Raw genomic sequence first — 55,870 nt, forward strand, 5'->3', positions numbered from 1 at the left:
AGTGTGGGTCGATTGGCTCCCGGTGCAAAATCGCATCGGCGGTAAGCTGGCCGGCGATCGGCCCCAGCGTGTAGCCGTTGGCAGTGACCGCGTTATACAAGCCGGGCAACCCAGGCGCCTCACCAAGCAGCGGCGCTCGGTCGATGGCAGTGTTGACACCGGTCCAGGCGCGCACAATGGATAGGCCGTTCAGCGCCGGCACCGCGCGGGCCGAGACCCATAGATTGCCCTCGATGTTCTCGCGCAGGTTAGCGGTCCGGCCGGTCGCCGGATCGAAACGGCCGAACCAGCCGCCACCGATCAGCAGGCCGCCGCTGGCCTGCTGTTTCAGCGACAGATGGCGGTTGGCGACAGCGATCAGATGGCGAGTGAGCACCGGCGCCGGTTCGCTGACGATAACCTGCTGCACGGTACCGGTGACCGGCAGGTCGAGGCCGACCATCCGACCGATACGCGCCGCCCAAGGTCCGGTGGCGTTGACCACCCGGCCGGCGCTGACGCGGCCCTTGCTGGTGGTCACGGTCCAGCCGCTGGCGGACCTCTCGATCGCGTTCACCTCGGCGCCGCGCAGCAGGCGGGCGCCGGCGACCTGGGCCAGATCGAGCAGCGCCATCATGCCGCGCAGCGGGTCGCCATAGCCCTCGGCGGGAACAAAGTCGGCGCCCACCATGCGGTCGGACACGGCGGGTGCGAGGTCGCGCAGTTCGTTACTTCCAAGTACATGGCTTTCGATGCCCCAGCGCCGCTCCATGGCGGATTTGCGGCGTAGCCAGTCCAGGCCGGCGGCATCCTCGGCCAGCATCAGCCCGCCTTCGGTGCGCAACCCGAGGTCCTCGCCGGCGGCAGCGGCGATCTGCTTCCACAGCGCGATCGAGCGCGGACCAAGCGGCAGGGTGTGGGCGGCCGGGCCGCCATCGGCGGGGGTGGCGTCGTCGAAGTCGTAGGACAGCAACTGCACGTGCAGGCTGCCGGCGTTGGCGGTACTGGCCGCCATCGCCGCCTCGTCGCGGTCGATCAGCAGAACATCGGCGCCGCCCTGGGCGAGGTAATAGGCGGTGGACAGGCCGACCGCGCCGGCGCCGATGACGGCGATATCGGCATTGCGGGTTTCAACCGACAGCGGCGCCAGCGCATGCACGCGGACCGGCGGCGCGGGATGGCGCAGCAGCGGGGCGGTGAATTCGCCGGCCTCGCGCATCAGCGGCGCGGCCGGCACCGGGCGCAGCGGAGCGCGCGGGGCGGCGTAACCGTCAGGATCAGGCAATTTCGGGCAGAGCCGCGCAATCGATGCCGTACAGAAACGGCCTTGGCAACGACCCATGCCGGCTCGGGTCGCCTTCTTCAGCGCCGGCAAGGAAGTCAGGCCGGCGGCGACTTCGGCACGCAGGCGCCCGGCGGAGATTTCCTCGCAGCGGCAGATGATGGCTTGGTCGACGATCGGCACCGACGGCGCGGCGAACACCCGCCACAGCGCGTCCTGGAACCGTTCGCCGCGGGCCAGGGCTCGCCTTGCCGAGCGGTCGGACGGAGTTTGGAATTTCAGTTCACGGGCGGCGGCGAGGCCGGCCAAACGGCCCGCGGCGGCGGCGACCCGAGCCCCCCCGAGATCGGCGCCGTCGCCGACGGCGAAGACCCCGGGAATGGCGGTGCGGCCTTCGCCGTCGGTTTCGGTGGCGAGATAGCCGGGGCCGCGTTCGACGCGCCGGTGTGGCACGCCCAGCGCGCGGGCGAGACCGACCTCGGGCTGGAAGCCCATGTTCAGGGCGACGACATCGACCGCGTAGCTACGGCCGGCGGCAACCGCCTGGGCCACTCGATCGTCCCCCGACAGACGGTCGAGCGTGGTGCCCCAGACGACGTCCACGCCGGCCTGGCGCAGGGTGCGCAGCATGGCGGCGCCGTTGCGCAGCAGATCGGGCGCGGCGCGAGCCATGCGCGCGAGGTCTCGCCAGGCGCCGATGGCCGGCCGTGCGGCGGCTTCCAGCACCGCGACGGGCTTTACGCCACCGGCCAGCAATTCGCAGGCGAGTTGCAGGTTCAGCGGTCCGTTGCCGGCAATCAGCACACGGCTGCCGGGGCAAACTCGCTGGGTGCGGACCAGGGTTTGCAGGCCGCCGGTGGTCATCACCCCGGGCAGGGTCCAGCCGGGGATCGGAACCGGCGCCTCGTGGGCTCCGGTGGCGAGGATCAATCGGCGCGGACGGTAGGTGACCGACTGGCCGCGGACCAGGGCGGCGATCTCGGTGGCGGCAAAGGCGCCCCAGACCATGGCGCCGGCCTCCAGGCGAGCGCCGGCGCGTTCGGCACGGGCGCGCAGGTCGGCACCGAACCTGAACTGGTCGTCGGGGGTTGGGTCGGTGTGGCTTGGCGAAAGCGGTTTGGCGAATTGGCCGCCGGCCGCGTGGCGCTCGTCGAGCAGAATGACGCCGGCACCGGCCTCGGCGGCGGCGATGGCGGAGCACAGGCCAGCGACGCCGCCGCCGATGACCAGGACGTCGCAGTCTTCTTGGCGCGCCGGCAGTGCGGGGTCGGCGGTCAGCGTGGCCGGGTCATCGCCGGTGACCTGCATGGCCTCGGCCGCTGGTGTCATGCAGGCGCGCTGGCCGATACGCCCGTCGATGGTGACGACGCAGTCGAAACAGGCGCCCATGCCGCAGAACAGGCCCCTCGGCGCGCCGGAACGTGTATGGCGAAATGTGGTTACACCGGCGGCGGACAGCGCGGCGGCGACCGTCTCGCCCTGCAGCGCCTGGATCGGCCGACCGTTGAAACCGAACGAAATCAGCCGGCCGGAGGGCCGGATGGAGGGGTGGGTCAGCCGCATCGGCGCAACATGACAAATCAGCCGTGCGTGGGGCAAGGACAATGCGGCGTGACAAAAACCGGGCGATGACACAGGACACCATGACACCGCGGCGTGTGCCTTGCCGCCGCAAGCTTGACAGGGCCGAGGGTGGTGCCACGCTCCCATCCAATGGAGGGGAAAGCATGCGCTTTGGGCTGATCATCCGCGGGCAATATCCGCAAGGCGACGATATGCGGGTTCGCCTGCGAGAGGATCTGGAAGCGGCGAAACGGGCCGAGCAATTGGGCTACGACGTGGTCGCCAAGGGCTCGCACTACAGTTCGTACCCATTTCAATACATCCAGCAAATCCCCTATCTGTGCCAGGTTGCGATGGTGGCGCCGAAGCTGCGGCTGTGCACCGGCGTGGTGCTGTTGCCGCTGCACAGCCCGCTGCACGTAGCGGAAGAACTCGGGTCATTGGACGTGATGTGCGACGGCAAGCTGATCTTCGGCGCCGGCATCGGCTATCGCGAGGTGGAATTTGCCGCGTTTGGGTCGACACAGAAACAGTCCGGCCCACGCTTCGAGGAATGCCTGACCGCGGTCAAGCGGCTATGGTCGGAAGAGTTTGTATCGATGCAGGCCAGCTACTTCAAACTGGACAATGCCAACTGCACAACCTTGCCGGTGCAAAAACCGATGCCGCCGGTGTGGATCGGGGCCAATGCCAATGTCGGCATCCGGCGCGCAGCCAGAATGGCTGATGCCTGGTTCATCAACCCGCACAACAAGATCGACACCATTGCGGAACAGATGGAGGTGTACAAGCGGGCGCTGGACGCGTGCGGCAAGCCCTTCCCAGACGAGTTGCCGATGGCCCGCGAGGTCTTCGTCGCGCCCAGCCGAGCCGAGGCAATCCGGCTGGCGAGGCCGTCGCTGGAGGCAAAATACAAGGCCTACAAGGATTGGGGCCAAGACAAGGTGATGCCGTCAGGGGATGCATTCAGCGGCGACTTCGAGGAACTGATGAACGACCGTTTCCTGTTCGGGTCGCCCGCCGAGGTGACCGACCAGATCCTGCTGCTACAGCGTCGGTTCGGTGTCAATACGATGATTCTGGGCATCCACTGGGTCGGCATGCCGGCCAGTTTGGCAATGGAACAGATGCAGTTGCTGGCGGAGGAAGTTTTCCCCGCGGTCCGATCTGCCTGAGCGGAGATTTTGCATGATGAAGATCGGCGCGGTGATGTTCTTCACCTCGGATTCGATGCAGCCCGCGGCGTTGGGCCGGGCGCTGGAAGACCGCGGTTTCGAATCGTTGTGGGTGCCCGAGCACACCCATGTGCCAACCACTCGGATGACCGAATATCCAGGCGGAGGACCGCTGCCCCGGCCGTACTACGAAATTTACGATCCGTTCCTGGCGTTGAACGCCGCCGCCACGGTCACCACCACTTTGAAGATCGGCACTGGCATCGCGTTGCTGGTGCAGCGCGATCCGATCGTCACCGCAAAACTGGTGTCCTCGATCGATCAGTTGTCGCAAGGGCGGTTCCTGTTTGGCGTCGGCAATGGCTGGAACCGCGACGAGATCGAGAATCACGGCACAGCCTTCGCCACCCGTCACAAACTGGCTCGGGAACGTATCGAAGCCATGCAGACGATCTGGACCCATGACGTGCCGTCCTATGAGGGCGAGTTCGTCAAGTTCGGGCCGATGAGCCAATGGCCGAAGCCGTTGCAGAAGCCTTATCCTCCGGTGATCGTGGGTGGGGCCTTTCCCTACGCCGCGAAGCGGGCAATCCGTTACGGGAACGGCTGGATTCCACGGGCCGACCGGTTGGAGCACGACGGCGTCGGCGTGGTGATCAAGAAATTCCGCGACATCGCGGCCGACGCCGGGCGGGATGCGTCATCGTTGCCGATCAGCATCTTCCGCGTGCCGGACGATCTGGCGAAGCTGCGGTTCTGCCAGGAAATCGAGGTTGATCGGGTGGTGTTCAGCCTGCCGGCGGAGAACCAGGATCGGATCTTGCCGATCCTGGATCGGTGGGTGGAGGTGAAGCGGGAACTGGGGGTGTAGGCTCCGATGCGGGACAGGCCTCGGCCTGTCCGGTCGGACAGCCGCCTACTTGCCGGGATACATCGGACCCCTCCCCTAGCGACGCTCCATGCGCTGATAGCTGGCGGTCTGCAACCATCCGAAGAAGCTGATCAACACCACGATGCTGATAGTGTTGAGTTCGACCAGCCGAGCCGAGGACGACGCGCTGTAGCGATGCACCGGGGTGGGCGGAAAAAACATCAGTAGGTACCAGGCGATCAGCGGCAGTGTGGTCAGCGCCAGCATCAGCCAACGCTCCGACCGGCGGAACAGCAGCGCGGCCAGCGCTGCGCAAGGGGCGAAGAACAGCGCGCTGCCGGATGACGGGCCCAGGACCCAGATGGTGAACACCGTATTGCCGACACCGGCCACCGGCGTCGCGACGCGGGCCGCCAATCCGCTGCGACGCGACAGCCAGGGAATCAGCAGGAAGACCGGCGCCAGCGTGATGGTGAGCAGTGCCGACGGCCATGCCTCCCGGCCCGCCGACCACCACACGTATAGCGGCCAGAACGGCAGGTGACTGCCGATGGTCAGCGCGACCCAGTTGCCGGTCTCGACCAGCGGGTCCGTGCTGGCGGCGAGCCGACAGACGCCGCGCCAGAGCCGGGCGCCGGCCGACGGGACGGACTCAGTGACGATCTCGGTCATCGCGGTTCATGCAGTGGCGCTCTCGATGGTTGGCCCCATTGGATCCATGGGGTCTGGCCGGTGGATGCCGCGGCCCGGCACGTCCCAGGCACGTAGAGATGTGGCACGCAGAGTTGTTACGTTGCTCGGGATCGAAGGTTGCGGCACACCACAGCCCGGACTTAGGGCATCCCGGTTGATTGTCGTAAGTTGTAGCGGAAAGGAGCAGCGCAACGGATGAAGCCGAAGATCGGCTACCTGCTGCCGACGCGGGAACAGATCATGCAGGGCCGGCCGCAGACCGCCCCGCTGCTGGAGCTTGCCACGCTGGCGGCCTCGCTGGGGTTTGACTCGGTCTGGGTCGGCGACTCGCTGACCGCGCGGCCGCGGCATGATCCGTTGACGCTGCTGGCCGCGGTGGCAGGCCGGGTGCCCAACGTCACCATCGGCACCGCGGTGCTGCTGCCGGCGCTGCGCAACCCGGTCATTCTGGCCCATCAGGTGGCGACGCTGGACCAGTTGTGCGAAGGACGGCTGATACTGGGAGTTGGCTTCGCCGCCGACGTGGCCAACATCCGAGCCGAGTTCGCCGCCGCCGGAGTGCCGTTCGAACAACGGATCGGGCGGATGCTGGAAGCGCTGCGCCTTTGCAAGGCGCTGTGGTCAGGCCAGCCGGTCGATTGGGACGGGCGCTGGCGGATGACCCAGGCAATGGTGGCACCGACCCCGTTTCGCGCCGGCGGACCGCCGCTCTGGATCGGCGGCAACCTGGCGCCCAGCCTGCAGCGCGCCGGCAGGTATTTCGACGGCTGGTTGCCGATTGCCCCCAATGCAGCCGACTTCGCTGCCGGGCTGGCGCAGGTGCGCGACACCGCCCGTCAACACGGACGTGATTCCGCCGCGGTCAGCGGGGCGATGTATCTGACGGTGGCACTGGATGACGACGCGGCAAATGCCGAAAATCGGCTGAACCGCTTCCTGGAAGACTACTACGGCCAACCGGCGGCCATGTTGCGCCGACGTCAGGCCTGTTACGCTGGGCCGGCTGAACACCTGACGGAGTGGCTGGACAGCTACGCCAATGCCGGCGCCGACCATCTGGTGCTGCGTTTCGCCGGCGCACCCGAAACTCATCTGTCGATGGTGGCGAAACTGAGGCATGCGTAGGGGACAGGTTGCCCGCCGGCCGCGTCCGCTGTAAGGGCAGCCGATGCCTGATGCAAAACGCTCCGCTTCCACCAAGCCCGCCCACGCCCGGACCAATTTCGACGATCGCATAAGCGCCGCCGCCGCCGCCAAGCAGGCCTTGCTAGAGCGGTTTCGCGCGCGCCCCGGTGCCGGTGACCCGGCCTGGATCGAGCAGCAGGCGGCTTTGAAAGCCGTGGCCGACGCCCGCGACGCCCGCAACGCCGAACGCAAGGCAGCCAAAGAGGCCGAAGCGGCCCGGCTCGCGGCCGAGGCGGCGGCTCGCCGCACCGAGGAACAGATCGCCGCCGCCGAGGTCAAGGCCAAGGCAGCGGCGCTGGAGGCCGAACGCAAGGCGGCGCGCGACGCCCGCTACGCCGCCCGCAAGGCGCGCCGGTAACTTCTCGGCCGCCTTCAGGCGGCTTCGGCTTGGCGTGCTTGCGGCACGCCGGTTCGCTGTGTCTCGCTTAACCGAAGCGCCCCGATGCGGGCGTCCCGGAGGTATCCATGGTCAAACGTCGCAAAGAGGAAGACATCGCCGGCATTCTGGAGTTCGATGGCCGCGGCAGCACCGATCCGGAATTCCTGGAGTGGCTGGCCGATCACAAGGCCCGCAACGGCGGCAAGATCCGGGTCAGCCAGGGCGGCAAGGGCGTGCGCGTGATGTTCAGCAAGGAAGCCGACATGGCGCTGTGGCAGCGGCGCTCGGACGCGGCAGCGAAGGGCAAGAAGTTCGTCGCCTGAGCCCCGCGCGACTCGCAGCGATGATGACGGCAGGAGCGTGGCGTCGCCCTGGATTGCGGTGACCTGCCAAGCTGGCTGGATTGCGGTTTGATGTGGCGGCCGAAAGGCTACGACCGGGCTATTGGCTTGTCGCAAGATGGACGCGTTTCAAATCGCTAAGCCGTTCGGTCATGGCCTCGGTCGAGGCCATGCTACCGCAACACCACCTCGGTGTTGCGGCGGATCAAGTCGAAGTCGATCTGGCCGCCGATGCCAGCGGCGGTGGGGGCGTGCATCAAGCCGTCCGCGTCGATCTGAAGGTCCTCGATCATGCCATATTTGTGGGCGCCGTCGGGCAGCAGAACCTCCCACATCGTGGTGTTGCGCAGAGCCATGCAGAGATGCAAATTGGCTAGGTTGTTCAACGAGTTGCCGGAGTGGTGGACCTCGTACTTCATGCCGAACGCCTCGGCCAGATGGGCGGTTTTCAGCATCGTCGTCAGGCCGCCCTTGTTAGGGATGTCGCCGCGCAGGTAGTCGGTGGCCCGTTCGGTCAGCCAGATCGGATAGGTGTCCAGGCCGCCGGCGGGGAACTCGGTCGCCATGATCGGAATGTCGAGCTTCTGGCGTAATTTGACGTAGCCGTAGATGTCCTCATCGGACAGCGGGTCCTCAAACCAGTAGTAGCCAAGATCCTGGATCGCCCGGCCGACGCGCAGCGCATCGGGATAGTCGTACGACCAGGTGGAATCCAGCATCAGCCGGTAATCGTCGCCGACTGCGCGGCGCACCGCCTGGCAGACCCTGATGTCATGGTCGGGATCGCGCGGCGGGTGGATCTTGTAGGCCTGCCAACCAGCCGCCTTGAACGCCTGAGCCTGATCGACATAGGCAGCGGCGTCAGCCAGCACCTGGGAACTGGCATAGGCCGGGATCGAGGTCCGGAAGGTGCCCATCAGCGCATGCACCGGCAACCCGGCGATCTTGCCCGCCAGATCCCACAGCGCGGTATCGACCGCGCCGATGGTGCGGTAGCTGACGCTGCGATTGACCAGGCGCATCCCGGCATGGATGCGCTCGCGCTGCAACGGGTCCTGCCCGATCAGCATCGGCTTCAGCGAGCGGATCAGTTGCGGACCGTCCATCGCGGCGGGATTGCTGGCCGAACCGAGGAAGGCGTGGCCCTCGACTCCGGCATCGGTATGGATGCGCAGCAGGCCGAGATTGCTGCCCGAAGCAGCCGCGGAACCCTGGTGATAGATGGTCGGTGGAATGTTGTTCCAGGCAAAGATCGTCACCGAGACGTCGTCGATTTTCATGGCGTTCCCCGAAGCTTCGATGCCGCCAGCCTGCCACCGAATCCCGACGGCGAAAATCCCGCCGGCAGCTAGTGTCCTGCCGCAGAAGCTCGCCGCACGTTGCGGCGGACGGATGGGATCACCAGGCCACTGAAAACAAATAGCTAATGTCGCGAGACTGATGTTCGCCCGATATGGCGAACTCGGGACTCGGGACAGGGTGGCGCCGCGCCTTCGGATAGCCCCAACTGTCGGACGATGGCGTCGAACCGACGATGCGCTTCGGCCACCTCCGCCCGCAGCGTTTCCAAATCCAGCGCCGTGGTCGTTGTCGCCAGGTTGGGCCGCTGCATGCCGCCGCCGCGTTCGAACATCGCCAGTCTTGCCTCCACCAGCAGGGCATCGACACCGAACGGCCTATCCAGGAATGGCCAACACAGCCGCGCCAGCTTGCGACTGAGGCGCGGCGTTCCGGACAACGTCAGCACTGCGCCGGGCGCCACGGCAGCGAGCTGAGCGCCAGGTCCGTCGACCCGAGGCCGAATGCGCCCGCCAAGCTGGCGGTGACCGGGGCCATGCCGAAGCCTCCACCGATCATCACGCTTGCTTCCAGAACACCGGCGGCGTCGGATAAAGGGTTACTCGAAGCCGCATGGCAATTCCCCCCAACGACAAGTGTATGGCCCATATCCCATGCGTGCATTGAAAGTTAGATTACAACTTTGAGTATTGTTATGTCACACGCCACTATCTTTGGTAAGGGGAAACGATACCCGATCGCGGAATAGTCATTTCGGACCTGCTAACCAGCAATGACGCGCGCTGCCGGCGTTCGTGAGAATCGGCGACAGAATATCCGCCGCCCGAGGGCGCTTCGGTGGCGGCCGTTGATGACCAGGCCTTGATGACCGGCAACGGCTTGGACCACAGTGGCGGCAATCGAGCCTCCGGGGAACCCAGGGAACCGCTGCGCATGGACGATGAAGCGGCCGACCGCGGCCAACACCGTGCGGTTATCGGTGACGCCCCAAGACGGCGCGAAGACGGTCGTTTCGTCACTGGACGCGGCGCTTACCTGGACGATTTGCGGTTCGATGGTTTGACCTACGCAGTGCTGCTGCGCTCGCCGCACGCTCATGCGCGCATCGGCCGCATCGGCACCGCGGATGCGCTGGCACTGCCGGGCGTTCTGGCGGTGCTGACCGCCGCCGAGGCCCGAACCGACGGGCTGACCGGATTGCGCCCCAGCGTCGAAGCCAACGTGCAAACCGGCGAACCGTTCCGCTTTCTGGCCCAGCCGCTGCTGGCGGAGAACGTCGTCCGCTATGCCGGCGAAGCGGTCGCGTTGATCGTGGCGCAGACCAGGAACCAGGCGCTGGACGCCGCCGAACGGGTGGTCGTCGAATACCAAACGCTGCCGGCGATAGTCGCGGCGCAAGATGCGCTGGCCGCGGATGCGCCGCGGTTGGCCGATGAAGTGCCCGGAAATCTCTGCCTCGACTGGACTTGGGGTCAGACCAAACAGGTCGAAGCCGCGCTCTCGACCGCCCAGCACGTGGTCAACATCGACCTCGACAACCACCGCGTCATAACCAACCCGATCGAGCCGCGTGGCGCGGTGGGGGTGTATGACGGCCGCTACACGCTGTATCTCTCCAGTCAGAACCTGCACGGCAACCGCGACGCCGCGGCACGGGTGCTCGGGGTGGATCCCTCGGCCGTACGATTTGTCGCACCCGACGTCGGCGGCGGCTTCGGGGCAAAGAATTTTGCCTACGCCGAACACGCCTTGATGCTGTGGGCGGCGCGGCGGGTGGGGCGGCCGGTAAAGTGGATCGCGACCCGCTCCGAGGTCTTCCTGTCCGACCACCAGGCACGCGATCACCTCGCCCGCGCGACGCTGGCACTGGATGGCGAGGGCCGGTTCCTGGCGCTGCGGGTGGACAGCGTCGCCAACCTCGGGGCCTACATGGCGGGCGGTTCCGGGGCGGTGCAAACCAACCAGTATCCGCACCTGCAGGGCACCGTGTATCGGCTACCGGCGATCGCTTTGCGGGTGCGCGCGGTGCTGACCAACACGACACCGATCGGGGTCACTCGCGGACCCGGCTTCGGTGAGGCGGTCAACATCATGGAACGGCTGATCGACGCCGCGGCCAGCCAATGCGGCTTCGATCGCATCGAGTTGCGGCGGCGCAACTTTGTCACCCGGACGCCGATGACCAATGCGTTCAACTTTACCGTTGACAGCGGCGATTTCCGCGCCGCGTTCGATGCGGCGGTCGATCAGGCCGACGTCGCCGGTTTCCAGCGCCGGCGCCAACGCAGCGAAGCCGGCGGACGCCGCCGCGGCATCGGCCTGGCCTGCCACATCAAGGCCACCGGCGGCCTACCGACCGAGAACGTCGACATCCGGTTCGAGCCCGACGGCACGGTGTCGCTGATCACCGGCACTCAGACCATCGGCCAGGGACATGAAACGACGATGCCGCAGATCCTGGCCGACAGGCTTGGGCTGGCCAACGCCACCATTCGGCTGAAACAAGGCGATACCGACCTGATCGCAATGGGCGGCGGCCACGGCAGCTCCAGGGCAACCTACATGGCGGGCACGGCGATCTGGCACGCAGCCGAGATCATCATCGCCAAGGGCAAGCGAATCGCCGCTCGAGCGCTGGAGGCGGCGGAAGCAGACATCGAGTTCGATAATGGGATGTTCCGCGTGACTGGCACCGACCGCGCCATCACCCTGCTACAGACCGCCTCGCATGCTCGGGCGTGTGACGAGCCACTGGACACCTACCACCGATGGACGCGCGAGGCGATGACGTTTCCCAACGGCACCCACATCGCCGAGGTCGAGGTCGATCCGGAAACCGGCAGCGTCAGTCTGCAACGGTTGACCGCGGTGGACGATTATGGGGTGATCGTGAACCCGATGATCGCGGCCGGCCAGGCGCACGGCGCGATGGCTCAAGGCGCCGGGCAGGCGCTGCTGGAGGGCGCGGCGTATGATCCGGGATCGGGCCAGCCGATCAGCGGCAGCTTCATGGACTACGCCATGCCACGGGCAGCCGACCTGCCCAGCTTCGACCTCAGCTTCGCCGGCACCCGCTGCACCACCAACCCGGTCGGCGTCAAAGGCTGCGGTGAGGCCGGCGCAATCGCTGTGTTCCCCGCCATCGCCAACGCAATCGCCGATGCCGTCGGTGCCACCAGCCGGCACGGCCCGGCTTCCGCGTTTCAGGTCTGGCAGGCAATGCGGGTTCGGTCGTCCTGATAAGCCCTGTCGCCGCGCTGCTGATCGTCGGCCTCGGGACCCTGGTTGTGCCGCTGGATTCAGCGGTGAACATCGACTTTCCGGCGATCGTGGCGCGGTTCGCGCTGCCGATCCCGATGATCCAGTGGATCGTCATCAGCTACGTGCTGACCCAGACCGCGCTGATGCTGAGCTTCGGGCGGGTCGGCGACATGCTGGGTTACCGCCGGGTGTTCCTGTGCGGCACCGGCGTCAGCACCCTGGCCTTCGTCGGCTGCGCCCTGTCGCCGAGCTACGCCGTCCTGATCGCAGCCAGGGTGATGCAGGGCATCGGCGCCGGGCTGATCCTGTCGTGCGGCCCGGCGCTGGCAACCAGCCTGTTTCCCGAAGCGATGCGGACCCGAGTGCTGGCGCGCTACATGATGATGTTCGGCGTCGGCAGCGCGTTGGGGCCGGCGGTGTTCGGCTCGCTGGTCGAACGATTCGGCTGGAGCGCGGTGTTCAGCTTCCGGGCGCCGATCGCCGCGGCGGCGTTCCTGCTGGCGTGGCGGCTGCCCCGGCCGAACCGGGGCGAGCGGGAAAGCTTCGACGCGGCCGGCGGCGTACTGCTGGCGCTCGGGCTGAGCTTCATGCTGCTGACATTGAACCGGCTGCGCTCACCAGGGCCGCAGACGGCGGTCTTCGCCGTGCTGACCGTGACGCTGTTGCTGCTGTTTTATCGCCAGGAGCGTCGCGCGGCACGACCGATCATCGATTTCCGGCTGTTTCACAGCGTGGACTTCGCGGTGATCAACGTCAGCAACGTGCTGGTCAATCTGTCGGCGTTTTCCATCATGTTGCTGGCGCCGTTCTATCTGGCTCGCATCGACGGATTGTCGCTACCCGCGGCCGGGCTGATCCTGGCGGCCTCTCCGGCTGGCATCATCATGGCCGCGCCGATGGCGGCCCGCTTGGCACGGGACCATCCCGCAAGGCTGATCGCGCTGGTGGGGACAACGTTGAGTGGCGTCGGCCTGTGGGGAATTTCGCTGTCGGGGGACGTTCCCGACCTCGCGATCCTGGTGCTGTCGATGCTGGTTCAGGGCCTCGGCGTCGGACTGTTCCAGGTCGCCTATCTCGATATCGTCACGGCAACGATTCCGCTGCGCCAGCGTGGTGTGGCGGGGGCGCTTGGGATGGCGACCCGCAGCATCGGCACCGTCACCGGCGCCACGGTGCTGATGCTGGTGTTCCAGAGCCTGCAAAGCCGAGGCGCGGACAATTTCATGCCGGCGTTTCAGGTGACCTTCCGGATCGCCGCGGCAATTCCCGCGGCACTGGTTCTATTCGACCTGCGCCGAGGCCGCTGGTCCGCCCGCGGGGTTTAGCGCGCGATCGTCTGGGGGTGAACCAACCTCGGACGTCAATCGCCCTCTCGGAATCCTCAAGACGGTCCCGGGACGTATAGAAAACGACAGCACGCTGCCGATGAGACAGTTGAATATACCAGCGGCCCGACGGGCTGACTGGTATCCGCGGCGCGGGTTGCCGTGGCGGCTGCGCAGTCAATCGGATACCAGCGTCCCATCGCCAACCGATGAATGAAGTCCTCTGGCCGATATGTCCTCTGGCCGGTATGTCCTCTGGCCGATATGCCGCGGAAAGGCGCTGTCGAAGCCGGAAACCTGCTCTGTGGCGCTCCGTGGCCTCGATCTTTCTCCGTGTTAAAACCTTCGCGACGCCCGCACGCCGAGGCCGGGATGCGCCAGGAGGTCGTGTTTCGTCGTGCTCTGGGTGTGCGGGCGGGGGCGTGGCGGGTCAATTCGAGGCATATGGGCGAACGCGTTGCGACTTCGGCTTTTGTTGAGGTTTAGCACGGAGAAAGTGACGAGGACACGGAGTGCCACGGAGATCGATGGTGTTGCAGCATCGCGAGCTGACCAAGCGCATCATTGGGTTGGCGATCGAAGTTGCATCGCGGGGTCGGGCCTGGGCTGTTGGAACCGGTTTATGCTGCCTGTCTCGGCCTGGAACTGAACCGGGCGGGGATTGCGTTCGGGCGTCAGCTTGCGGTCCCGGTGATCGATAAGGGCATCCCGATCGGGCTGGGGTTTCGCGCCGAGGTCGTGGTTGAGGACGCGGTGATCGTCGAAGTCAAGCAGGTGCCGGCGCATGAGGCACCACCATCCGTCAAAAATCGTTTCGGATGCACCAAAACTCAAACCAGATGGCGTCGAAAGAAGCTGGCCGTCGGATCGCTCGACGCGGCACCCCCGCGGCTGGCGTTATCGATATACAGCAACTCCAGCGAACCACCCGCCCGGCGGTAGTTCTCGGCGAACCGCTCCGGTTCGTTGCCGTCGAAACTTCCGCGCGGGTCGCGGTAATCGTGCACCGGGTCCGGCCGGCCCTGAATCCACAACGCCGGAGGCAGCGCCGCCGGCTCGCCGCGCTCCAGGATCAGCATCGGGTTGCCCTCCTCCATCGCCGCCTCGGTCTTCCAGTACAGATCGTGCCGCCCAGGGATATCACCCACCCAGGCCGGCGGGTTGCCGGCGTCCCGCAGCCCCACCGCGTTGCGATAGCGCGACAACGGGTTGATCACCGGCCATTGCATCACCACCGCCTTGACCGAGGCATCCACCGCCGCCCCATCCGGTGAGGCCACGGCGGTATAGCGCGGATCCGCCGGCCGCATCGCCGCCAACATCGCCAGATGGCCGCCGCTGCTCTGCCCGGATAGCCCGATGGCGTCGGCGCGCAGGCCAAGCTTGCCGGCGTGCGCCTTGACCCAGCGGATGGCGTAGTTGATGTCGACCAGCGAGGACGGATAGCCGGCACCGGCATGGCGGAAATTGACCGCGGCGACGGCGAACCCGGCGCGCACCAGCACCAGGTCGCGCGGCTCGCAATCCTTCAGGTCCTGGTTGCACCAGGCACCGCCGTGCAGGTCGACGACCACGGGGAACGGGCCGGTTCCCAGCGGCATGAAAAGCCGCAGGCGTTGCGGGCCGTCGGTGTGCTCGATGTAGTTGAAGTCGGCGACGGTGTAGTCGAATGGCTGGCTGCTCATTGCACGTTTCCGTTGGTTGGTTGTTCGGCATGATCAGGCGCGGTCAGGAACAACGCCACGAACCGTCAGCGTCTGTGGGCCGCGTGCAGGCTCGCCGGCTGGTGTTCCGCCCCGACAGTAGGACCGACGGGCCAATTTGGACAACATCGGTCTGGACAACATCGCGACCGGTGGATTGTTTCGTCCCGCCATCAGCCGGATGCTGCGGCAAATGATGGCATCGCGATTCCGGCTGGGCGCCGTGCTCGGCGCCAACCAGACGCTGTCCTGGGGCATGACGTTCTATCTGCCGGCGATCGTTGCCGGTCCGGCGGCGGTCGAGCTCGGGCAGTCGGGGTTGCGCGTGCTGGGGGCATTTTCCTGGGCGCTGCTGGTGGCCGGAGCCTGCGCGCCCCGGGTCGGCAAATGGATCGACCGCAACGGCGGACGTGGAGCATTGCTTGCCAGCATCGTGGTGATCGCGGCGGGCCAGGCGGTGCTGGCCGCCACCCCCGATCTGGCGGTGTGGTATCTGGGCTGGACGATCATCGGCGTCGGCATGGCGCTGGGCCTCTACGATGCCGCGTTCGCCACGGTGGGCGGTTTGCTGGGCAATCAGGCGGGACCCAGCATCACCGGCATCACCCTGGTGGCCGGCTTCGCCAGCAGCGTGTTCTGGACGCTGGGGGCAACCCTGATCGGGGTGCTTGGCTGGCGCGGACTGTTGTTGGCGTATGCCGGCCTGATGCTGCTGGTCAATCTGCCGATGGTCTGGCTGCTGGTGCCCCCCGCCGCGCCTCGGCCGATCCAGCAAGCCGCGGCGGGCGGGGCGCCGAAGTCGGCGGCACAGCGCCGGGCGCTGGTGCTGCTGGCAGCGTTCTTCGCGTTGCGCTGGTTCATCACCTCGGCGATCGCGGTTCATGTCCTGTCGTTGCTGCAAGGCGTTCACCTGACCAAGCCACAAGCCGTGGCGGTGGCGGCGCTGATCGGGCCGGGACAGGTCGCCGGCAGGATCCTGGAATACCTCATCGGGCCGCGTATCGACCTGCTGGTCAAGGCCAGGATCGGGGCGCTGCTGTTTCCCCTCGGCGCGGCCTTGCTGCTGTTCGGTGGCCCGTGGGCAGCGACCGGATTCGCGGTGCTGTATGGTATGAGCAACGGGATCATGACGATCAATCGCGGCACCCTGCCGCTGGCACTGTTCGGAGCGGACGGTTACGCGCGCCTGCTGGGCTGGCTGGCGGTCCCGGTGTTGCTGGCCCAGGCGACGGCGCCGACGCTGACAGCGCCCCTGATCGCGGCGCTGCCGGCAGTGGATTGGTTTTTGCTGTGTGGCGCCGGCGCGGCGGTGGCGCTGCTTCTGCTGCTGCCGTTGCGGCTACCGCCGGGGTGAGCCGTTCTTTCCGGACGATACCGTTCTTCTGACGTTAGGGCTTTGCTAACCATTCGGTGCGATGGTGGCGGGTAGCAGTCAAAGCGGCTGGCGGTCCGGCGGCTACAGGAACAACAGATGTCCGACATGATCCTGCGCCGGTCCGGGTTTGTTCATCTACTCGATCTGGCCAGCGCCAGCGTGCTCGTGGTGCATGCGATCAGCCAGATGCGGATCACCGTCACCCATCAGGTCGCCGCCCTGATCCGCGCGTTCGATCAGCCCGTACGGCTTCAGGACGCGGTGCCGCGGCTTGCGGCGGAGCTTGACGCCGATGATGCGGCGGTGCGTGCCTGCGTGACTTTGCTGTTGAACCAGGGGGTTCTGACGCAGCAAGACGCCGAGGCGGAAACCGCCGAGTCGATCGAGCGACTGGCTCCGACCTATGGGCGCGATCCGACGACATTGCTCGACCAGTATCGCCGCGGCCTCATGGAGGGGGCGGATCCGTACTGGTCGGTGGCGGCGCCGCGCGCCCTCGGCGACCCGCAAGCATTCCGGCGCCGCGTCGATATCCTGCTGCTTGGCGACTGCGACGTGCAGATGGAAACCGACTTCCTGCGGCAGGAAGCCGCCCGGCGGGGCATCGACCTGCGCGTGGCGGCGTCGTTCGCCGCCGATACCGGGCTGGCGGCGGACCGCCAACATGATGCCATCCTGATCGGCACGCTGCAGGCGCGCCATGCGATCGTCGCCGGCGAGGCGGAGCATCATGGCGGCGATCCGACGCGCGTCTACATCGACGCGATCGAGGCAATGCTCAAGAAGCTGCGGCTGCACAGCCAGGCACCAATCCTGATCGACGGGCTGCCGGAGCCGACGGTTCAGCCGTTGGGTTTCGCCGACCGGGGCGTGCACAGCCACCGCAACCGGTTTCGGCGGACCAACCTGGCCCTGGCACAGCTTGCCGAGGATTGCCCGGATGTTCACCTGGTCGATGTGGCGGCTGAACTGGCGGCCGCGGGCGGTGCCAGCTTGCTGGACGACGGGCTGGTCTCGTTCACCCATTTCGGCTCGATGGGCTGGATGCTGCAGCGCCCGGACAGCGAATTGGCGGCGGTGCATCATCAGTTTCCTGACCGGGCGGCGCTGGCGAGGCATGTCGGCGGCGACCCGTACCGGCGCGAGTCGGTGATGGCGCGGGCGCACATGGATGCGATCGGCGTCGTGCTCGGGCTGGAGAAGAAGAAATGCGTCATCGTCGATCTCGATGGCGTGCTGTGGCCGGGTGTGCTGGCCGAGACCGGGGTGCCGTTCGCGTGGTCACCGGAAATCGGCGGCCCGAATTCCTTTGTCGGACTTTATTTCGGCATTCACGAGGCTCTGCGGATGCTGCTGCGGCGCGGCATCTTGCTGGCGTGCGTCAGCAAGAACGACGAAGCGACGGTGCGGGCGCTGTGGCGTTATGGCCAGCCCTATCCGCGGCACCGCCTGCTGTCGTTCGATCATTTCGTCACCACGCGGATCAACTGGAACGACAAAGCCGCCAACATCCGCTCGATCGCCGAGGAACTCGGGTTCCCGCTGGACGCCTTCATGTTCATCGACGACATGCCGCGGGAGCGGGAGCGGGTGCGGCAAAGCCTGCCCGGGGTGACGGTGCTGGGCGAGGATCTGTTCGCCCTGCGGCGGGCGCTGTTGACCGACCCGCGCCTGCAGCCGGTGCGGCTGACACAGGAAGGGTCGCAACGCAGCGCGCTGGTGAAGGCGCAGTTGAGCCGCTCGCGGCTGCGCGCCGCAGTGGCGGATGAAGCCGCGTTCATCGCGTCGCTGGAGGTTGCCTGCACGGTCGAGAGGCTGACCGCGGATTCGGATCCCGCGGTGCTTGAACGGGTGCGGGAACTACTTGCCCGCACGACTCAGTTCAACGCAACCGCAACGGTTTTTCCACAGGCGGAGCTGCGGCGGATCATCGCGGCGCAGGATGGGCGCCTGTTCATCCTGCGGATGTGTGACCGGCTGACGGATCACGGGCTGGTCGGAGCGGCGGTGATATTGGGCGATGCGATCCTGAACATCGTACTGAGCTGCCGGGTGATCGGGCTGGGCGGCGAGCGGGCGCTGTTGGCGGCGGTGACCGCCGAGGCCGCGCAGCATGGCCGGCGGCTGCTGGGACGGATCGTGCAGACCGATCGCAACATGCCGGTGCGAAATCTGTTTGCCGACAGCGGCTTCACCTCCTGCGACCGCGGGGTTTGGCTGATGCCGCCGCAACCATCATCCACCGAACCGATGCTGGAGTCCGCGGCCGATGCATGACGATCCAGCTAACCTGGCGATCGGCGACCGGGCGCCGTCGTGCTACGGCGTTTCCTCGGGGCGGCGGTTCTACTCGTTCGAGGAGCAATATGGCCGCCCCGCCCTGCTTCTGCTGATCGGCGCCGAGGCCGGTGCGGCAACGCAGCCGGTGGTGGAAGGTCTGCTGGACTGCAGCGAGGCGTTTGCCGCGCGAAACGCCGACGTTTATCTGATCGTCAACGACAATCCGGCCGCGGTGCTCAGGCCGCGGCCGGCTTGCGCTTCGATCCGAGCGATTGACTGCGGCGACTTTCTGGCGCGCTGCGGGGTGGAGCGGCACCAGGGGCTGTTGCTGCTGTTGGACCGCAACCTGCGGATCGCGATGCGGTCATCCCCCTCTTTGGAGCATGTGCGAGCCTGCCTCGGTTGCCTCCAGGCGCTGCCCCAGGAAGTGTCTCGCGCTGTCGCCATGCCGGCGCCGGCGATCGTTCTGCCGAACCTGGTCGCGCCGGCGCTTTGCCGGCAACTGATCGCGCTGTTCGAATCCAGCCCGACGATCGACGGCGAAGTGGCGCGCATCGATGCCAAGGGTCAGGTGTGCAGCGTTGTCGACCACGCCAAGAAGCACCGGCGCGACATGATGATCGAGCCGGGCACGGCGCTGCACCAGCACCTGAAGCAGGCCCTGCTCGACCGTTGCGCGCCGGAGATCGCCCGGGCATTCCAGGCGCGGGTGAGGCATATCGACCGGATCCTGTTGTCCCGCTACGACGATAGCGGCGGCTGGTTCCGCCGCCACCGTGACAATGTGGCGGACAATGTGGCGTTCCGGGAATTCGCGCTTTCGTTGAACTTGAACACCGGGGCCTACCAGGGCGGCGACTTGATGTTTCCCGAGTTCAACGACCACCGTCATGCGCCGCCGGCCGGTGGCGGGATCATCTTCTCGGCCTCGGTGCTGCACGAAGCGGCCCCGGTGACCCGTGGCAGCCGCTATGTGCTGCTGACCTTCTTCCATGGCGACGCGGCCGAGGCGCGGCGGCTTGCACATGACGCGGCGGCACGACCGGCGCTGGGCAGTGATCGAGGCGAGGCGGGTCGGGCGGCGTTGCCGGACGCGGTTACCCCAGCATTCGCATGAAGGTCTGCATGGCGGGGATGACGATTTCCGGGGCATCCTCCTGGATATAGTGGCCGGCGCCGGGCACCTGGATAACCGGGGCGGCGGGCCATATCCCCACGAAGTCGGCCAGCGCCAGGGCGGGCGGGATCGCTCGGTCCAGCATGCCCTCGATCATGATGGCCGGCTTCGACCGCAGCGCCGGCACCCCAGCCGCGCCCTCGCGCACGAAGTCGCGAATCCGGCCGAGCGCGAGGTCCAACGGGAACTCGATCGCGCCCTTGCAATCGGCCGGTGTCGGGAACGCGGCCCCGTACGCCCGGATGAACGTCGGATCGACACGGTCCAGCCGCTGCAGCCCGATGATCTGCATCACCGAAAGAATGGTCGACCCAAGCTGGGACAGCACCGCCTCGGTCCGCCCGGTGGGAACACCGTCCCGGATCCAGCGGAACCAGGGCGTTTCCAGCGGGTTCGGCAGGTCGCGCCGCCCCGCCGTTCCATAGCCGACGACAGTGTTCATCAGCACCAGGCTGTGGACGCGGTCGGGATGGCGCACCGCGTAGCCGACCCCGATCGGACCACCCCAGTCCTGCATCACCAGGGTGATGTCGCGAAGATCGAGCGCCTCGATCAAGCTGGTCAGGTTATCCACGTGGCCGCGCAGGGTATACTCACGCTCGGGCGGGGTGGCGGATTTGCCGAAACCCATATGGTCGGGAACGATCACCCGATGGGTCGCGGCCAGCGGGGGGATGAAGCGGCGCCAGATATAGCCCCAGGTCGGCTGGCCGTGCAGCAGCAGGACAGGCCGTCCCGCGCCTTCATCGACGTAGTGCTGGCGAAACCCGGCCGCGGCCGAAAAATGCGGCCGGAACGGCCAGGTCGCGTCGAAATCCTCGTCTGCTGGTATCATCGCCCGCTGCCTCCGTTGCTGCTGAAGCAAACCACCCCTCGGTCCCCGAATCGACGGTTCCAAGGGGCGTCGCCCCTTGGCGGGTCCAGGGCAGCGCCCTGGCCTGGCTTCGCCGAATCTGGCACGACCAAGACGGATACTGTAACCTTCTCGCGTGAACACAGGGGGGAGAGGATGGGCCATCTGGACGGCAAGGTCATCATCGTGACCGGCGCAAGTCGTGGGATCGGCGCGGCGGCCGCGGCCGAGCTTGCCTCCGCCGGCGCCACCGTGGTGCTGACCGCGCGCGACGGCCGGCAAACCGAACAGGTCGCGCAAGCGATCGGCGCAGCAGCGTCGGCGCGAGCGTGTGATGTCTCGAACTACGCCGCCTTCGCCGGCTTGGTGGCGGAAACCAAGGCCCGGTTCGGCCGGCTGGACGGCCTGATCAACAACGCCGGAGTGATCGACCCGATAGTCCCGGTCGCCGAAAGCGATCCCACACTTTGGGCGCGCGACATCGAGATCAACCTGATCGGCGCCTACCACGCGATCCGAGCGGTGCTGCCCGGGATGCTGGCGGCGGGCAGCGGCAGCATCGTCAACCTGTCCTCGGGGGCGGCAGTGAAGCCGCAACTGGGCTGGAGCGCCTATTGCAGCGCCAAGGCCGGGCTGCACATGCTGACAAGGGCGGTGGCGCTGGAAACCGAGGCAACCGGCGTGCGGGTGTTCGGCTTCCAGCCAGGCACCACCGACACCGACATGCAGGTGCGGATCCGCGCCTCCGGCATCAACCCGATCAGTCAGATCCCGCGCCAGAACCTGACCCCCGTTGCCCACCCCGCGGCGGCTATCGTCTACCTCTGCACAGACGCCGCCGACGACCTGAACGGGCAGGAATTCAGCCTGCGCGACGATGCCTTCCGCGCTCGGCTGGGGCTGGCCTGATGGCGGGGCCGCTGGCCGGCATCAAGGTCATCGAGATCGGCCAGGCGCTGGCCGGTCCGCTGGCGGGGGTGATCCTGGCGGACATGGGCGCCGAAGTGATCAAGCTGGAAAAACCCGACGGCGGCGATGACGCACGACTGTGGGGACCGCCGTTCGTCGATGGCGACTCGGTCAGTTTCCACAGCAACAACCGCGGCAAGCAGTCGGTCACGCTGGATATCAAAAGCGCCGCCGACGTCGCCACGCTGAAGCGGCTGGTGCTGGACGCTGATATCCTGATCCAGAACTTGCGGCCTGGCATCGTCGATGCCTGCGGCATCGGACCCGACGCGCTGATGGCGGTCAATCCGCGACTGATCTACTGCTCGATCTGGGCGTTCGGCCATAGCGGGCCACTGCGGCTGGCACCGGGATTCGATCCATTACTACAGTGTTACGGCGCGGTGGTGACGCTGACCGGCAGGCCGGACGATCCGCCGACCTTCTGCGCGCCGGCGATCAACGATACCGCAACCGGTATGTGGTGCGTCATCGGCGCGCTGGCGGCGCTGCGGCGGCGCGACCGCACCGGCGCCGGCTGTGTGGTCGATGCCTCGTTGTTCGAAAGCGCGGTGGCCTGGGTGCAAGGCCCGCTGAACACCTACAACCTGACCGGTGACCCGCCGAAACGCCACGGCGCGGCAAGCGCGACGCTGGCGCCGTATCAGATCTTCCAGACCGCCGACCACCCGATCTGCATCGCCGCCGGCAACGACCGGCTGTTCGTCAAGCTGGCCCGCGCCATGGGCCACCCGCAATGGTGCCAACACCCCCTGCTCGCCAACGGCCGCCAGCGCTCGGCCAACCGCCAGGCGGTGGTGGACGCGATGCAGCCGGTGCTGCTGACCCAGACGCGGCAGGAATGGATGGGGATCATCGGCGAGGCAGGAGTGCCGTGCGCCCCGGTCAACGACATCGCCGACCTGGCGGCCAGCGAGCAGTTGCAGGCGATGGACATGATGCGGACGCTGCCCGGAAGCGAGCTCAGCATCGTCGGCCTGCCCATCATGTTCGATCGGCAACGGCCCTATCCCAGCAGCGATTCGCCGAAATTGGGCGAACACAACGACCAGGTACTGGGCCGGCTCCGGTCCGAAGAACCCAATCGGAAGGATTGAAATCATGACCAATCTCGCGGGCAAGATCGCCTGGGTCACCGGCGCCGGCTCCGGCATCGGCGAGGCGGCGGCCCTGTCGCTGGCCGAGGCCGGCGCGACGGTGGTGCTGACCGGCCGACGACGCGAACCGCTGGAGGACGTCGCCCGGCGGATCAGCCTGGGCGGCGCCGCGCACGTGCAGCCGGCGGACCTGACCGACGCCGCGCAGGTGCAGCGTGTGGGCGAGCAGATCCGCACCAGCCTCGGGCGGCTGGACATCCTGGTCAACAACGCCGGGGTCAACATCGTCGAGCGGCATTGGGCGCAGTTGACACCAGACCGCATCGACACGCTGCTGCAAGGTAATCTGGCCGGCGCGCTGTACTGCGTGACCGTGGCGCTGCCATTCATGCGCGAGCAAAAGGACGGCCTGATAATCCACACCGCCTCGATGGCCGGGCGGTTCATCGGCGGCCTGAGCGGGCCGATCTACACCATCGCCAAGCACGGCATCGTCGCCATGAGCCATGGCCTGAACATGGCCGAATGCATCCACGGCATTCGCTCCACGGTGTTCCTGCCGGGCGAGGTGGCGACGCCGATCCTGGACAAACGGCCCACCCCGGTGCCCCCCGAGGTGCGCGCCCGGATGGTTCAACCGGCCGAGTGCGGCGACCTGATCCGCTACATCGCCGGTCTGCCCAGCCACGTGGTGATGAACGAGGTGCATCTGTCACCAACCTGGAACCGGGGTTATGTCGCGGCACTGGAACGGGGACTGTAGCGTCGTCACCCCTCGGCGGGGATCGCCTGGGCCGCCAGCTATCGTCAACCCTCGGCGGGGATCGCCTGGGCCGCCAGCTATCGTCAACCCTCGGCCGGAATCGCCCAGACCGCCAGCGCGCCAAGCCCCGCGGCGATGCCGGCGGCGGCGAATGTCGCCGCGACCGAATGGATGACCAGGCCTCCGGCGATCACCGACCCCAGCGGAAAACCGGCGACGTTCAGGCTGATCGAAACCGCCATCACCCGACCCAGTTCGGCCGGCCCGGTGCGCCGCTGACGCAAGGTCAGCAGGCCGACGTCAACCGCACCGGCAACCAGGCGCCTGCCAGCGGCAGGCCGAGCAGCAGACCGGTCAGGCCGAACAGGGCGGCCAGTGGGCAGGCCGCCAGCGCGGTGGCGATCATGCCAGCTGCCATCACCGCGCGCTCCCGCCCGGCGGTCCGTAGGTGCCCTGCCAGCAGAGCACCTATGCCGCCCCCGAACCCGGCGACCGCCCACAGCAACCCGGCGCCCAGATCGCGCGCCGCGGTCGGCAGATGGGCGGCCAGGGTAACCGGGACCGCGATCAGCAACATGCCCCACGCGACCTGGTAAAGCCCGTAGGATATCGCCAGCCCGCGCAGCGTCGGCGAACCGATGACCGCATGCAGTCCCTGCACGGCCTGGCGGAGCAGCGAACCGGCAGCCGGCGCCGGGCGCGGCATCAAGCGGATGGGAATGATGCAGATCGCGGCGGCGGTGTAGCTGGCGGCGATCGTTGCCAACGCGGTTCGCGGGCCGGCGAACCCCACCAGCAGTCCAGCCAGGGCCGGGCCGCAGACCTCGGCGATCGCCGCGATTGCGGTATCCAGTGCGTTCACCCGATCCAGCGCGTAGCGCGGTACCAGACGCGGCAGCAACGTGCGAACCCCGGCCACGCTCAGCGGACTGCTCAGCGAGAACAGCGCAACCAGGACGAACAAGGTGGCGCCCCGGGCAGCGGACAAGTCGGCGATGATCATCACGGCGACCAACGCGGCGCTCGCGGCCATATCGACGGCGATTGACCGGACCGGGCCGATCCGATCCAGCAGGGCGCCAGCGACCGGGCTGATCACCACGCCCGGAGCCACGGCGGCAAGTGCCAGCCAACCGGCCAACCCCGGGGAGGCAAAGCGGGTCAGCGCGTAGAGCACGATGGTCAGCGTGAACATCGCGCCGCCAAGTCGTGACAACAGCGTCGCTGTCAGCAACGCAGGCAGATCGGGCAACTTCCGCAGGTCCCGGTAGCTGCCTGAATTCCCGGTCACCGCGCGGTTGGGTCAGCCGGGGGCGTGTTCTTGCAAGAACCCGCTCAGCGCGGCAATGAAACCCTTGGTGTTCTGGCCATGCACGTTATGGCCGCAGTCGGGCACGGTGACCAGGCCGCCCCGAGGCAGCGCCGCGGCGAAGCGGTCCGCCGCGTCAGGCGCCAGGATGGTGGAATTGGCGCCGCGCACCAGCAGCACCGGCAGGTCGAAACGCTCGGCGTCCTGCAACGAGATATTCTCCAGCGGGCCGCTGCCGCGCGCGATGTTCAGCCGCCGCGGATTGGAATCGCACTTGCTGATGAACTTGCCGTCGGCGCGCCGCAGCATGTTGTATTTCACCGTGCGCTCGATGTGCTCGCGCGGACGATACGGATCGTATTTGCGGACGTTGCTGACGAAGTGCTCCAGGTCGTCGAACTCCTGGTTGACCTGGACGAAGCCGGCAATCGCCGCGCGCCCCTTGTCCGACAGTTCCGGACCGACATCGACGATCACCGCCGCGCGCAGCAGGGCCGCATTGCGCCGGATCAGCAGCATTGCGTTGCGCCCGCCCATCGAGTGGCCGATCAACACCGGGCGCTGCAGGTCCATTCCCGCGATGAAAGCCTCGGCGTCGAGCGACATCTCGTGGTTCGAATACAGCACGTCGCGCGCCCACTCACTGTCGCCGTGGCCGCGCTGGTCCAGTGCCAGCACGCGGTAGCGCTGCGCCAGATGCAGGCTGACCAGGTCCCACGAATGCGCCGACTGGTGTCCACCGTGCAGCAGCACGATCGGCGGGGCATCGGGACGGCCCCACTCCAGGAAGTGAAAGCGCATCTGCCGCAACACGACGTTACATGATCGATACGGTACCTCCGGGGCATGTGGGATGCCAAGGTCGGAGGCGCTGGCCAGCAGGCTGCGAAACTCGTCGGACCCGGTCATGTCCAATGGCGCCGATTCGTGGGCAAAGGTGTTGAGATACATGCCGCGCCTCGTGTTGTGCCGGTGCGCAACAACAGCCCGCGGGAAGCGACAAGGCAAGTCCCGCCATTCCAGTGGTCCGATCCCGCCGGAAGCATCCCATGCGGTCGGGTGAATCGGCCCACAAAGTCAACAGCCAGGGGTTCAAATCAGGCGACACGATCCGTCTGACTCGAACCCCTGGCGTCTTGCTTCAAACCCCGGCAGGATATTCCCATGTTCCAGTCCGCGCTCGACCGCATTCGGCTTTACCAGCAGGAATTGGCCGCCATCCGGCGCGACATTCACGCTCATCCCGAGCTCGGCATGGAAGAGCATCGCACCGCCGATCTGGTGGCGCGCAGGCTGCAAGATTGGGGGATCGAGGTGCATCGCGGCGTCGGCAACACCGGCGTGGTCGGGGTGCTGCGCAACGGCAACGGGCAAGCCGCGATCGGGCTGCGGGCGGACATGGACGCGCTGCCGATCCAAGAGGCCACCGGGCTGGCCCATGCCAGCCAGACGCCCGGCCTGATGCATGCCTGCGGTCACGACGGCCACACCACGATGCTGCTGGGCGCGGCGAAATACCTGGCCGAAACCCGAGCCTTCCACGGCACCGTCAACTTCATCTTCCAACCCGCCGAAGAGGGCCGCGGCGGCGCTCTGGCGATGCTGAAGGACGGCCTGTTCCAGCGCTTCCCGTGCGACGCCATCTTCGGTCTGCACAACCGCCCCGGAATGGCGGTCGGCCATTTCGCCACCAGTCCGGGGGTCCGCTACGCCGGCGCCGCCTTCTTCGATATCACCATCACCGGCCAGGGTGCGCACGGCGCCCGCCCGCAGCAGAGCATCGATCCGGTCAACGTCGCCTGCCTGCTTGGCTCCGCGCTGCAATCGATCGTTTCACGCAATGTCTCGGCCCAGGACGCCGCCGTGCTGAGTATCACCCGCATCCACTCCGGCGACGCCTACAATGTGATCCCGCACGCGGCGTCGCTGGGCGGCACGGTGCGGACAATGACGCCCGAGGTGACCGCCATGGTCGAGCAGAACATGAAGCGCCTCTCCAGCAGCATCGCCGCCGGCTTCGGCGCCGACGCGGCAGTCGACTTCCGCCCGCTGTTCGCCCCGCTGGTCAACGATCGGGCCGAATCGTTGGTGTATGCCGATTGCGCCGCTGAACTGGCCGGCGAGGCCAACCTGCGGCGCGACGAACCGCCATCGATGGCGTCAGAGGATTTCGGCGCAATGATGGACGTGGTGCCGGGGGCGCACATGCTGCTGGGCAACGGCGACAGCGCCGAGGTGCACAATCACCGCTATGATTTCAACGACGACGCGATCCCTTACGGCGCCGCGCTGTTCGCGGCGATCATCGAAAAGAAGCTGGCACGGGGGATGTGAATACGGGGCGCGTCGGGTTCGGGGCGCCTCGCGGATACAAAGCCGACCGGCATCAATCGTCCAGAAAACTCCGCAACTTCCGGCTCCGGCTCGGATGCTTCAGTTTGCGCAGCGCCTTGGCCTCGATCTGGCGAATCCGCTCGCGCGTCACATTGAACTGCTGCCCGACCTCTTCCAGCGTATGGTCGGTGTTCATGCCGATCCCAAACCGCATCCGCAGCACCCGCTCCTCCCGCGGCGTCAGCGAAGACAGCACCCGCGTCGTCGCCTCCCGAAGGTTCGCCTGGATCGCCGCGTCCAGCGGGATCACCGCCGCCTTGTCCTCGATGAAGTCGCCCAAATGCGAATCTTCCTCGTCACCGATCGGGGTCTCCAGGCTGATCGGCTCCTTGGCGATCTTCAGCACTTTGCGGACTTTCTCCAGCGGCATGCCGAGTTTGTCGGCCAACTCTTCCGGAGCAGGCTCGCGGCCGATTTCGTGCAGCATTTGCCGCGAGGTCCGCACCAGCTTGTTGATCGTCTCGATCATGTGCACCGGAATCCGGATGGTGCGCGCCTGATCGGCGATCGACCGGGTGATCGCCTGGCGGATCCACCACGTCGCATAGGTGCTGAACTTGTAGCCGCGGCGGTACTCGAACTTGTCCACCGCCTTCATCAGGCCGATGTTGCCCTCCTGGATCAGATCCAGGAACTGCAGGCCGCGATTGGTGTATTTCTTGGCGATCGAGATCACCAGCCGCAGGTTGGCCTCGATCATCTCCTTCTTGGCCCTGGCGCTGTCGCGTTCGCCGCGCGACACCGTCATGTAGACCCGGCGGAACTCGGCGATCGGCAGGCTGGCATCGGTGGCCACCGCCGAGATCTGGCCGCGCAACTTGGCGATGTCGTCGGGGTGCTTCACCACGAACACCTTCCAACCCTTGCCGGGCATGTGCCCGACCCGGTCTAGCCAGTTCGGATCGAGTTCGGCGCCGCGGTAGTGCTTCAGGAAATCCTCGCGGTTGACCTTGCAGCCTTCGGCCATGCGCATCAGCTGGCCTTCCAGCGTGGTCAGCCGCTGGTTCAGCAGCTTGAGCTGGCTGACCAGTTCCTCGATGCGGTTGTTGTGCAGCCGTACCTGGCCGACCTTCTCGACCAGCTCCTCGCGGATCTTCTCGTAGCCTTTCTCCGACCGCGTGCTCATTTCCTCGCCGCTGGTGATGGTCTCCAGCCGGCGGTGCTGCATCTTGTGCAGCTTCTTGTACAGATTCTCGATCTCCTCGAAGTTCGCCAGCACCTCGGGCTTCAGCTTCTCCTCCAGCGCCGAAAGCGACATGCTGGGGCCGCCGTCCTCGTCGTCATCGATGTCGTCGTTGGCGGCAAAACTCTCAGCCCCGGCCGCCGAGGCCCCGTCAACGGTGTCCGCGGCCGGCGCCCCGGCCCCATCGGTCGCCTCCAGATCGACGATATCACGCATCAGCATGCGCCCGGCCTTGAGCTGGTCGTGCCAGGTGATGATCGCGCCAAACGTCAGCGGACTCTCGCACAGCCCGTTGATCATCATGTCACGCCCGGCCTCGATCCGCTTGGCGATGGCGATCTCGCCCTCGCGCGACAACAGCTCGACGCTGCCCATCTCGCGCAGATACATCCGCACCGGGTCGTCGGTGCGCCCGAGGCTCGCCTCATCGACGTTGCCGGTCTGCTCCTCTTCCTCGGCTTCCTCGGCCTTTTCAGCTTTGGCGGCAGGCAGCTCGCCTTCCTCGTTCTCCTCGCTCTCGACGACCTGGATGCCCATCTCGGAGAAATTGGCCATCACGTCTTCGATCTGTTCGGAGCTGTTCTGATCCGGCGGCAGGATCGCATTCAGCTCGTCAAAAGTTACGTAGCCACGCTCCTTGCCCTTGGCGATCAGTCGCTTGACGCCGGCCGCGGTCACATCCAGCAAGGTTGTTTCGGCATCCTGCTCCGCCGTGGCGGTATCGCCGGCGACCATGGGTTTCGTGGCCATTGTTCAGGGCACTCCTTCGTCCGACGCAGCATGGCTTGCGGGCGCCATCACTCCATCCTGTTCATACATCTACGGTTTCGACCCCGTCCGGTTCACCGCTGCGGATCTTATTGAACGCCTCACTCAGCGCCAGCAGCCGGCGCTGGGTGTCAGGGGTCAGGTTGCGCGCGGCGTCTGCTTCAGCCAAAGCCACCTCCTCGCGCAAATGTTCCACGTTTAGAAAGCCAAAAATATGCCACCAGCCAGCCTCCGCTTCGGCTGGCATCGCCTCGGCGGACGCACAGGCAGGCAGTGGCATGGCGGCGCCGACCAGGACATGCTGCACGTCCTGCTCAAATCCCGATTTCGTGAGGTGGTCCGTCAACCCCGCGGAGTCAAGGGTTTCGCTGGACGCGGCCCACTCTTCGATGGCCTCGCGCAACTTCGCCAACGCCGGCTGCATCGGCAGCGCGGCGTAGGCCTGGGTGACGTCGTTCAGCAGAAACGGGTGGCGCAACAGGATGGCGGTCAGGATCCGCGCCCGTTCGCCGGCGGCGTGGTCCTGACGCAGCAGCGGCCGGGGCGCCCGCGGGCGGTCGACGCCGCGCCGTTGCCAAGGCTCCCCGCCACCGCGACCAGACCCACCGCGACCGGACCCACCGCGACCGGAGCCACCGCGACCGGACCCACCGCGGAACCGGCTGGCCTTGAAGCGCGCCAGCACGGCATCGCGATATTCCCAGCCCAGCGATTTGTTGCCGATGCGCCCGCACGCCTCGATCAGGCGGGACCGCAGAGCCGCACGTTGTTCGGGGGTGGCGTCGCCGGCGTCATCGCGGACCATATCATACAGCGTGTCGGACGCTGACCGCGCGGCATCGAGCACCGCCTGCAACGCCGGAGCGCGACCCTTGCGCAACACACTGTCGGGGTCCTCGCCGGCCGGCAGGGTGGCAAAGCGCAGCATCCGTTCCGGCGTCAGCATCGGCAGCGCCAGTTCCATGGCGCGCGAGGCGGCGCGCAGGCCGGCGGTGTCGCCATCGAAGCACAGCAGCGGACAGGGCGACAAACGCCACAATTCGTCCAACTGCTCTGCGGTCAAGGCCGTGCCCAGGGGCGCGACGGCAGCGGTGAATCCGGCCTGCGCGGCGGCGATGACGTCCATATACCCTTCCACCACAATCAGCGTTGCGCCACTGCGTACGGCGTCCCGAGCCAGGCTGAGCCCATAAAGGCTGCGGCGCTTGGAAAACACCGCGGTTTCCGGCCCGTTGAGGTATTTCGGCTGTCCGCTGCCCAGGATTCGGCCGCCGAAGCTGATGATGGACCCACGGCGATCCAGGATCGGAAACATTACACGCTGGGAGAACAATTCGAAACTGCGATCGGTTTCCTCATCGCTGCGAATCAATCCCGCCTCGATCAGTTGCGCGTGATCGACGCCTTCCCGCCGCAACTCGGCGCCCAGCGCGCCGCGATCGCCCGCCCAGCCGAGGCCGAAGCGGGCAATCGTCGCCTCGGTCAGGCCGCGGCCCAGCAGGTAGTCCCGGGCAGCGCGACCTTCAGGAAGCGCCAGCCTGCGCTGGTAATGGGCGCGCACCGCGTCGAGCACGGCGACGGTGTCGAGGCGGCGGCGTTCGGCTTCGATCGCCCCTGGAGCGGCTTGCGGAACGTCAACTCCGGCCTCGGCGGCGAGTTGGCCGATCGCTTCGATGAACGCCACGCCCTGGGTCTGCATGATAAAGCTGATGGCATCGCCGTGCGCGCCGCAGCCAAAGCAATGATAGCCGTCGTCGTAAACGTAGAAGCTGGGCGACTTTTCATTATGGAACGGACAGCAACCCTTCCACTGCTTGCCCGACCGAACCAGCCGCACCCGCCGCCCGATCAGCCCGGGCAATGGGGTGCGACTGCGAAGCTCATCGAGGAAGCTGGCGGGAAGCGCCATTGGCGATATTGTTGCCTATCGATTATGTTGCCGGATTATGTTGACAGCCGGGCTTTGACCACTGCGCCGGCCTTGGCCATATCCAGGCTGGCAGCGTGCCGCGCCTTTAGAACCGCCATCACCTTGCCCATGTCCTTGATCCCGCCCGCGCCGGTTGCCTCTATGGCTTCGGCCACCGCGCGCTGCATCCCCGCCTCATTCATCTGGTCCGGCAGGAAGCTTTCGATCACCGCGATCTCGGCTTCCTCCTTGGTGGCAAGTTCGGGACGATGCCCCTGGCGATACAGCACCACCGATTCGCGACGCGATTTCACCATGCCGCGCAGCATGGCGACGATCTCCTCGTCGGGCACCTGCGCGATGCCCTTCGGACGCGCCGCGATGTCGGTGTCCTTCAACTTCGCCATCATCATGCGCAAGGTCGAGGTCCGCGCCGAGGTGCCGGCTTTCATCGACAGCTTCATCTGCTCGGCGAACGATTCTCGCAGGGTCATGGCAGCACTCCGGGGCGAACGGTTGTCGCTATACTACAGGCTGCCCCCAGACGTCAGGCATCCGCACGTCAGGCACCCGCGCCCGATCGCCGTAAGCGCCGCTGGAGAAGTTCGCCACAATTCGCGCCGGACCTATGGGATCAGCCGGCCACGAAAAACAAAAAGCCAGCGTCGCGAGGCTGATGTTGGCCCGATAGGCCGAACTTCGGACTTGCGGCACTGCGCCCGGCCTCGGCCCTCCCCCCGTTCGTCCGGGGGCCCGGCGGCTCACCACGCTCGCGGCCGCCCGAACGCCTCCCAGTCGGCGTGGCCGCGCCGCTCGGCGAGGTGGCTGGCCGTCCGCAGCGCAGCCCCCTTCTCCGCCACCGCCGCCGCCACGAACTGATTGAGACGGGTGCGTTCGGAGGTCGCCAGCCTCTAGGCTTCGCTCTTGATCGAAACCGGCAGACGGAGCCGGCAGGTCGAAGTCCTGGCCATCGCATCACTCTCGAATCAGGTCCGCCGGAAGACATCGCCGCCCAGAGCCACACCCGGCGGCCACCACACCCACACTCACCCGTTGGGCGTGTGGCGGTCCGGGTGCTGAAAATCGACGATCTCCCGCGTCGCGCTGCTGCTGGCCGAGGTCGGGGTATCCGGCAGCCGGCCAGGCAGCAACCGATCGATCCATGGCAGCCGCGACTCGCTGCCGAAATTCATCGTCGGTGGCGCCGCGGCGGCGTCATCCAGGCTGCCGGTGGTGACCTCGATCGCGTCGCCGTCCAGATAGCGAAACGTCAGCGGCGTACCGCAGGCGGCGCAGAATTGGCGTTCGGCGGCGGAGGAGCTTCGGAAACTCGACGGCGAGCCACGGGTCCAATGCAACGCGACGGTGTTGACCTTGCAAAACGCCGCGAACGGGCCCCCAACCGCCTTTTGGCACATCCGGCAGTGGCACACGGTGGATTCCGGCTTCTCGGACAACGCGTAGCGCACCGCCCCGCACTGGCATCCGCCGGTCATGGAGGCTTCGGTCTTGTCCATATCTCCAATCCCTTAATATCCAACATCTTCGGGCCTCTTCGGGAAGAAAGTTCCCAAGCAAAAAGCCTAGGGTTGCCGCGGGAAGATCGCTCCCATATGGTCTCGACCCATGCCAATTTCGATCGACCAGATCATAGAACGCATGGGTGGCCCCGACGCCGCCGCCCGGCTCACCGGAGTGGGCACCGAAGCAGTCCGCAAATGGCGCCAATCGCACGCCATCCCGTCGCGCCACTGGCCGGCGGTCAGCGCCGCGACCGGCTTGAGCATGACCGACCTGCAAGCCAATCCGCCCGACCACCCAAATCCCATGACAGCCAGGCCCCCGACGTCAATCCCCGCCGGCGCCACCGCCGTGCTGGTGCTGGCCGACGGCACGCCACTCTGGGGCCGCGGCTTCGGCGCCCATACCCAGGCCGGTGGCCCGGTGGGCGAGGTCTGCTTCAGCACCGGCATGACCGGCTATCAGGAGACCCTGACCGACCCGTCCTTCGCCGGCCAGATCATCACCTTCACCTTTCCCCATATCGGCAATGTCGGCACCAACAACGCCGATTTCGAGGCCGCCAGCATCGCCGCCAGCGGCCTGGTGGTGAAGCAGGACATCAGCGAACCATCCAACTGGCGTTCGGCGCAGTCCCTGCAGGCCTGGCTGCGCGCGCAGGGCGTCACCGGCATCTCCGGCGTGGACACCAGAGCGCTGACCATCCGCATCCGCGACGCCGGCGCGCCGACGGGTATCGTGGCGTTTCCCGCCTACGGAAGTTTCGACCTTGCCGCCCTGCAAGCCCAGGCAGCGGCATGGCCTGGCCTGGAGGGCATGGACCTCGCGCGCCAGGTCACCTGCCTGCAATCGTATAGTTGGGACGAGATGACCTGGGCCTGGCCCACCGGGTCGGCCCGCCAGCACACGCCGACCCATCACGTCGTGGCGGTGGATTACGGCGCCAAGCGCAATATCCTGCGCTGCCTGGCGACCGCCGGCTGCCGGGTCACGGTGGTGCCGGCGACGGCCACCGCCGACGACATCCTGCGCCATCGCCCCGACGGCGTGTTCCTGTCGAACGGTCCGGGCGATCCGGCGGCCACCGGGGTCTACGCCGTCCCGGTGCTGCGCCAGGTGCTGGACAGCGGGGTGCCGGTATTCGGCATCTGCCTGGGGCATCAGCTACTGGCACTGGCTCTGGGTGCAAAGACCTACAAGCTGACCCGCGGTCATCGCGGCGCCAACCAGCCGGTGCAGGACCTGGCAACCGGCAAGGTCGAGATCACCAGCCAGAACCACGGCTTCGCGGTGGATGCCGATTCACTGCCGGCCGGGGTGAAGGTGACCCATGTCTCGTTGTTCGATGGCTCGAACGAGGGCATCGCCGCCGTCGATCGGCCGGTGTTCTCGGTGCAGTACCACCCCGAGGCCAGCCCAGGGCCGTCGGACAGCCACCATCTGTTCCAGCGGTTCGTCGGGATGATGCGCCGGCCGGCGGCATGACGACCCCAGCGGAACATCGGAGCGGAACATCGGAGCGGCACATCGGAGCGGCACATGGAAGCGCCACATCGGAGCCGCCCTCGTCAGGTCCGAGAGCGAACCAGCCTTCCGGGCCGCGCTCCGGTGTCCTCACCGTGTTCGAAGATCGGCACGCCGGCGACAATGGTAGCGGCATAGCCATCCACCCGTTGCACCAGCCGCTTGCCGCCGGCCGGCAGGTCGTGCCGTAGCTCCGGGTGGTGCAGCCGCAAGCTGCCCAGATCGACCACGTTGACGTCGGCCTTCTTGCCCACCGCCAGCCGCCCGCGATCGTGAAAGCCGAAGAAATCCGCCGTCTCGCTGGTCAGCCGCTTGACCACGAACTCCAGTGGAAACCGCGGCCCGCGATGACGGTCGCGCACCCAATGGGTCAGCATATACGACGGCAACGAGGAATCGCAGATCAGCCCGCAATGCGCGCCGCCGTCACCCAGGCCCAGCAGGGTGTCGGGGTCGCGGATCATGTCGTGCACCACGCCATGGTCGCCATGCACATAGTTGGTGACCGGGTAGAACAGCATCCGATCGCCGTTTTCGCCGGTCAGGTAGTCGTAGCAGAATTCCTCCGGCGTCAGGTTGGTCCGCGCCGCCATTGCGGCGATGCTGCGGCTCTGATCCGGTTCGTAATCCGGCGGGTCGCCCAGCACATACTGGCGGTCCCAGCGGGTCGCGATCGGCCGCTGCAACGGCGGCAGGACCGCCAGCAGATCCTCCGATGCCGGTTGCGCCAGGATCTCCGCCCGCACCGCCGGATCACGCAGCCGCGCCAGCCGGTCCCTGACCGACAGCGAGGTCAGCGCCGCGAACGCCGGACGCGCCGCGAACGGGTTCAATGACGTGGTCAATCCCAGGATGATGCCGACCGGGCGCCCCGCCACCTGCGCCGTCACTGACGCCCCATCGGCCCGTGCTCGGCGCACCCCATTCATCAGCCGATGATACCGCTCCGGATCGCTTGACCGGTCGGTCAACAGAAACCAGAGCGGCCGCCCGGTGGTCTTGGCCAGCGACCGCATCCAGTCGAATTCGGCAGCCTCGTCGTCGAAGTCGCTCAGCATGCCGAACGCGCCGGTCCGCGTCCGCCCCAGCGCGGCGCCGATGCCGAACAGTTCCTGGTTCTCGGCGAACCGGCCGGGCACCAGATCGCCCTTGGTCGTCTTGTGCTGCTCTGTTCGCGACGTGGTGAAGCCGAACGCCCCCGCGCGCAGCGCCTGCTCGGTCAGCCGGCTCATCGCCTCGATGTCGGCCGCCGAGGCGATCTCCCGCCGCACCGCCCGATCCCCCATCACGTAGACCCGTAGCGGATGGTGTGGCACCTGGGCGGCGACATCGATGGTGCGCGGAAACCGCTCCAGCACGTCCAGGTAGTCGGGGAAGCTCTCCCAATCCCAGCGCAGACCCTCCGCCAGGGCGATGCCAGGAATGTCCTCGACCCCCTCCATCAAATCGATCAGGCAATCTCGGTCGGCCTTGCGCACCGGCGCGAAGCCGACACCGCAGTTGCCCATCAGGATGGTCGTGGCGCCATGCCAGGAGGATGGCGCCAGCACCGGATCCCAGGTCGCCTGGCCGTCGTAGTGGGTGTGGATATCGACCCAGCCGGGGGTAATCAGTTGGCCCGCGGCCTCGATCTCGCGCCTGCCCGGACCAGCCTTGCCGCCGACCTGGGCGATGCGGTCGCCGTCGATGGCGAGGTCTCCGGTGAAGCGGGGGGCGCCCGTACCGTCGACGATGGTTCCGCCGCGGATGACGATATCATGCATCCCGTCTGATCTCCCTTATTGCCGCGCCGCAGCATCGCCCGCGGGCCGGGAAGTTTCAAGCCGTGCCGCTCGCTGGGGTGCCCCCCGCCGCCCCCGCCAAGCCCGCGATAGTCACAACCCCTCGTTGACCCTGTATCCCCTACAAGATTCATACCCACGACCATCGCAATTTGCCGAGGCGCTTGCATGGCCTGCAGTCACGATCCCGTCTGTTCCCCCGCGACCCACCCAGGCCCGCCGAACAGCCCGCACTGGCGCCGCGCGCTATGGATCGCACTCATCATCAACGCCGGGTTCTTCCTGACCGAGATCGTCGCCGGCGCCGCCGCCGGATCGACATCCCTGCAAGCCGATGCCCTCGACTTCTTCGGCGATGCGGCCAACTACGCCATCAGCCTCGGCGTCGCCGGCATGGCGCTCGAATGGCGCGCCCGCGCCGCTCTCGCCAAGGGCGCCACCCTGATTGCCTTCGCCCTGTGGATCCTCGCCAGCACGGCCTGGCACGCCACTCACCCCACGCTGCCGCGCGCCGAGATCATGGGAATGGTCGGCATCGCCGCCCTGATCGCCAATGGCGGCGTGGCGCTGATGCTCTACCGCTTCCGCACCGGCGATGCCAACATGCGCTCGGTCTGGATTTGCTCGCGTAATGATGCCGTCGGCAACGCTGCGGTGCTGCTCGCGGCGATCGGGGTTTTCGGCACCGCAACCGGCTGGCCGGATGTCATCGTCGGCGCGATCATGGGCGGAATGGGCCTGTGGGGCGGATGGCAAATCGTCTCCCAGGCGGGTGGTGAACTGCGTTCGACCCCGACCGGCTACCCCGCGCCAGACGCCGACCCAGACCCCGCCGCGGCCGGTTGCGGTCCCCGCCCCGGCAAGATAGTTAAGCGACCCTGGCAAAGGTCGGCGGCCGTTCCGGCGCTCCTTCCGTTGGCAGAAACAGCAGGAGCCGCAAGTTATGTATCGCCGCGCACTTCTCGCCGCCGTCATCGCCCTCACCCCGATGGCGGCAATGGCGGATGAAAGTATTTCCGGACAATGGCAAGCCCATCTCAGCCACGAGGTCGTCATCGCCATGGACGTGCTGGCAGACAATCTATGGACCAGCCAGACCGTGCAGAGCAACAAGGTCGTCGCCGAGTTGGCGGGCTCCTACGACCAGAAAAAAGCCAGTGCGACAACCGGCACGCTGGTCTTCACCCCGGTGAAATCGAAAACCACCGAACAACACGGCGCCGCCGTGGTCGAGGAAGACAAATATACCCTGGAACAGGGCGGCAAAGTATTGCGGCTGGTTTCCAGCAAAAACGATGTGATGGTGTTCCACAAGCAAGCTTACGCCAAGTAGGAAGAAGGAATTATCGATGCGATACGCACTTATCACCGCGGCCGCGGTTCTTGGCCTCACCGCCGCCACCCCACCGGCCAACGCTATCGGCTGCCTGTCCGGCGGCGCCGCCGGTGCCCTGGCCGGCCACATGGCAGGCCATGGCGTGCTCGGGGCGATTGGCGGCTGCATCGCCGGACATCAATGGCATAAGCACAAAGTGAGCCAGAAAGCCTTGCAAAACCAGCAAGACTACGTCCAGAGCCGGCAGCAGAAGGATCCCAGCTACCGCGATCCGTGGCAGAACTGATCCGCGCGGCAAGCGTCGCTTCAATCAACGCCGCGCATCCAAACTGGCCGACGACAACGGCCGATCCCTCACGGCCCGGATGGGGATGCGCGGCGACCGATATGACGGTCAGGATGCAAACCGCCAGGATCAGCGCCGCATCGATCGCGCCAGCCGGAAACAGTCCGTGCTTCCGGCACGGGTTGGCGCCGATCATGACCGGCTGAACGGAAGCGGCCACCTCGGAAGCCGGCCTGCCTTCCCCAGCCAAGTCGGATTGTATAAAGAATGATTCTTTGTGCGGTCGATAACCGCTGAGCGCAACGAAACCCGGCTTGGAATCGCTCAGTGGACCGGTCGGAGACATTCACCATCGCATCGATGCCTGATCGCCGCCTGCGCAACGGTCGATCCGTCGCTCGCTACTCCGCCCCGCCGCGAGTCCCCGGCGAAAGCGCCCGCCACCGCGCCACCGCGCTATCGTGCGCCTCATAGCTGCGCGAGAACACGTGCCCGCCACTGCCGTCGGCCACGAAGAACAAATCCTCGCTCGCCATCGGATGCAGCACCGCCTTGATGCTGTCCAGGCTGGGCGAACAGATCGGCGCCGGCGGCAGCCCGGCGCTGCGATAGGTGTTGAACGGATCGTCCCGCCCCAGTTCGGCCCGCGTCAGCGGATGGTCCAGCGCCCCCGAACCATTGCTCGCCAGATACACCACGGTCGGGTCGGCCTGCAGCCGCATCCCCTGGCGCAGCCGGTTCAGATACACCGCGGCGACATGTGGCCGCTCCTCCGGCTTGGCGGTCTCCCGCTCGACGATGCTGGCCAGGATCAGCGCATCGCGCGGACTGCTCAGCGACAGCCCCGGCGCTCGATCCGCCCACGCCGCGGCCAGCGCCTTGTCCATCGCCGCCGTCGCCCGCGCCACCAGCGCCGAACGCTCGGCTCCATTCAGGTAATCGTAGGTCTGCGGCAGCACCGAACCTTCATCGATCGAGCCCACCTTGCCGCTCATGTCCTCGGCATGGTTGACCAAATGAACGATCTGGCGCGCGGTCAGCCCCTCGGCAATGGTGAGCTGATGTTCCACCGGACGCGCCTCGCGCAGGATCGCCAACACCTGCCCGACCGAGGCATGCGCCGGAAACCTGAACTCCGCCGCATGCAACGCCCCGGCCCCGCGGGTCACCCAGGCCGCGGCGCGAAACAGCAGCGGCTGATCGATCACCCCATCCGCCCGCAACGCCTGGGCCACCTCGCCGGTGCCGCCACGCGGCACCACGATCGCCCGCGCCTCGGCCAACGGCCCCGGCCCAGACACTGCATCGCGCCACCACGGCACCGCGCCCGCGACCTGCCCCATAACGCCGCCCACTGGCCCCGGCGCCAGCGCCGTCACCCCCAGCGCCGCGACCCCCAGCATAAGCACCCCAAGCACCAGCCCACAGGCCAGCCTCGTCAGCCGCCAGCGCGTCGCCCGCCGCGCCGCCCCCGCGTCAGTTACTGGCTCAGCCCCCGGGTCAGTCACCGGGTCAGACACCGCGGAAAATGACAGAGGCGTTGGTGCCGCCAAACCCGAAACTGTTCGACAACACCACCCTGATCCGGCGCTCCTGCGCCGACTTCGCCACCCGGTCGATCACGCTGTCGCGGCTCGGTGCATCCAGGTTCAACGTCGGCGGCGCCACCCCGTCGCGGATCGCCAGGATCGAGAACACCGCCTCGATCGCCCCCGCCGCGCCCAGCAGGTGACCGGTCGCCGACTTGGTGGAAGACATCGCCAATCCTCGCGCCGAGTCGCCGAACAGCCGCTCCACCGCCTCCAGCTCCATGTCGTCGCCCAGCGGCGTGGAGGTGCCATGAGCGTTGACGTAATCGATGTCCCCCGGCCCGAAGCCGCCGCTCCTCATCGCGTTGCGCATCGAGCGGAACGCCCCATCATGGCCCTCGGCCGGCGCGGTGATGTGATGCGCATCGCCCGACATGCCATACCCCGACACCTCGGCATAGATCTTCGCGCCGCGCTGTCGCGCATGCTCGTATTCCTCCAGCACCACGCAGCCCGCGCCCTCGCCCATCACGAAGCCGTCGCGGTCCTTGTCCCACGGCCGCGACGCCGCCGCCGGGCGGTCGTTGAACGCGGTGGACAACGCCCGCGACGCGCAGAACCCGGCAATGCCCAGTTCGCAAACCGCTGCCTCCGACCCGCCGGCCACCATCAGGTCGGCGTCGCCCAGCCCGATCAGGCGCGACGCATCGCCGATCGCGTGCACCCCGGTCGCGCACGCCGTCACCGCGCAGTGGTTCGGCCCCTTGAAGCCATATTTGATCGACAGGTGTCCTGACGCCAGGTTGCACAGCGCGGACGGGATGAAGAACGGCGACAGCCGGCGCCCCTTGCCCTCGCGAATCTGGATCGAGGCCTGATAGATCGACTCCAGCCCGCCAATTCCCGACCCGATCATCACCCCGGTGGCACAGCGCTCGTCCTCGGTTTCCGGCCGCCAGCCGGAATCCTCGACCGCTTCCGACCCCGCCACCATCGCCAGGTGGATGAAGCGGTCCATCTTCTTCTGGTCCTTCACCGGGACCCACTCGCTGATGTCCAGCCCACCGGTTTCGCGCACCCCCGGGGGCACCTGCCCGGCCACCTTGCACGGCGACTCCGCGGCATCGAACACCGAAATCGCGCCGATGCCGGATTCGGCGTTGATCAACCGGCGCCAGACATGCTCCACGCCCACCCCAAGCGGGCAGGCGATACCCATGCCCGTCACCACCACACGCCGCATCACAGCAGGCCTTTCACGCTGATCAGAAGCCAGCCCTATTGCTTCTGCTTCTCGATGTAGTCGATCGCATCCTTCACGGTGGCGATCTTTTCCGCCGCGTCCTCCGGGATCTCCACATCGAATTCTTCCTCGAACGCCATCACCAGTTCGACCGTGTCCAGGCTGTCGGCGCCCAGATCGTCGATGAATGACGCTTCCGGCGTCACCTTGGCTTCATCCACGCCAAGATGTTCCACCACGATCCGCTTGATCTTGTCGGCAATGTCGCTCATCGGCTCCGCTACTCCTGACCTGTTCGGTTAAAATCTGCGTCCGTCTGTTCCGCGGCCGGCGCCTTGTCCCGGTCCGCGAACCGAGCCCGTGCCAGACATAGCTACGCGGCGCTTAGCATGCTTTCCCGCAGCCGTGAAAGGTTACCGGACGCCCCCAGGGGTGCTTAGATCATCGCCATCCCGCCATTGACATGCAGTGTGGCGCCAGTGACCCACCCCGCCTCGTCCGAGGCCAGATAGACCACCGCCGCGGCAATATCCTCGGGCTGTCCAAGCCGGCGCAGCGGGATCAGGTCCGACAGCTTGGCGCGTTGCGCCTCCCCCACCGATTCGGTCATCGCGGTCACCACGAACCCCGGCGCCACTACGTTGATGGTGATGCCCCGGGATGCCACCTCCTGCGCCAACGACTTGCTCATGCCCACCAGCCCAGCCTTGGCGGCGGCATAGTTGGCCTGACCGGGATTGCCGGTCGCCCCGACGATGGACGAAATATTGACGATCCGCCCGGCACGCCGGCGCAGCATGCCGCGCAACGCCGCCCGCGCCAGCCGGAACGGCGCCGACAGATCGACATCCAGCACCGCCTGCCAGTCCGGGTCCGACATCCGCAGCGCCAGCATGTCACGCGTCATCCCGGCATTGTTCACCAAAACATGCAGCGGACCGACCGCCGCCTCCGCCGTCTCGATCAGCGCATCGGGTTCCGAGGCATCACGCAGATCGGCCGGACAAACCCGCGCCCGTTCGCCCAATTCCGCCGCCAGCGCCTCCAGCGCGTCGCGCCGCGTGCCGGACAGCGCGACGCTGGCACCTTGCGCATGCAACGCCCGCGCGATCGCCGCGCCGATGCCGCCCGAGGCGCCGGTGACCAGCGCGGCCTTGCCGTCCAATCGGAACATCGCCCGTCTCCCTCACAGCCCCTTCAAAACCGCCTCGATCTCCGCCGGCGTGCCGGCGGCGATGCCCGACGCGTCCGGCGCGATGCGCTTGACCAATCCCGTCAGCACCTTGCCGGCGCCGAGCTCGATGAAACGGTCGACCCCCATCTCGGTCATCGCCGCGACGCATTCGCGCCAGCGCACCGTGGCGGTCACCTGCTGTACCAGCAGGTCGCGGATTTGCCCAGGATCGGATTCGCGCCGCGCCGACACGTTCGCCACCAGCGGCACCGAAGGCGGCCGCGGCGGCAACGCCTGCAACGCCTCGGCCATGGCATCGGCCGCCGGCGCCATCAGCGCGCAGTGGAACGGCGCCGACACCGGCAGCAGCATTGCCCGCCGGATACCGTTTTGCTTGGCGATCTCGATCGCCCGCTCGATCGCCCCGCGATGACCCGAAATCACCACCTGGCCGCCACCGTTATCGTTCGCCGGCTGCACGATCTCGCGCTGGCCAGCCTTCCGTTGGCCCGTCTCGCGCTGGCCCGTCTCGCGTTGGCCCGTCTCGCGCTGGCCCGTCTCGCGCTGGCCCGTCTCGCGCTGGTCCAACTCGCGCTGGCCGCTCTCCGGCACCACCGCCGCCTCGGCGCAGATCCGGGCTGCTTGCTCCATGTCGGCCCCCAGCAGCGCCGCCATCGCCCCCACCCCCGGGGGCACCGCCTTCTGCATCGCCTGGCCGCGCAGCTTCAGCAAGCGCGCGGCATCGGGCACCGAAAAACCCCCGGCGGCGGCCAGCGCGCTGTATTCGCCCAGCGAGTGCCCGGCCACCACCAGCGCCTTGCGCTGCAACGTCGTGCCACCCTCGCGCTCCAGCACCCGCAGCACCGCCAGCGAGTGCGCCAGTAGCGCCGGCTGGGTGTTTTCGGTCAGCGTCAATTCCTCATGCGGCCCCTCGAACATCAGCTTGGACAGCTTCTGCTTCAGGGTCTCGTCGATCTCCTGGAACACCTCGCGCGCGGCGGCGAAGGCGGCGGCGAGGTCGCGCCCCATGCCGACGGACTGACTGCCCTGGCCGGGGAAGATGAAAGCGTGAACCGGCATCGATGGGTTACTCTCCACTGACGGCACCAGCGCAAGCGGACTGACCCGCAAGCGCCAAGCTCCTTGTTTTCTCACCCGACTCACCCGCCGCGGACCTGTCCGCTCGGCGCGATCGTGCTCCCAGACCAGACAGATAGACCCGACCAGGCGGAGCCCACGGATACCACCCGGTTGGGCCAGGATTGGCGCGGGGCGTAGCGGTGGGTAATCGGACTGTCAAGAAATTCGCCGCCTGCCGGCGGCCTTGCCGCATCGCACTGCCGCCCCGAACCCGCGCCGCGCACCAACCGCCCTGCAATACCGCCCAGGAAACCCGCCACCGCAGCTCGGTTTTCACTGAATTCGGCGTGCACACCGCAACGCCAAAGCCGGCCCCCGCCCAGCTCGCCGCGCCGACACCGGTAACGCTACGGCAAAAGCGACAGCACCGCCTCGGCGGCGCACTCCGATGGCGTGCCGGACGCCGGCCGCAACAGCGCCAACGCCTCGGCGAACCCGCGACGCTGCAACGCGACCGCATCGGGATCGCCCAGCAACCGGCGCACCTCCGCCGCCAACCGATCCGGGCGACCGTCATATTGCAGCAGTTCCGGAACCACCGGCCGATCCAGCAACAGGTTCAGCAGCGAGGCATACCGCACCCGGATCATCCGCCGGGCCATCACGTACGACACCGGATTGACCCGGTAGGTCACCAGCATCGGCACGTTCGCCAGCGCCAGCTCCAGCGTCGACGTCCCCGACTTGGTCAGCGCCACCGCCGAGGCGGCGAATGCGTCATGCTTGGCCGCGCCGTCGGCCACCAGGATCGGCCGCACCGGCCACCCGGAGGTAAGCTCGCGCACCATGTCCTCGACCGGACCGGCCAGCGGCACAACCGGCACCACCGGTTCGGGCAGCAGCCGGATCGTCGCCTCCAGGATCGGCAGCAGCCGCGACACCTCGGTGCGCCGGCTGCCCGGCATGATGGTCAGCACCCTGGCGTCGGGCGGAACCGCGTGGCGCGCCCGGAACCTGGCCGCGTCGCCGGTCTCGGCGCCGCTTTCCAGCACCGGATGGCCGACGAACCGAGCCGGCAGGCCGTGACCGGCGAAGAACCCCGGCTCGAACGGCAGCAGGCAAAGCAATTCGTCCCACAGGCCGGGATAATGCTTCACCCGGCTCTCCCGCCACGCCCACACCTGCGGCGCCACGAAATGCGCCCGCTTCAGCCCCGCCCGCTTCGGCCCCGCCCGCTTCGGCCCCGCCCGCTGCAGCCCAGATTGGCGCAACGCCCCCAGCACCCGCAGGGTGAACCCGGGCGAGTCGATCGTCACCACCACATCCGGCCGGCGCTGCTCGATATCGGCCAGCGTCCGCCGCAGCAAGGTGCGCAGCTCGAACAGCCTGGGCACCACCTCGAGCAGCCCCATCAGCGCCAGCGAGCGGATCGGAAACAGGCTGTTCAACCCCTGCGCCGCCATCGCCCCGCCGCCGATGCCGGCAAACCGAAGCTCCGGCCGTCGCGCCTTCAGCGCCGCCATCAGCCGCGCCCCAAGCACATCACCGCTCTGTTCGCCAGCGATCAGATAGAGCAGCGTCACGGTCCGTTCGCCGCCGCGGCCGGTCCAAATCTGTCGAGCCGCCCCACGCCTACCGCACCCCCGTCATCATGTAGTTCACCGCCATGTCCCGCCCGGTGCGCCAGCGCCCGGTCAGCGGATCGGCCAGCAGCCCGCAGGTCGCCCCGACCCGCAACCCGGCCGCGCGCAGCATCGCGGCCAACTCGGACGGGGTAATGAACGCCTTCCAATCATGCGTCCCCACCGGCAGCATCCGCAGCACGTATTCGGCACCCAGCTTGCCGACAATCCACGATCGCCGGGTGCGGTTCAGGGTGGACAGCACCAGCACCCCGCCAGGTTCCAGCAATTCGGACAGAATCCGAACGAAACCCGCCGGATCGGGCACGTGCTCGATCACCTCCAGCGCGATGATCGCCGGAAACCGCAAGTTCTCCGCCACCAGCGCCTCGGCCGAACAAGCCCGGTAGGCCAGGCGCGCCCCCGACCCCTGGCCCAATCCCTCGGCATGGACCCGGGCGGCGTCGATCGCCGCCCCAGCGGCGTCGATCCCCAGCACGTCGTGGCCGCGACGCGCCAACGCCTCGGCCGCCAGCCCGGCGCCGCAGCCGACATCCAGGACCCGGACAGGCCCCGGCAGCAACCCCTCGATCCAGCCGATTCGCGCCGGATTCATCCGGTGCAGCGGCCGCATCGGGCCGTCGGGATCCCACCAGCGCGACGCCAGCCGGTCGAATTTCCGCACCTCCGCCGCCGAGACCGTGCCACCGCTCATGATTGTTGCTCCGTCTCCCGTCGATCAGTATGTGTGCGTTCGGAAAGCAAATTGGCAACCGAACCCCCGTCCATGGCCCGCATCGTGATGAAGTTCGGCGGCACCTCCGTCGCCGATCTCGACCGCATCCGCAACGTCGCCGCCCGCGTCAAGCGCGAGGTCGACCGCGGCCACCAGGTCGCCGTCGTGGTCTCCGCCATGTCCGGCGTGACCAACACCCTGGTCAAGTGGTGCACCGACCTCTCGCCGATGCACGACGCGCGCGAGTACGACGCCGTGGTCGCCACCGGCGAGCAGGTCACCTCCGGCCTGCTGGCGATCTGCCTGCAGGAGGCCGGAATCGACGCCAGGTCCTGGCAGGGCTGGCAGATCCCGCTCTGCACCGACACCGCGCACGGCAAGGCACGCATCGGCTCGATCGAGGGCGCCGAACTGATCCGCCGGATGCAGACCGGTCAGGTCGCCGTGGTCGCCGGCTTCCAGGGCATCGCCCCTGACAACCGCATCACCACCCTCGGCCGCGGCGGGTCGGATACCTCGGCGGTGGCGCTGGCCGCCGCGCTGAAAGCCGACCGCTGCGACATCTACACCGACGTCGACGGGATCTACACCACCGACCCCCGCATCGTGCCGCGCGCCCGCAAGCTGGCCCGGATCACCTACGAGGAAATGCTGGAACTCGCATCCGTCGGCGCCAAGGTGCTGCAGACCCGCAGCGTCGAGCTGGCGATGAACGAAGGCGTCCGGGTGCGGGTGCTGTCCAGCTTTACCGAAGCCCCCCCGGACGCCGCACCGGGCGCACCACCGGGCGCCCCACCTGACGCCCCACTGGACGACGACACCGGCACCCTGGTTGTGGACGAGGATGAGATCGTGGAAAAGCAGAACGTGACCGGCATCGCCTATTCCCGCGACGAGGCCAAGATCACCGTGCGCCGGGTGCCCGACCGGCCCGGCATCGCCGCCACCATCTTCGGCGCCCTGGCCGAGCAGAACGCCAACGTCGACATGATCGTGCAGAACATCTCGGCCGACGGCACCACCGACATGACCTTCACCGTCGGCAAGGCCGACCTGCCCAGGGCCCGCGCCGCGCTGGCCGGCATCAAGCGCCAGATCAACTACGCCGAACTGATCGAGGACCCCGACGTCGCCAAGATCAGCGTGGTCGGCGTCGGCATGCGCAGCCACGCCGGCGTCGCCAACACCATGTTCAGCGCGCTGGCCGACAAGGCGATCAACATCCAGGTGATCTCCACCAGCGAGATCAAGGTCAGTGTGCTGATCGCCGCCGAATATACCGAACTGGCGGTGCGCGCGCTGCATTCCGCCTATGGCCTCGATGCCTGACGAACGGATGGACGGCACCCTGCGGGACAAGGCCACCGGGCTGGCTGCGGACATCTCCGCCGCCTCAGCCACGGACATGTCGGCCGTCCCGGCCACGGACACGCCGGCCGTGCCGGCCACGGACACGCCGGCCGTCCCTGCCACGCCCGCCCCGGCCACGGACACGCCGGCCGCCCCGGCCACGGACCCATCTTCGGCCGCCCGTGTTCGGCTCGACCGGCTGTGGGCCCGAGGCACCGACTTCCTGGGCTGCCGCCATGCCATCCTGGGCGGCGCCATGAGCTGGGTCAGCGAGCAGCACCTGGTCTCGGCGATCTCCAACGCCGGCGGCTTCGGCGTGATCGCCTGCGGCGCGATGAACCCGACCCAGTTGGCCGACCAGATCGCCGGCACCCAGGCCCGCACCGATAAGCCGTTCGGCGTCAACCTGATCACCATGCATCCCGAACTGGATGACCTGATCCGGGTCACCCTGGCAGCCAAGGTCGGCCACATCGTGCTGGCCGGCGGCATCCCGCCCGCCCCGGCCATCCGCGCGGTGAAGGATGGCGGCGCCAAGCTGATCGCCTTCTCCCCCGCTCTGTCGCTCGCCCGCCGCCTGGTCCGCTCCGGCGCCGATGCCATCGTGATCGAGGGGTCGGAGGCCGGCGGTCATATCGGCCCGGTGTCGCTCACCGTGCTGGCGCAGGAGATCCTGCCGCATCTGCGCGACGTCCCAGTGTTCGTCGCCGGCGGCCTGGGCCGCGGCGAGGCAATCCTGTCCTACCTCGAAATGGGTGCCTCCGGCGCCCAGCTCGGCACCCGCTTCGCCGCCTCGGTGGAATCCATCGCCCATGCCAAGTTCAAGAAATTCTTCGTCCACGCCAACGCCCGCGACGCCATGCCGTCAGTCGAGCTGGACCCCCGCCTGCCGGTGATCCCGGTGCGCGGCCTGGTCAACGACGGCACCAAACAATTCCTTCAGCACCAGGCCGAGACGCGTGACAAACTGCTGGCCGGCGAAGTGAACAGGGAAGAAGCCCAACTACTGGTCGAACGTTTCTGGGCCGGCGCGCTGCGCCGCGCGGTGATCGAGGGCGATATCGAGACCGGATCGGTAATGGCCGGGCAGTCGGTCGGCATGGTGACCAGCGTGCAGCCGGTGGCGGAGATCATTCAGGAGTTGGTGGGCCAGGCGGTGGCGGCGCTGGCGGCGCGGGGGTGAGGGCGGTTTGAGCGAGGGCCGCTCGGCGCAGCAACCGCTGCAAACTCAGAGTATCAGAACCGGTTCGCGAATGAGCGCTGGTGCGCTGCCGCGACGCAGGCCCGCGGGTGAGCCTGGATGACCGAGACAGCGGTAAGCGTCAGCCCAGCGGTCGTCGCAGATTAAGGACCAGGACACAGAGTCTTAATCGACGGGAAATATTTTGTTACAATATGTTCCCTTGACGACTGCCGGGTTCCAGAAACGAATATCGCACTCGACGGGGAGGAAAAAAATAGTGAAACGACGTATTTGGCAACGTTCGCGCAACGTGTTGCGCGGCGCTCTTCTGGGCGCGGCCGCAAGCATCGCCGCCGCGACGGTCACGCCAGCGAGCGCCCAGTCAGACACCAGCCAGGCTCCGGCAAAACCCGCCCAACGTCCGCCGGAAGTTCCGCTGTCACCGCCTGCTCAACCATCGACGCCACCGCCGGCCGTGGGTCCGGTCGGGCAAATCGTTTCGTTCGGAAACTCCTTGGGGAAAACCCTGGCGGATGATGGTTATTATCTAACCGGCAGCTACACCGAAAACATCGCGTCCCTGGTCTCCGGCGGCCTCAAGAACGGCACGATACCAAACGGCGAATTTTCCCTCGGGGCCACCTTCGATCTGCAAAAGATCCTTGGCATCCCCGGCGGGTCGTTTCACGTCATCTTCGATGAGCGGAGCGGCCAAAACCTGAACAACAGCGTGGGAACATCCAGCGGGGTGTTCGAAACCGGTATCGGGCCAACACGGGCGACCCGGCTCTCGGAACTGTACTACGAGCAGGCCTTGTACAACGATCGGATTGACATCCAAATCGGTCGCACCAACCCGACGCTGAATTTCGCGACCACTGATCTGGCGATCGCCTGTTCGTTCGTTGGCGGCTTCATCTGCGCCCAGCCATCAAGTTGGTACTTCAGCAATGGGAGCATCGCTTATCCGGCCTCGACATGGAGTGGGTTCCTCAACGTCCAGGCAACCCCGCACACCTATTTTCGAACCGGCGCCTATGACGACGATCCAAGCCAACTTCTGGCCAATCAGCAGGGTTTCAATTTCAATGTGAAGGGATCGACCGGCGTCTTCGTGCCAATGGAAATCGGCTATCAAACCAACTTCGACGATGCTCGTTATCCGGCGAAATATGATGTCGGTGGCTATTGGGATGACGCTGATTATTCAACCCCGCAGGGCGTTCCCATGCATAGCCGTACGGCGTACTACGCGCAGGCATCCCAGACCGTGTGGCGGCCAAACCCAAAGACGACGCAAAGCCTCACCGTGTTCGGCGGCGGCATCGGGTACACCGGCGGGGCACCCTATTGGGCGACACTTTACGCTGGCGCCTATGATCGCGCACCGTTCGTCGCACGTCCCGACGACACGATCGGCGTTATCGGCACGTATTATGCCAATAACTCCGACCAGCATGGAAACGGTCCGAACCAGTGGCTCTATGAGGTGAACTACAATTTCCAGGTGGTCCCTGGGCTAACCGTCAAGCCATTTACCCAATACGCCGTCGCACCCAACGACCTGCTCGCCCCTGTGGGTTCCAGGAAGCCCAGGGACGCATGGATAGTCGGGTTTCAGGTCTCGCTCGACTTCGCTCGCTTCTTCGGATTACCGCGATTCGTCGCGTATTGATCACACGTTCACAAGACAGAACCGGAGCAAATGGCTCCGGTTTTTTCCAGTCGAGACCATGATCGCGGCTTCGGCAGAACCTTCGTCGTCCGAAGGACACGTTCATCGCGCGAGGCGCGTAGATATCCGAAGCACGCGCTGTTCGCGCGAACCATGCGACAAAACAAACAGCGAGTGTCCTGCCCCAGAAGCACGTCACGGCGAACGGATGGGATCAGCAGGCCACTGAAAACAAAGAGCTAGCATCACGAGGCCGATGTTCGGGCGATAGGCGAAGTTCGGACTCGGGACACGAGACCACAATCGTGTGAAGATGGCCTTAGCTCCCGTCGGCCGTCGACTTTGAAGTGCTGGTGTCGTTCACGGTTTTGTTATTATCACTGTTCTTGTGACCACCGAACCACTTGGAAAACACGGTGTGATTCTCATACGGCGCATTCGGGAACGCGTGCGCACCATACTGCCGCTCGGTCGACCCCGGCGGCAAACCCTGAGCGAACGCCGGGCCCGCAACGCCCAGTGCAGCGACAACTGCAATCAATAACTTTTTCATCGTAACTCTCTCCAGATGCCGGGCGCAATCGTTTGGCCTTCCTACCGACATGGGAGCGAATCATGCAATGTGAATGTTGCGCCGCAGCATAACACTCATGCGCGGGGCGAAGAAATTGCGGCGAATTGGTGATCAAAAAGGGCTGGCAACGGCCCAGCCCTTCGACCCGCGCGTCGACACGTTGTCGCGGATTTTTGGGCGGATTATTACTGCTTTTGGGCCCCGCCGTAGCGCGGGTTATGAGCCAGCGACGTCGGAACCGAGGTCTGCTGCTTGCGGGCGCCGCCATACTGCGGATTCGCCGTCGACGGCGGCACTCCTTGGGTCGCCTGCTTCGTCGCCGGCTGGTTCAACGAAGACGACGATTGGGTCGGCTTGGCGCCGCCTTGAGTGGTTTGAGCCGACGCTGAAAGCGCATATAGCGCGGACGCAGCGATAATCGCCGCAAGACCGAAAATCCTCATGTCTGCCACACTCCTGACCAGTCACCTAAACAGCTGCCCATTATATTGGACAACGGGAAAAACAAACAATGGCCGGTGTCATTCGGCGGCTTTTCTTGCTTACGATCTTGTCCGCGGACACCTAGCGGGCCACCTCGACATCCGTCTTGCCAAAATCCTCGCCCTTGAACAGCAGCTTCGCCCGGTTCACCCGCGCGCATGCATAAGCGAAACAATCGCCCATGTTCAGCCCCGCCGGATGCCGCCCCTTGCCGTACTGCGCGTAGGCCTCCGCCGCGACCTCGAACTCTCGCTCGCCGATGCCGACGAACCGTACCCTGCCCTCCGCCAGGAAACGCCCGACATGGGCCCTGGCGGCAGTCACGGAGTAAATGTAGCCGCGGCACAGACCCGCCACTGTCTCCCACGCCGCAACCGCCGAACACAGCCGCTCCCGGTCGGCCTCCAGCAGGTCGGCCAGTTCGCCGGCGTCGGCCTCACCGGTAATGATGGCAATCAGCGCCGAGGCATCGACGAACACCATCAAACCTCCCCGGAAAGCTCGTCAAAGAACGCCTTGTCAGCGACTTTGCCGGTGGCCGGGGGAAGCCTGTGCGCCTTGCGCAAGGCAGCAAACCGATTGCGCAGTGGCACCGCTTCGGCGGCGCGGTCCAACGCATCCTGAACCGCCAGTTTGACTGCATCCTGCTTCGGCACTCCCCGCAGTTTCGCAAGCTTGGCGACCAGCTGAGCGGTCGCATCGTCCTTGATGTAAAGTGGCATCGCAGTTTCCAGGGATATCCGAATATTCAAAACAGATATCTATATATCCTGGCAACTGCAAACAATGTCCGGGGCCTGCCGGCCACCTCGCCTTACAAACTGTTCATCTTCCCGACTATATGCTCGCCCCGCCGCTTCAGCCAAAATATCGCCATGTCATCTCATGCATCCACCTCCATTCCGGAACCGACAAGACGCGACATGCTGTCGCTGGTCGCCATCTCAGGCGCGGTGATCGGCGCCGCGGCGATCGCCTGGCCGCTGATCGATTCGATGAACCCCTCGGCCGACGTGATCGCGGCCGGAGCACCGATCGATATCGACCTCTCGAAACTCGCCCTGGGCCAGCAGATCGTCGTGCTGTGGCGCGGCGCGCCGATGCTGATCGTCAACCGCACGCCGGCCGCGCTGAAGACCCTGCAAGACCCCAGCCTGGTGTCGCGGCTGTCCGATCCGAAGTCCGACGTCCACCAGCAGCCGCCCTACGCCAATAACTGGCATCGCTCGGTCAAGCCGGAGTTCGCCGTGCTGGTCGGCATCTGCACCCATCTGGGCTGCCTGCCCGGCTACCTGCCGAACCCCGATCCGACGACCCCGGCGCCGAACTGGCCGGGGGGTTACTTCTGCCCGTGTCACGGGTCGAAATACGACCTGGCCGGGCGCGTCTACTCAGGCGTCCCGGCGCCCTATAACCTGCCGGTGCCGCCTTATCGCTTTATGAACGACAAGACCCTGCGGATCGGAGAGAACCCCTCCGGGGCGACGTTCGAACTGTCGTCCGTGGTGCAGATGTAGGCAACGGGTTCGGGCGCGCGCGCCGAACCGCCAACCGCCCGGCGCCTCCGCCGGTCTTATTCTCCGGCGCGGCGCTGCTTCAGCTCCACCACCTTGGTCTCGCCCGAGACCGGCGCCGCAGCGGCGAAACCGGCCAGCGACTCGGCCACCTTACGCGCCAACTGCTCGCGCTGGAACGGCTTGCTGATCAGCTGCACCCCGTCATCCAGCCGGCCGTTATGAACGATTGAGTTCTCGGTATAGCCCGACATATAGACAATCTTCACCTCCGGCCGCATCGCGGTGATCCGTTCGGCCAGGTCGCGGCCGCGCACCTTGCCGGGCAGCACCACGTCCGTCAGCAGCAGATGGATCGCGCTGGCATGGGCGCCGAACACCCGCAGGCCCTCCTCGCCATCGGCCGCCTCCAGCACCCGGTAGCCGAGGTCGCCCAGCATCGCCACCGCGATCTCGCGCACCGCCGGTTCGTCCTCCACCACCAGCACGGTGGCCGACCCGCGCGGCAATTCCACGGGAGCGGCACTGCGCTGGCCCGCCACCGCGCTGGCGCCCACCGCACGCGGCAAATAGAGCCGCACCGTCGTCCCCTCGCCGGGTTCGGAGTAGATTTTCACGTGCCCGCCCGATTGCTTGACGAAGCCGAACACCATGGGCAGGCCGAGGCCGGTGCCCTGGCCGTCCGGCTTGGTGGTGAAGAACGGCTCGAACACCCGATCGAGCACATCGGCCGTCATGCCGTGGCCGGTGTCGGACACCGCCAGCATGGTGTAGTCGCCGACATCGACCTCGGCATGATGGCGGGCATAATCCTGGTCCAGCACCTTGTTGGCCAGCTCGATGGTCAACCGGCCGCCGCCGGGCATCGCGTCCCTGGCGTTCAGCGCCAGGTTCAGCACCGCACTTTCCAGTTGCGCCGGATCGGCCATCGCCGGCCACAGCGCGGCGGTCTCGACATAGCGCACCTCGATGTGCTCACCCAGGGTGCGCCGCAGCAGCGGAACCAGGTCCGGCATCGCCGCCGCCAGGTCGATCGGCGCCGGGGTCAGCGGTTGCTTGCGTGCGAACGCCAACAACTGACGGGTCAGAGTGGCGCCGCGCTGTGCCGCCCAGATCGCGCGTTCCATGCGAGTCTTCAGCCGCTCCTGATCGTTCGGTTTGTTGCGCACGAACTCCAGGTTGCCCAGGATCACCGTCAGCAGGTTGTTGAAATCGTGCGCGATGCCGCCGGTCAACTGACCGATCGCCTGCATCTTCTGCGCCTCGCGCAGCACGCCCTCGGCCTGAGCACGCTTGGTCATGTCGGTGACGGTCAGCACGAAGCCGCCGTCCGGCACCGCGGTGCGGCGCAGTTCCAATTGCGCCCCGTCGGCCCGCACCCGTTCATACACCACCGGTTCACCCGGTCGCTGGTTGCCATGGCGTACCTGGTCCTCGGTCTCCAGGAAGTCGGCCCCCGCCTCAGCGACTGGTCCGTGGGGCTTGTGCTCGTGAGCCATGTGTTCGTGGAACGCCGCGTACGGCGTGCCGGACCGCACCATTGCCTTGGGCAGCCCCAGCAGCACCTGGAAGCACTCGTTCCAGTTGGTCAATTGGCGGTCGGCATTGAACATGGCGACGCCCTGGCTCAGGCTGTCCAGCGAGGTGCGCAGCCGCAGCGCCAGGCTGCGGTAGTTGCGTTCCGCGCGCGACGATTGCGCCCACGCCCGGTTCAACGTCAGCGCCGCCCAGATCAACGCCACGACGGCGATGAGAGTGCCGAGCGTCACCAGCCAGAACACCCATCTGCCGCGGCTGTCCGCCACCGCCAGGCGCTGCGCCAGCAGGTGCTTCTCCTCGCTCGCCATCGCCTTGAAGGTGCTGGATATCTCAACCGCCAACTGGGGGCCGGCATCGTTGCGCACCAGTCCGAGTGTGGCGTCCAGCCCGTTGCTGCGGCGCATCTGTACGGTTTGCGCCAGCAGCGCCAGCTCGTGCTGCACCTTGGGATACAGGGCGTGCAGCCGCTGCTGCTGCACCGGGTTGTCCGCGGTCATTTGCAGCAGCTCACCCTGCAGCAGGGCGACGCGGCCGAGCGCGGCGTCATAGGGGGCCAGAAGGTCGTCGCTGCCGGTCAGCAGATAGCCGCGCTCGCCGGCTTCGGCATCGTCCACCGCCAGGTTGAGGTCCCGGATGGCGCCCAGCACCCTGTAAGTGTGCTGCGACCACTCCACCGCGGAGCGCGCGGCGTTCGACCGGTCCCAGGTGATGCAGGCGATCAGGCCGAGGATGGCGACCAGGACCAGGAACACTGCAAAATTGGCACGGGCGACGATGTATTTCGACATGGGGTGTCCGGATCAGAGGTAATGGCCGGCCCTGACGGGACACCGGCGGCGGCCCGGCGTTCCCAACAAGCGCGGGCACTATAACATGCCGCTCCGTTCATTACATGCATTGATCTTCCCGATTTAGCGATTATTTCGGTAATTCTGTCCTTCGCCAATCGTCAACGATCGCGGCCGGTGCAGCATCGGCCGCGTTAGCGTGCCCTGGCCTCGAATCGATATGGTGACGCACCGGCGGTCAGCGGATCCAGCGACAGACGGTGCTCCAGCGGCGGAAACGCCCGGCTGCCGCAGTCCGGCCGGTCGCACAGCCGGCACGACAGGCCGATGCCGACCCGAGATCGGTCGAGGTCGAGGCCGTCGGCGTAGACCACCTCGGCGGCGTTGGTCAGCGCGCAGCCCATCGCCACCACATGGATCGGCCGCGGCTCACCCCAGCGCACCACCGGCTGGGCGACCGCCTGGGCGAAGCACAGATACGCCGCCCCGTCGGGCAGTTCCGCCACCTGCACCTGCACCGAACCGGGCTGGGAGAACGCGGTGTGCACCACCCAGCGCGGGCACGATCCGCCGAAGCGGGCGAACGGGAAGCCGGCGGCGGAGAACCGCTTCGACACGTTGCCGGCCGGATCGACGCGCAGGAAGAAGAACGGCACGCCACGCGCGCCCGGCCGCTGCAGGCTGGACAGCCGGTGGCAGGCCTGCTCGAACGACACGCCGAAGCGTGCCGCCACCGCCTCCATGTCGTGGCGCAGCCCCGACGCCGCGGCGTGGAACGCGGCATACGGCATCACCAGCGCGCCGGCGACGTAGTTCAGCAGGCCGATGCGCATCAGCATGGCGGCCTCGGGGGTGGATGGCGCGGCCTGCTTCAGCACCGCCTCGACCGCCTCGCGGGTCTCCAGCATCGCCAATTGAAATGCCATGTGGAAGCCGCGGCTCTCGCGCGGCAGCGATTCCGACAGCGCCAGGCCGCGGGTGGCCGGGTCGTAGCGCCGCAGCGCCGCCTCCAGCGGCTGCACGGTGACGCGCACGCCGTGCACGCCGCGCAGCCGTTCGGCGATCGCGTGGTTCATCTCGGCCGGGGCGCTGGGGGCCAGATCGGCGGCCAGCGCCTCGGCGGCCTGCTCCAGCGGCGGGAAGTGGTTGGCGCGGTCGTCGAAGAAGTCGCGCACCTCTTCGTTCGGCAGCAGGATACGCCGGCCCGACGGCAGGGCGATGCCATTGGCGTCCTCACGCGCCACCCGCCAGGCGCGATATAGCGCCAGCACGGCGCGGGCCGCGGTCGGACTGCCGGCGGCCAGCGCCTCGACCTCGGCCTCGGCGACATCCTCGGCACCGAGCAGCGGGTCGGCGAACGCCTCGCGCAGGCCGACGTGCAACTGGCGTTCCTGGGTGCCGGACAGTTCGCCGAGATCGACGCGCAGGGTCTCGGCCAGCTTGATCAGCAGCGAGGCGGTGACGGCGCGCTGGTCGTGCTCGATCAGGTTGAGGTAGCTGGCCGAGATCCCCAACCGGGTCGCCAGGGCCTGCTGCGACAATGCCCGTTCGGTTCGCAGGCGGCGCACCGTCCGCCCGATCAGCGTTCGGCTCATGTGCTTTACATCCTTTACAGATTGTCGCCGGTGTCAGTGAAATCGGCGACAGAATTGCTTGGTTTCACGCGGAATAGGGCTTCGCATTCGCGCCTGCAATGTCAATTATTCACCGTCATACAACGATGCGGAGGAACCAGTGATGCGCCCGATGTGCTTGACCACACCCCTGTATGCACCCGACGGCATTGGCGGATTCGCTCG

Annotated in this window: 51 protein-coding genes (2 of these 51 cut by a window edge); 24 read left to right on the forward strand and 27 right to left on the reverse strand. The window is 66.9% G+C overall.

The features are described 5' to 3' along the window. Positions 1–2,824: the 5' portion of an FAD-dependent oxidoreductase gene (locus ACQY4Y_RS03775; protein WP_428489221.1), read on the reverse strand. The gene continues 23 nt to the left of window position 1, outside the view; the window shows 2,824 of its 2,847 coding nt (coding positions 1–2,824); it begins with the start codon at positions 2,822–2,824; the stop codon falls past the left edge of the window. A 164-nt stretch (positions 2,825–2,988) separates the two neighbouring features. Here ACQY4Y_RS03775 and ACQY4Y_RS03780 point away from each other — a divergent pair, with 164 nt between their 5' ends. Together ACQY4Y_RS03780 and ACQY4Y_RS03785 are read left to right on the forward strand one after the other, a co-directional pair. Then, complete coding sequence (locus ACQY4Y_RS03780) at positions 2,989–3,999, forward strand: LLM class flavin-dependent oxidoreductase (protein WP_428489222.1); 1,011 nt, start codon at positions 2,989–2,991, stop codon at positions 3,997–3,999. Positions 4,000–4,012: 13 nt separating this feature from the next. Then, positions 4,013–4,870 carry an LLM class F420-dependent oxidoreductase gene (locus tag ACQY4Y_RS03785; RefSeq protein ID WP_428489223.1) on the forward strand — a complete coding sequence of 286 codons (858 nt, stop codon included), beginning with the start codon at positions 4,013–4,015 and terminating at the stop codon, positions 4,868–4,870. A 75-nt stretch (positions 4,871–4,945) separates the two neighbouring features. On the opposite strand, the gene ACQY4Y_RS03790 is transcribed toward ACQY4Y_RS03785, so the two are convergent. Next, positions 4,946–5,542, reverse strand: coding sequence for a hypothetical protein (locus ACQY4Y_RS03790; protein WP_428489224.1), 597 nt, complete (start codon positions 5,540–5,542; stop codon positions 4,946–4,948). Positions 5,543–5,758: 216 nt separating this feature from the next. Here ACQY4Y_RS03790 and ACQY4Y_RS03795 point away from each other — a divergent pair, with 216 nt between their 5' ends. The 3 genes from ACQY4Y_RS03795 (at position 5,759) to ACQY4Y_RS03805 (ending at position 7,450) form a co-directional block, all read left to right on the forward strand. Beyond that, on the forward strand, positions 5,759–6,688 hold the full coding sequence (locus ACQY4Y_RS03795) for an LLM class flavin-dependent oxidoreductase (RefSeq protein ID WP_428489225.1): 930 nt from the start codon (positions 5,759–5,761) through the stop codon (positions 6,686–6,688). A 43-nt stretch (positions 6,689–6,731) separates the two neighbouring features. Beyond that, positions 6,732–7,106 (forward strand): DUF6481 family protein, encoded by a 375-nt coding sequence (locus ACQY4Y_RS03800; protein WP_428489226.1) that lies wholly within the window; start codon positions 6,732–6,734, stop codon positions 7,104–7,106. A 107-nt stretch (positions 7,107–7,213) separates the two neighbouring features. Next, positions 7,214–7,450 (forward strand): hypothetical protein, encoded by a 237-nt coding sequence (locus ACQY4Y_RS03805; protein WP_428489227.1) that lies wholly within the window; start codon positions 7,214–7,216, stop codon positions 7,448–7,450. A 191-nt stretch (positions 7,451–7,641) separates the two neighbouring features. Here ACQY4Y_RS03805 and ACQY4Y_RS03810 read toward each other — a convergent pair whose 3' ends face one another. Next, positions 7,642–8,748: an enolase C-terminal domain-like protein gene (locus ACQY4Y_RS03810; RefSeq protein WP_428489228.1), complete on the reverse strand. Its 1,107-nt coding sequence runs from the start codon at positions 8,746–8,748 to the stop codon at positions 7,642–7,644. 143 nt (positions 8,749–8,891) lie between these two features. Beyond that, positions 8,892–9,215, reverse strand: a complete 324-nt coding sequence (locus ACQY4Y_RS03815) for a hypothetical protein (protein ID WP_428489229.1) — start codon at positions 9,213–9,215, stop codon at positions 8,892–8,894. A 485-nt stretch (positions 9,216–9,700) separates the two neighbouring features. Here ACQY4Y_RS03815 and ACQY4Y_RS03820 point away from each other — a divergent pair, with 485 nt between their 5' ends. The 3 genes from ACQY4Y_RS03820 (at position 9,701) to ACQY4Y_RS03830 (ending at position 14,295) form a co-directional block, all read left to right on the forward strand. Then, the gene (locus ACQY4Y_RS03820) at positions 9,701–12,007 is read left to right on the forward strand and encodes a xanthine dehydrogenase family protein molybdopterin-binding subunit (RefSeq protein WP_428489230.1); all 2,307 of its coding nucleotides are present in this window, start codon (positions 9,701–9,703) and stop codon (positions 12,005–12,007) included. Between the two features lie 47 nt (positions 12,008–12,054). After that, complete coding sequence (locus ACQY4Y_RS03825) at positions 12,055–13,353, forward strand: MFS transporter (RefSeq protein ID WP_428489231.1); 1,299 nt, start codon at positions 12,055–12,057, stop codon at positions 13,351–13,353. Between the two features lie 582 nt (positions 13,354–13,935). Continuing rightward, positions 13,936–14,295 carry a GxxExxY protein gene (locus tag ACQY4Y_RS03830; RefSeq protein ID WP_428489232.1) on the forward strand — a complete coding sequence of 120 codons (360 nt, stop codon included), beginning with the start codon at positions 13,936–13,938 and terminating at the stop codon, positions 14,293–14,295. Here the strand turns inward: ACQY4Y_RS03830 and ACQY4Y_RS03835 are convergent. Further along, positions 14,184–15,038 (reverse strand): alpha/beta hydrolase fold domain-containing protein, encoded by an 855-nt coding sequence (locus ACQY4Y_RS03835; RefSeq protein ID WP_428489233.1) that lies wholly within the window; start codon positions 15,036–15,038, stop codon positions 14,184–14,186. The genes ACQY4Y_RS03830 and ACQY4Y_RS03835 overlap by 112 nt on opposite strands. A gap of 136 nt (positions 15,039–15,174) precedes the next feature. On the opposite strand from ACQY4Y_RS03835, the gene ACQY4Y_RS03840 reads away from it, so the two are divergent. The 3 genes from ACQY4Y_RS03840 to ACQY4Y_RS03850 all read left to right on the forward strand — a co-directional run bounded on the left by ACQY4Y_RS03840 (position 15,175) and on the right by ACQY4Y_RS03850 (position 19,828). Further along, a complete protein-coding gene (locus tag ACQY4Y_RS03840) occupies positions 15,175–16,410 on the forward strand; it encodes an MFS transporter (RefSeq protein WP_428489234.1) in 1,236 nt (411 codons plus the stop codon). A gap of 117 nt (positions 16,411–16,527) precedes the next feature. Next, positions 16,528–18,708, forward strand: coding sequence for an HAD-IIIC family phosphatase (locus ACQY4Y_RS03845; protein WP_428489235.1), 2,181 nt, complete (start codon positions 16,528–16,530; stop codon positions 18,706–18,708). Next, complete coding sequence (locus tag ACQY4Y_RS03850) at positions 18,701–19,828, forward strand: 2OG-Fe(II) oxygenase family protein (RefSeq protein WP_428489236.1); 1,128 nt, start codon at positions 18,701–18,703, stop codon at positions 19,826–19,828. The genes ACQY4Y_RS03845 and ACQY4Y_RS03850 overlap by 8 nt, the downstream gene beginning before the upstream one ends. Here ACQY4Y_RS03850 and ACQY4Y_RS03855 read toward each other — a convergent pair. Beyond that, positions 19,809–20,723, reverse strand: a complete 915-nt coding sequence (locus ACQY4Y_RS03855; RefSeq protein WP_428489237.1) for an alpha/beta fold hydrolase — start codon at positions 20,721–20,723, stop codon at positions 19,809–19,811. The two genes, ACQY4Y_RS03850 and ACQY4Y_RS03855, sit on opposite strands and share 20 nt — an antisense overlap. A 174-nt stretch (positions 20,724–20,897) precedes the next feature. Here ACQY4Y_RS03855 and ACQY4Y_RS03860 point away from each other — a divergent pair, with 174 nt between their 5' ends. Genes ACQY4Y_RS03860 through ACQY4Y_RS03870 form a run of 3 tightly spaced genes read left to right on the forward strand, consistent with a single transcriptional unit; the run spans position 20,898 to position 23,570 of the window. Beyond that, the gene (locus ACQY4Y_RS03860; RefSeq protein ID WP_428489238.1) at positions 20,898–21,650 is read left to right on the forward strand and encodes an SDR family NAD(P)-dependent oxidoreductase; all 753 of its coding nucleotides are present in this window, start codon (positions 20,898–20,900) and stop codon (positions 21,648–21,650) included. Then, positions 21,650–22,807: a CaiB/BaiF CoA transferase family protein gene (locus ACQY4Y_RS03865; protein WP_428489239.1), complete on the forward strand. Its 1,158-nt coding sequence runs from the start codon at positions 21,650–21,652 to the stop codon at positions 22,805–22,807. Before ACQY4Y_RS03860 ends, ACQY4Y_RS03865 begins: the two co-directional genes overlap by 1 nt. A 4-nt stretch (positions 22,808–22,811) precedes the next feature. Further along, positions 22,812–23,570 (forward strand): SDR family oxidoreductase, encoded by a 759-nt coding sequence (locus tag ACQY4Y_RS03870; protein ID WP_428489241.1) that lies wholly within the window; start codon positions 22,812–22,814, stop codon positions 23,568–23,570. An 83-nt stretch (positions 23,571–23,653) separates the two neighbouring features. Here ACQY4Y_RS03870 and ACQY4Y_RS03875 read toward each other — a convergent pair whose 3' ends face one another. Genes ACQY4Y_RS03875 through ACQY4Y_RS03885 form a run of 3 tightly spaced genes read right to left on the reverse strand, consistent with a single transcriptional unit; the run spans position 23,654 to position 25,830 of the window. Continuing rightward, positions 23,654–23,854 carry a hypothetical protein gene (locus ACQY4Y_RS03875; protein ID WP_428489242.1) on the reverse strand — a complete coding sequence of 67 codons (201 nt, stop codon included), beginning with the start codon at positions 23,852–23,854 and terminating at the stop codon, positions 23,654–23,656. Positions 23,855–23,856: 2 nt separating this feature from the next. Beyond that, complete coding sequence (locus ACQY4Y_RS03880) at positions 23,857–24,822, reverse strand: MFS transporter (RefSeq protein WP_428489243.1); 966 nt, start codon at positions 24,820–24,822, stop codon at positions 23,857–23,859. Positions 24,823–24,873: 51 nt separating this feature from the next. Beyond that, positions 24,874–25,830, reverse strand: coding sequence for an alpha/beta fold hydrolase (locus ACQY4Y_RS03885; protein WP_428489244.1), 957 nt, complete (start codon positions 25,828–25,830; stop codon positions 24,874–24,876). A gap of 213 nt (positions 25,831–26,043) precedes the next feature. Between ACQY4Y_RS03885 and ACQY4Y_RS03890 the strand changes: the two genes are divergently transcribed. Beyond that, on the forward strand, positions 26,044–27,213 hold the full coding sequence (locus tag ACQY4Y_RS03890) for a M20 aminoacylase family protein (protein WP_428489245.1): 1,170 nt from the start codon (positions 26,044–26,046) through the stop codon (positions 27,211–27,213). Between the two features lie 52 nt (positions 27,214–27,265). Here the strand turns inward: ACQY4Y_RS03890 and rpoD are convergent, their stop codons facing one another. From rpoD to ACQY4Y_RS03910, 4 genes are all read right to left on the reverse strand, one after another. Next, a complete protein-coding gene (rpoD, locus tag ACQY4Y_RS03895; protein ID WP_428489246.1) occupies positions 27,266–29,206 on the reverse strand; it encodes an RNA polymerase sigma factor RpoD in 1,941 nt (646 codons plus the stop codon). A gap of 61 nt (positions 29,207–29,267) precedes the next feature. Beyond that, complete coding sequence (gene dnaG, locus ACQY4Y_RS03900) at positions 29,268–31,133, reverse strand: DNA primase (protein WP_428489247.1); 1,866 nt, start codon at positions 31,131–31,133, stop codon at positions 29,268–29,270. Between the two features lie 35 nt (positions 31,134–31,168). Then, positions 31,169–31,627 (reverse strand): GatB/YqeY domain-containing protein, encoded by a 459-nt coding sequence (locus ACQY4Y_RS03905; protein WP_428489248.1) that lies wholly within the window; start codon positions 31,625–31,627, stop codon positions 31,169–31,171. A 552-nt stretch (positions 31,628–32,179) separates the two neighbouring features. Beyond that, positions 32,180–32,650, reverse strand: a complete 471-nt coding sequence (locus tag ACQY4Y_RS03910) for a GFA family protein (protein WP_428489249.1) — start codon at positions 32,648–32,650, stop codon at positions 32,180–32,182. Between the two features lie 109 nt (positions 32,651–32,759). On the opposite strand from ACQY4Y_RS03910, the gene carA reads away from it, so the two are divergent. After that, complete coding sequence (gene carA, locus ACQY4Y_RS03915) at positions 32,760–34,139, forward strand: glutamine-hydrolyzing carbamoyl-phosphate synthase small subunit (protein ID WP_428489250.1); 1,380 nt, start codon at positions 32,760–32,762, stop codon at positions 34,137–34,139. A gap of 83 nt (positions 34,140–34,222) precedes the next feature. Here the strand turns inward: carA and ACQY4Y_RS03920 are convergent, their stop codons facing one another. After that, positions 34,223–35,941 (reverse strand): N-acyl-D-amino-acid deacylase family protein, encoded by a 1,719-nt coding sequence (locus ACQY4Y_RS03920; RefSeq protein ID WP_428489251.1) that lies wholly within the window; start codon positions 35,939–35,941, stop codon positions 34,223–34,225. A gap of 186 nt (positions 35,942–36,127) precedes the next feature. Here ACQY4Y_RS03920 and ACQY4Y_RS03925 point away from each other — a divergent pair, with 186 nt between their 5' ends. Genes ACQY4Y_RS03925 through ACQY4Y_RS03935 form a run of 3 tightly spaced genes read left to right on the forward strand, consistent with a single transcriptional unit; the run spans position 36,128 to position 37,581 of the window. Then, a complete protein-coding gene (locus ACQY4Y_RS03925) occupies positions 36,128–36,967 on the forward strand; it encodes a cation transporter (RefSeq protein WP_428489252.1) in 840 nt (279 codons plus the stop codon). Continuing rightward, entirely contained in the window at positions 36,903–37,292 is a 390-nt protein-coding gene (locus tag ACQY4Y_RS03930; RefSeq protein ID WP_428489253.1) for a hypothetical protein, read from the forward strand. The genes ACQY4Y_RS03925 and ACQY4Y_RS03930 overlap by 65 nt, the downstream gene beginning before the upstream one ends. A gap of 16 nt (positions 37,293–37,308) precedes the next feature. Next, the gene (locus ACQY4Y_RS03935; protein WP_428489254.1) at positions 37,309–37,581 is read left to right on the forward strand and encodes a hypothetical protein; all 273 of its coding nucleotides are present in this window, start codon (positions 37,309–37,311) and stop codon (positions 37,579–37,581) included. Between the two features lie 401 nt (positions 37,582–37,982). Here the strand turns inward: ACQY4Y_RS03935 and mltG are convergent, their stop codons facing one another. From mltG to ubiG, 7 genes are all read right to left on the reverse strand, one after another. Next, positions 37,983–39,089 carry an endolytic transglycosylase MltG gene (gene mltG, locus ACQY4Y_RS03940; protein ID WP_428489255.1) on the reverse strand — a complete coding sequence of 369 codons (1,107 nt, stop codon included), beginning with the start codon at positions 39,087–39,089 and terminating at the stop codon, positions 37,983–37,985. Between the two features lie 4 nt (positions 39,090–39,093). Next, positions 39,094–40,353, reverse strand: a complete 1,260-nt coding sequence (fabF, locus tag ACQY4Y_RS03945) for a beta-ketoacyl-ACP synthase II (RefSeq protein ID WP_428489256.1) — start codon at positions 40,351–40,353, stop codon at positions 39,094–39,096. A gap of 35 nt (positions 40,354–40,388) precedes the next feature. Next, a complete protein-coding gene (locus ACQY4Y_RS03950; protein ID WP_158923295.1) occupies positions 40,389–40,625 on the reverse strand; it encodes an acyl carrier protein in 237 nt (78 codons plus the stop codon). Positions 40,626–40,789: 164 nt separating this feature from the next. Beyond that, on the reverse strand, positions 40,790–41,527 hold the full coding sequence (gene fabG, locus ACQY4Y_RS03955) for a 3-oxoacyl-[acyl-carrier-protein] reductase (RefSeq protein ID WP_428489257.1): 738 nt from the start codon (positions 41,525–41,527) through the stop codon (positions 40,790–40,792). Positions 41,528–41,539: 12 nt separating this feature from the next. Next, positions 41,540–42,607: an ACP S-malonyltransferase gene (locus ACQY4Y_RS03960; protein ID WP_428490727.1), complete on the reverse strand. Its 1,068-nt coding sequence runs from the start codon at positions 42,605–42,607 to the stop codon at positions 41,540–41,542. A 407-nt stretch (positions 42,608–43,014) separates the two neighbouring features. Then, complete coding sequence (gene lpxB, locus ACQY4Y_RS03965; protein WP_428489258.1) at positions 43,015–44,190, reverse strand: lipid-A-disaccharide synthase; 1,176 nt, start codon at positions 44,188–44,190, stop codon at positions 43,015–43,017. A 49-nt stretch (positions 44,191–44,239) separates the two neighbouring features. Then, positions 44,240–44,944, reverse strand: a complete 705-nt coding sequence (gene ubiG, locus ACQY4Y_RS03970; RefSeq protein WP_428489259.1) for a bifunctional 2-polyprenyl-6-hydroxyphenol methylase/3-demethylubiquinol 3-O-methyltransferase UbiG — start codon at positions 44,942–44,944, stop codon at positions 44,240–44,242. Between the two features lie 72 nt (positions 44,945–45,016). Here ubiG and ACQY4Y_RS03975 point away from each other — a divergent pair, with 72 nt between their 5' ends. From ACQY4Y_RS03975 to ACQY4Y_RS03985, 3 genes are all read left to right on the forward strand, one after another. After that, on the forward strand, positions 45,017–46,294 hold the full coding sequence (locus ACQY4Y_RS03975) for an aspartate kinase (protein WP_428490728.1): 1,278 nt from the start codon (positions 45,017–45,019) through the stop codon (positions 46,292–46,294). Then, positions 46,287–47,498: an NAD(P)H-dependent flavin oxidoreductase gene (locus ACQY4Y_RS03980; RefSeq protein WP_428489260.1), complete on the forward strand. Its 1,212-nt coding sequence runs from the start codon at positions 46,287–46,289 to the stop codon at positions 47,496–47,498. The genes ACQY4Y_RS03975 and ACQY4Y_RS03980 overlap by 8 nt, the downstream gene beginning before the upstream one ends. A 202-nt stretch (positions 47,499–47,700) precedes the next feature. Beyond that, the gene (locus ACQY4Y_RS03985; RefSeq protein ID WP_428489261.1) at positions 47,701–49,173 is read left to right on the forward strand and encodes a carbohydrate porin; all 1,473 of its coding nucleotides are present in this window, start codon (positions 47,701–47,703) and stop codon (positions 49,171–49,173) included. A 319-nt stretch (positions 49,174–49,492) separates the two neighbouring features. Here ACQY4Y_RS03985 and ACQY4Y_RS03990 read toward each other — a convergent pair whose 3' ends face one another. The 4 genes from ACQY4Y_RS03990 to ACQY4Y_RS04005 all read right to left on the reverse strand — a co-directional run bounded on the left by ACQY4Y_RS03990 (position 49,493) and on the right by ACQY4Y_RS04005 (position 50,952). Then, positions 49,493–49,726, reverse strand: coding sequence for a hypothetical protein (locus ACQY4Y_RS03990; protein WP_428489262.1), 234 nt, complete (start codon positions 49,724–49,726; stop codon positions 49,493–49,495). Between the two features lie 206 nt (positions 49,727–49,932). After that, positions 49,933–50,190 carry a hypothetical protein gene (locus tag ACQY4Y_RS03995; RefSeq protein ID WP_428489263.1) on the reverse strand — a complete coding sequence of 86 codons (258 nt, stop codon included), beginning with the start codon at positions 50,188–50,190 and terminating at the stop codon, positions 49,933–49,935. A 121-nt stretch (positions 50,191–50,311) separates the two neighbouring features. Then, positions 50,312–50,713, reverse strand: coding sequence for a type II toxin-antitoxin system VapC family toxin (locus ACQY4Y_RS04000; protein WP_428489264.1), 402 nt, complete (start codon positions 50,711–50,713; stop codon positions 50,312–50,314). Further along, the gene (locus ACQY4Y_RS04005) at positions 50,713–50,952 is read right to left on the reverse strand and encodes a type II toxin-antitoxin system VapB family antitoxin (RefSeq protein ID WP_428489265.1); all 240 of its coding nucleotides are present in this window, start codon (positions 50,950–50,952) and stop codon (positions 50,713–50,715) included. Before ACQY4Y_RS04005 ends, ACQY4Y_RS04000 begins: the two co-directional genes overlap by 1 nt. 153 nt (positions 50,953–51,105) lie before the next feature. Between ACQY4Y_RS04005 and petA the strand changes: the two genes are divergently transcribed. After that, complete coding sequence (gene petA / locus ACQY4Y_RS04010) at positions 51,106–51,747, forward strand: ubiquinol-cytochrome c reductase iron-sulfur subunit (RefSeq protein ID WP_428489266.1); 642 nt, start codon at positions 51,106–51,108, stop codon at positions 51,745–51,747. A gap of 56 nt (positions 51,748–51,803) precedes the next feature. Here petA and ACQY4Y_RS04015 read toward each other — a convergent pair whose 3' ends face one another. Further along, positions 51,804–54,071: a CHASE3 domain-containing protein gene (locus ACQY4Y_RS04015; protein ID WP_428489267.1), complete on the reverse strand. Its 2,268-nt coding sequence runs from the start codon at positions 54,069–54,071 to the stop codon at positions 51,804–51,806. Between the two features lie 194 nt (positions 54,072–54,265). Beyond that, positions 54,266–55,666 carry a helix-turn-helix domain-containing protein gene (locus ACQY4Y_RS04020; RefSeq protein WP_428489268.1) on the reverse strand — a complete coding sequence of 467 codons (1,401 nt, stop codon included), beginning with the start codon at positions 55,664–55,666 and terminating at the stop codon, positions 54,266–54,268. A gap of 142 nt (positions 55,667–55,808) precedes the next feature. Here ACQY4Y_RS04020 and ACQY4Y_RS04025 point away from each other — a divergent pair, with 142 nt between their 5' ends. Then, positions 55,809–55,870, forward strand: the 5' portion of a protein-coding gene (locus ACQY4Y_RS04025) for a hypothetical protein (RefSeq protein WP_428489269.1). It continues 229 nt past the right edge of the window; the window shows 62 of its 291 coding nt (coding positions 1–62); it begins with the start codon at positions 55,809–55,811; the stop codon falls past the right edge of the window.

This window comes from Rhodopila sp. (assembly GCF_965277165.1).
Classification (GTDB): Bacteria; Pseudomonadota; Alphaproteobacteria; order Acetobacterales; family Acetobacteraceae; genus Rhodopila.

Excerpts from the sequence above, each read along its gene's own strand:
- ACQY4Y_RS03780 (WP_428489222.1), top strand. The coding sequence starts at position 2,989 with ATGCGCTTTGGGCTGATCATCCGCGGGCAATATCCGCAAGGCGACGAT.
- ACQY4Y_RS03785 (WP_428489223.1), top strand. The coding sequence starts at position 4,013 with ATGATGAAGATCGGCGCGGTGATGTTCTTCACCTCGGATTCGATGCAG.
- ACQY4Y_RS03790 (WP_428489224.1), bottom strand. The coding sequence starts at position 5,542 with ATGACCGAGATCGTCACTGAGTCCGTCCCGTCGGCCGGCGCCCGGCTC.
- ACQY4Y_RS03795 (WP_428489225.1), top strand. The coding sequence starts at position 5,759 with ATGAAGCCGAAGATCGGCTACCTGCTGCCGACGCGGGAACAGATCATG.
- ACQY4Y_RS03800 (WP_428489226.1), top strand. The coding sequence starts at position 6,732 with ATGCCTGATGCAAAACGCTCCGCTTCCACCAAGCCCGCCCACGCCCGG.
- ACQY4Y_RS03805 (WP_428489227.1), top strand. The coding sequence starts at position 7,214 with ATGGTCAAACGTCGCAAAGAGGAAGACATCGCCGGCATTCTGGAGTTC.
- ACQY4Y_RS03810 (WP_428489228.1), bottom strand. The coding sequence starts at position 8,748 with ATGAAAATCGACGACGTCTCGGTGACGATCTTTGCCTGGAACAACATT.
- ACQY4Y_RS03820 (WP_428489230.1), top strand. The coding sequence starts at position 9,701 with ATGGACGATGAAGCGGCCGACCGCGGCCAACACCGTGCGGTTATCGGT.
- ACQY4Y_RS03835 (WP_428489233.1), bottom strand. The coding sequence starts at position 15,038 with ATGAGCAGCCAGCCATTCGACTACACCGTCGCCGACTTCAACTACATC.
- ACQY4Y_RS03845 (WP_428489235.1), top strand. The coding sequence starts at position 16,528 with ATGTCCGACATGATCCTGCGCCGGTCCGGGTTTGTTCATCTACTCGAT.
- ACQY4Y_RS03850 (WP_428489236.1), top strand. The coding sequence starts at position 18,701 with ATGCATGACGATCCAGCTAACCTGGCGATCGGCGACCGGGCGCCGTCG.
- ACQY4Y_RS03855 (WP_428489237.1), bottom strand. The coding sequence starts at position 20,723 with ATGATACCAGCAGACGAGGATTTCGACGCGACCTGGCCGTTCCGGCCG.
- ACQY4Y_RS03860 (WP_428489238.1), top strand. The coding sequence starts at position 20,898 with ATGGGCCATCTGGACGGCAAGGTCATCATCGTGACCGGCGCAAGTCGT.
- ACQY4Y_RS03865 (WP_428489239.1), top strand. The coding sequence starts at position 21,650 with ATGGCGGGGCCGCTGGCCGGCATCAAGGTCATCGAGATCGGCCAGGCG.
- ACQY4Y_RS03870 (WP_428489241.1), top strand. The coding sequence starts at position 22,812 with ATGACCAATCTCGCGGGCAAGATCGCCTGGGTCACCGGCGCCGGCTCC.
- ACQY4Y_RS03885 (WP_428489244.1), bottom strand. The coding sequence starts at position 25,830 with ATGTATCTCAACACCTTTGCCCACGAATCGGCGCCATTGGACATGACC.
- ACQY4Y_RS03890 (WP_428489245.1), top strand. The coding sequence starts at position 26,044 with ATGTTCCAGTCCGCGCTCGACCGCATTCGGCTTTACCAGCAGGAATTG.
- rpoD (WP_428489246.1), bottom strand. The coding sequence starts at position 29,206 with ATGGCCACGAAACCCATGGTCGCCGGCGATACCGCCACGGCGGAGCAG.
- dnaG (WP_428489247.1), bottom strand. The coding sequence starts at position 31,133 with ATGGCGCTTCCCGCCAGCTTCCTCGATGAGCTTCGCAGTCGCACCCCA.
- ACQY4Y_RS03905 (WP_428489248.1), bottom strand. The coding sequence starts at position 31,627 with ATGACCCTGCGAGAATCGTTCGCCGAGCAGATGAAGCTGTCGATGAAA.
- ACQY4Y_RS03910 (WP_428489249.1), bottom strand. The coding sequence starts at position 32,650 with ATGGACAAGACCGAAGCCTCCATGACCGGCGGATGCCAGTGCGGGGCG.
- carA (WP_428489250.1), top strand. The coding sequence starts at position 32,760 with ATGCCAATTTCGATCGACCAGATCATAGAACGCATGGGTGGCCCCGAC.
- ACQY4Y_RS03920 (WP_428489251.1), bottom strand. The coding sequence starts at position 35,941 with ATGCATGATATCGTCATCCGCGGCGGAACCATCGTCGACGGTACGGGC.
- ACQY4Y_RS03925 (WP_428489252.1), top strand. The coding sequence starts at position 36,128 with ATGGCCTGCAGTCACGATCCCGTCTGTTCCCCCGCGACCCACCCAGGC.
- ACQY4Y_RS03930 (WP_428489253.1), top strand. The coding sequence starts at position 36,903 with ATGTATCGCCGCGCACTTCTCGCCGCCGTCATCGCCCTCACCCCGATG.
- ACQY4Y_RS03935 (WP_428489254.1), top strand. The coding sequence starts at position 37,309 with ATGCGATACGCACTTATCACCGCGGCCGCGGTTCTTGGCCTCACCGCC.
- fabF (WP_428489256.1), bottom strand. The coding sequence starts at position 40,353 with ATGCGGCGTGTGGTGGTGACGGGCATGGGTATCGCCTGCCCGCTTGGG.
- ACQY4Y_RS03950 (WP_158923295.1), bottom strand. The coding sequence starts at position 40,625 with ATGAGCGACATTGCCGACAAGATCAAGCGGATCGTGGTGGAACATCTT.
- fabG (WP_428489257.1), bottom strand. The coding sequence starts at position 41,527 with ATGTTCCGATTGGACGGCAAGGCCGCGCTGGTCACCGGCGCCTCGGGC.
- ACQY4Y_RS03960 (WP_428490727.1), bottom strand. The coding sequence starts at position 42,607 with ATGCCGGTTCACGCTTTCATCTTCCCCGGCCAGGGCAGTCAGTCCGTC.
- ubiG (WP_428489259.1), bottom strand. The coding sequence starts at position 44,944 with ATGAGCGGTGGCACGGTCTCGGCGGCGGAGGTGCGGAAATTCGACCGG.
- ACQY4Y_RS03975 (WP_428490728.1), top strand. The coding sequence starts at position 45,017 with ATGGCCCGCATCGTGATGAAGTTCGGCGGCACCTCCGTCGCCGATCTC.
- ACQY4Y_RS03980 (WP_428489260.1), top strand. The coding sequence starts at position 46,287 with ATGCCTGACGAACGGATGGACGGCACCCTGCGGGACAAGGCCACCGGG.
- ACQY4Y_RS03990 (WP_428489262.1), bottom strand. The coding sequence starts at position 49,726 with ATGAAAAAGTTATTGATTGCAGTTGTCGCTGCACTGGGCGTTGCGGGC.
- ACQY4Y_RS03995 (WP_428489263.1), bottom strand. The coding sequence starts at position 50,190 with ATGAGGATTTTCGGTCTTGCGGCGATTATCGCTGCGTCCGCGCTATAT.
- ACQY4Y_RS04000 (WP_428489264.1), bottom strand. The coding sequence starts at position 50,713 with ATGGTGTTCGTCGATGCCTCGGCGCTGATTGCCATCATTACCGGTGAG.
- ACQY4Y_RS04005 (WP_428489265.1), bottom strand. The coding sequence starts at position 50,952 with ATGCCACTTTACATCAAGGACGATGCGACCGCTCAGCTGGTCGCCAAG.
- petA (WP_428489266.1), top strand. The coding sequence starts at position 51,106 with ATGTCATCTCATGCATCCACCTCCATTCCGGAACCGACAAGACGCGAC.
- ACQY4Y_RS04015 (WP_428489267.1), bottom strand. The coding sequence starts at position 54,071 with ATGTCGAAATACATCGTCGCCCGTGCCAATTTTGCAGTGTTCCTGGTC.
- ACQY4Y_RS04020 (WP_428489268.1), bottom strand. The coding sequence starts at position 55,666 with ATGAGCCGAACGCTGATCGGGCGGACGGTGCGCCGCCTGCGAACCGAA.